Annotated in this window: 52 protein-coding genes (1 of these 52 only partly in view); 33 read left to right on the top strand and 19 right to left on the bottom strand. The window is 69.7% G+C overall.

Annotated features, from left to right (window positions below):
- The 6 genes from ACFWMR_RS17895 to ACFWMR_RS17870 all read left to right on the top strand — a co-directional run.
- Positions 1-1,338, top strand: the 3' portion of a protein-coding gene (locus ACFWMR_RS17895; RefSeq protein WP_378379129.1) for a sensor histidine kinase. The gene continues 48 nt to the left of window position 1, outside the view; only the last 1,338 of its 1,386 coding nucleotides appear in the window; the start codon falls outside the window, past its left edge; its stop codon occupies positions 1,336-1,338.
- 68 nt (positions 1,339-1,406) lie between these two features.
- Positions 1,407-1,613, top strand: a complete 207-nt coding sequence (locus ACFWMR_RS17890; RefSeq protein ID WP_093931833.1) for a heavy-metal-associated domain-containing protein — start codon at positions 1,407-1,409, stop codon at positions 1,611-1,613.
- Positions 1,614-1,658: 45 nt separating this feature from the next.
- Positions 1,659-2,570: a hypothetical protein gene (locus tag ACFWMR_RS17885; RefSeq protein WP_378379128.1), complete on the top strand. Its 912-nt coding sequence runs from the start codon at positions 1,659-1,661 to the stop codon at positions 2,568-2,570.
- Positions 2,567-4,813 carry a heavy metal translocating P-type ATPase gene (locus ACFWMR_RS17880; protein ID WP_378379127.1) on the top strand — a complete coding sequence of 749 codons (2,247 nt, stop codon included), beginning with the start codon at positions 2,567-2,569 and terminating at the stop codon, positions 4,811-4,813. Before ACFWMR_RS17885 ends, ACFWMR_RS17880 begins: the two co-directional genes overlap by 4 nt.
- Positions 4,814-4,930: 117 nt before the next feature.
- A complete protein-coding gene (locus ACFWMR_RS17875; protein ID WP_093931836.1) occupies positions 4,931-5,389 on the top strand; it encodes an ATP-binding protein in 459 nt (152 codons plus the stop codon).
- Between the two features lie 126 nt (positions 5,390-5,515).
- Positions 5,516-6,106 carry a hypothetical protein gene (locus ACFWMR_RS17870; protein ID WP_378379126.1) on the top strand — a complete coding sequence of 197 codons (591 nt, stop codon included), beginning with the start codon at positions 5,516-5,518 and terminating at the stop codon, positions 6,104-6,106.
- 7 nt (positions 6,107-6,113) lie between these two features.
- On the opposite strand, the gene ACFWMR_RS17865 is transcribed toward ACFWMR_RS17870, so the two are convergent.
- Positions 6,114-6,716 (bottom strand): TetR/AcrR family transcriptional regulator, encoded by a 603-nt coding sequence (locus ACFWMR_RS17865; protein ID WP_378379125.1) that lies wholly within the window; start codon positions 6,714-6,716, stop codon positions 6,114-6,116.
- Between the two features lie 89 nt (positions 6,717-6,805).
- On the opposite strand from ACFWMR_RS17865, the gene ACFWMR_RS17860 reads away from it, so the two are divergent.
- Entirely contained in the window at positions 6,806-7,855 is a 1,050-nt protein-coding gene (locus ACFWMR_RS17860) for an NAD(P)-dependent alcohol dehydrogenase (RefSeq protein ID WP_378379124.1), read from the top strand.
- A 118-nt stretch (positions 7,856-7,973) separates the two neighbouring features.
- Here the strand turns inward: ACFWMR_RS17860 and ACFWMR_RS17855 are convergent, their stop codons facing one another.
- Positions 7,974-8,861, bottom strand: coding sequence for a CPBP family intramembrane glutamic endopeptidase (locus ACFWMR_RS17855; protein WP_378379136.1), 888 nt, complete (start codon positions 8,859-8,861; stop codon positions 7,974-7,976).
- Between the two features lie 123 nt (positions 8,862-8,984).
- Between ACFWMR_RS17855 and ACFWMR_RS17850 the strand changes: the two genes are divergently transcribed.
- The gene (locus ACFWMR_RS17850) at positions 8,985-9,368 is read left to right on the top strand and encodes a hypothetical protein (RefSeq protein ID WP_378379123.1); all 384 of its coding nucleotides are present in this window, start codon (positions 8,985-8,987) and stop codon (positions 9,366-9,368) included.
- 1 nt (position 9,369) lies between these two features.
- Here the strand turns inward: ACFWMR_RS17850 and ACFWMR_RS17845 are convergent, their stop codons facing one another.
- From ACFWMR_RS17845 to ACFWMR_RS17815, 7 genes are all read right to left on the bottom strand, one after another.
- Positions 9,370-10,119 carry a sigma-70 family RNA polymerase sigma factor gene (locus ACFWMR_RS17845; RefSeq protein WP_093931841.1) on the bottom strand — a complete coding sequence of 250 codons (750 nt, stop codon included), beginning with the start codon at positions 10,117-10,119 and terminating at the stop codon, positions 9,370-9,372.
- Positions 10,119-11,303 carry a PP2C family protein-serine/threonine phosphatase gene (locus ACFWMR_RS17840; protein WP_378379122.1) on the bottom strand — a complete coding sequence of 395 codons (1,185 nt, stop codon included), beginning with the start codon at positions 11,301-11,303 and terminating at the stop codon, positions 10,119-10,121. Before ACFWMR_RS17840 ends, ACFWMR_RS17845 begins: the two co-directional genes overlap by 1 nt.
- On the bottom strand, positions 11,300-12,298 hold the full coding sequence (locus ACFWMR_RS17835; protein ID WP_378379121.1) for an ATP-binding protein: 999 nt from the start codon (positions 12,296-12,298) through the stop codon (positions 11,300-11,302). The genes ACFWMR_RS17840 and ACFWMR_RS17835 overlap by 4 nt, the downstream gene beginning before the upstream one ends.
- Positions 12,295-12,720, bottom strand: a complete 426-nt coding sequence (locus ACFWMR_RS17830; protein ID WP_378274562.1) for an ATP-binding protein — start codon at positions 12,718-12,720, stop codon at positions 12,295-12,297. Before ACFWMR_RS17830 ends, ACFWMR_RS17835 begins: the two co-directional genes overlap by 4 nt.
- Positions 12,710-13,108 carry an STAS domain-containing protein gene (locus ACFWMR_RS17825; protein ID WP_093931845.1) on the bottom strand — a complete coding sequence of 133 codons (399 nt, stop codon included), beginning with the start codon at positions 13,106-13,108 and terminating at the stop codon, positions 12,710-12,712. The genes ACFWMR_RS17830 and ACFWMR_RS17825 overlap by 11 nt, the downstream gene beginning before the upstream one ends.
- Positions 13,105-13,974: an STAS domain-containing protein gene (locus tag ACFWMR_RS17820; RefSeq protein WP_378274564.1), complete on the bottom strand. Its 870-nt coding sequence runs from the start codon at positions 13,972-13,974 to the stop codon at positions 13,105-13,107. Before ACFWMR_RS17820 ends, ACFWMR_RS17825 begins: the two co-directional genes overlap by 4 nt.
- Positions 13,975-14,051: 77 nt before the next feature.
- On the bottom strand, positions 14,052-14,510 hold the full coding sequence (locus ACFWMR_RS17815; protein WP_093931846.1) for a MarR family transcriptional regulator: 459 nt from the start codon (positions 14,508-14,510) through the stop codon (positions 14,052-14,054).
- A 90-nt stretch (positions 14,511-14,600) separates the two neighbouring features.
- Here ACFWMR_RS17815 and ACFWMR_RS17810 point away from each other — a divergent pair, with 90 nt between their 5' ends.
- Both ACFWMR_RS17810 and ACFWMR_RS17805 read left to right on the top strand, forming a co-directional pair.
- Entirely contained in the window at positions 14,601-15,791 is a 1,191-nt protein-coding gene (locus ACFWMR_RS17810; RefSeq protein ID WP_378379120.1) for a PP2C family protein-serine/threonine phosphatase, read from the top strand.
- Positions 15,792-15,852: 61 nt separating this feature from the next.
- The gene (locus tag ACFWMR_RS17805; RefSeq protein ID WP_378379119.1) at positions 15,853-16,590 is read left to right on the top strand and encodes a GNAT family N-acetyltransferase; all 738 of its coding nucleotides are present in this window, start codon (positions 15,853-15,855) and stop codon (positions 16,588-16,590) included.
- On the opposite strand, the gene ACFWMR_RS17800 is transcribed toward ACFWMR_RS17805, so the two are convergent.
- Both ACFWMR_RS17800 and ACFWMR_RS17795 read right to left on the bottom strand, forming a co-directional pair.
- Positions 16,535-17,311 carry an ABC transporter permease gene (locus ACFWMR_RS17800; protein ID WP_378379118.1) on the bottom strand — a complete coding sequence of 259 codons (777 nt, stop codon included), beginning with the start codon at positions 17,309-17,311 and terminating at the stop codon, positions 16,535-16,537. The genes ACFWMR_RS17805 and ACFWMR_RS17800 overlap by 56 nt on opposite strands.
- Positions 17,308-18,093, bottom strand: coding sequence for an ABC transporter ATP-binding protein (locus ACFWMR_RS17795; RefSeq protein ID WP_378379117.1), 786 nt, complete (start codon positions 18,091-18,093; stop codon positions 17,308-17,310). The genes ACFWMR_RS17800 and ACFWMR_RS17795 overlap by 4 nt, the downstream gene beginning before the upstream one ends.
- A 60-nt stretch (positions 18,094-18,153) precedes the next feature.
- On the opposite strand from ACFWMR_RS17795, the gene ACFWMR_RS17790 reads away from it, so the two are divergent.
- From ACFWMR_RS17790 to ACFWMR_RS17770, 5 genes are read left to right on the top strand one after another with little or no spacing between them, the layout of a single operon-like run.
- A complete protein-coding gene (locus tag ACFWMR_RS17790) occupies positions 18,154-18,924 on the top strand; it encodes a TetR/AcrR family transcriptional regulator (RefSeq protein ID WP_378379116.1) in 771 nt (256 codons plus the stop codon).
- A gap of 59 nt (positions 18,925-18,983) precedes the next feature.
- A complete protein-coding gene (gene tdh / locus ACFWMR_RS17785) occupies positions 18,984-20,015 on the top strand; it encodes an L-threonine 3-dehydrogenase (protein ID WP_093931852.1) in 1,032 nt (343 codons plus the stop codon).
- The gene (locus ACFWMR_RS17780) at positions 20,015-21,196 is read left to right on the top strand and encodes a glycine C-acetyltransferase (RefSeq protein WP_093931853.1); all 1,182 of its coding nucleotides are present in this window, start codon (positions 20,015-20,017) and stop codon (positions 21,194-21,196) included. Before tdh ends, ACFWMR_RS17780 begins: the two co-directional genes overlap by 1 nt.
- Entirely contained in the window at positions 21,193-22,107 is a 915-nt protein-coding gene (locus ACFWMR_RS17775; RefSeq protein WP_378379115.1) for a LysR family transcriptional regulator, read from the top strand. The genes ACFWMR_RS17780 and ACFWMR_RS17775 overlap by 4 nt, the downstream gene beginning before the upstream one ends.
- A 40-nt stretch (positions 22,108-22,147) precedes the next feature.
- Positions 22,148-23,146: a TerC/Alx family metal homeostasis membrane protein gene (locus ACFWMR_RS17770; protein WP_378274573.1), complete on the top strand. Its 999-nt coding sequence runs from the start codon at positions 22,148-22,150 to the stop codon at positions 23,144-23,146.
- Here ACFWMR_RS17770 and ACFWMR_RS17765 read toward each other — a convergent pair.
- Positions 23,143-23,706 carry a TetR/AcrR family transcriptional regulator gene (locus tag ACFWMR_RS17765; protein ID WP_378379114.1) on the bottom strand — a complete coding sequence of 188 codons (564 nt, stop codon included), beginning with the start codon at positions 23,704-23,706 and terminating at the stop codon, positions 23,143-23,145. The two genes, ACFWMR_RS17770 and ACFWMR_RS17765, sit on opposite strands and share 4 nt — an antisense overlap.
- 81 nt (positions 23,707-23,787) lie before the next feature.
- Between ACFWMR_RS17765 and ACFWMR_RS17760 the strand changes: the two genes are divergently transcribed.
- The 4 genes from ACFWMR_RS17760 (at position 23,788) to ACFWMR_RS17745 (ending at position 27,832) form a co-directional block, all read left to right on the top strand.
- On the top strand, positions 23,788-24,846 hold the full coding sequence (locus tag ACFWMR_RS17760) for an FAD-dependent oxidoreductase (RefSeq protein WP_378379113.1): 1,059 nt from the start codon (positions 23,788-23,790) through the stop codon (positions 24,844-24,846).
- Between the two features lie 87 nt (positions 24,847-24,933).
- On the top strand, positions 24,934-26,166 hold the full coding sequence (locus ACFWMR_RS17755; RefSeq protein WP_378379135.1) for an HNH endonuclease signature motif containing protein: 1,233 nt from the start codon (positions 24,934-24,936) through the stop codon (positions 26,164-26,166).
- A 1,158-nt stretch (positions 26,167-27,324) separates the two neighbouring features.
- Positions 27,325-27,453 carry a hypothetical protein gene (locus ACFWMR_RS17750; RefSeq protein WP_378379112.1) on the top strand — a complete coding sequence of 43 codons (129 nt, stop codon included), beginning with the start codon at positions 27,325-27,327 and terminating at the stop codon, positions 27,451-27,453.
- Positions 27,454-27,529: 76 nt separating this feature from the next.
- Positions 27,530-27,832 (top strand): hypothetical protein, encoded by a 303-nt coding sequence (locus ACFWMR_RS17745; RefSeq protein ID WP_378379111.1) that lies wholly within the window; start codon positions 27,530-27,532, stop codon positions 27,830-27,832.
- A 271-nt stretch (positions 27,833-28,103) separates the two neighbouring features.
- On the opposite strand, the gene ACFWMR_RS17740 is transcribed toward ACFWMR_RS17745, so the two are convergent.
- From ACFWMR_RS17740 to ACFWMR_RS17730, 3 genes are all read right to left on the bottom strand, one after another.
- Entirely contained in the window at positions 28,104-29,405 is a 1,302-nt protein-coding gene (locus tag ACFWMR_RS17740; RefSeq protein WP_378379110.1) for an MFS transporter, read from the bottom strand.
- Between the two features lie 108 nt (positions 29,406-29,513).
- Positions 29,514-30,296 (bottom strand): alpha/beta fold hydrolase, encoded by a 783-nt coding sequence (locus tag ACFWMR_RS17735; RefSeq protein WP_378379109.1) that lies wholly within the window; start codon positions 30,294-30,296, stop codon positions 29,514-29,516.
- Positions 30,293-31,240 carry a LysR family transcriptional regulator gene (locus ACFWMR_RS17730; protein WP_378379134.1) on the bottom strand — a complete coding sequence of 316 codons (948 nt, stop codon included), beginning with the start codon at positions 31,238-31,240 and terminating at the stop codon, positions 30,293-30,295. The genes ACFWMR_RS17735 and ACFWMR_RS17730 overlap by 4 nt, the downstream gene beginning before the upstream one ends.
- A gap of 87 nt (positions 31,241-31,327) precedes the next feature.
- Here ACFWMR_RS17730 and ACFWMR_RS17725 point away from each other — a divergent pair, with 87 nt between their 5' ends.
- The 5 genes from ACFWMR_RS17725 to ACFWMR_RS17705 all read left to right on the top strand — a co-directional run bounded on the left by ACFWMR_RS17725 (position 31,328) and on the right by ACFWMR_RS17705 (position 36,303).
- Entirely contained in the window at positions 31,328-32,476 is a 1,149-nt protein-coding gene (locus ACFWMR_RS17725) for an acyl-CoA dehydrogenase family protein (protein ID WP_378379108.1), read from the top strand.
- 17 nt (positions 32,477-32,493) lie between these two features.
- Positions 32,494-33,648, top strand: a complete 1,155-nt coding sequence (locus tag ACFWMR_RS17720) for a CaiB/BaiF CoA transferase family protein (RefSeq protein WP_378379107.1) — start codon at positions 32,494-32,496, stop codon at positions 33,646-33,648.
- Entirely contained in the window at positions 33,645-34,445 is an 801-nt protein-coding gene (locus ACFWMR_RS17715) for an FAS1-like dehydratase domain-containing protein (RefSeq protein ID WP_378379106.1), read from the top strand. The genes ACFWMR_RS17720 and ACFWMR_RS17715 overlap by 4 nt, the downstream gene beginning before the upstream one ends.
- Entirely contained in the window at positions 34,442-35,263 is an 822-nt protein-coding gene (locus ACFWMR_RS17710) for an HpcH/HpaI aldolase/citrate lyase family protein (RefSeq protein ID WP_378379105.1), read from the top strand. Before ACFWMR_RS17715 ends, ACFWMR_RS17710 begins: the two co-directional genes overlap by 4 nt.
- A 92-nt stretch (positions 35,264-35,355) precedes the next feature.
- Positions 35,356-36,303, top strand: a complete 948-nt coding sequence (locus tag ACFWMR_RS17705; protein ID WP_378379104.1) for a helix-turn-helix transcriptional regulator — start codon at positions 35,356-35,358, stop codon at positions 36,301-36,303.
- Positions 36,304-36,440: 137 nt separating this feature from the next.
- Here ACFWMR_RS17705 and ACFWMR_RS17700 read toward each other — a convergent pair whose 3' ends face one another.
- Complete coding sequence (locus tag ACFWMR_RS17700) at positions 36,441-37,073, bottom strand: TetR/AcrR family transcriptional regulator (RefSeq protein ID WP_093931865.1); 633 nt, start codon at positions 37,071-37,073, stop codon at positions 36,441-36,443.
- Positions 37,074-37,121: 48 nt separating this feature from the next.
- Between ACFWMR_RS17700 and ACFWMR_RS17695 the strand changes: the two genes are divergently transcribed.
- From ACFWMR_RS17695 to ACFWMR_RS17685, 3 genes are read left to right on the top strand one after another with little or no spacing between them, the layout of a single operon-like run.
- Positions 37,122-38,069, top strand: coding sequence for a patatin-like phospholipase family protein (locus ACFWMR_RS17695; protein WP_378379103.1), 948 nt, complete (start codon positions 37,122-37,124; stop codon positions 38,067-38,069).
- The gene (locus ACFWMR_RS17690) at positions 38,066-38,914 is read left to right on the top strand and encodes an SDR family oxidoreductase (protein ID WP_378379102.1); all 849 of its coding nucleotides are present in this window, start codon (positions 38,066-38,068) and stop codon (positions 38,912-38,914) included. The genes ACFWMR_RS17695 and ACFWMR_RS17690 overlap by 4 nt, the downstream gene beginning before the upstream one ends.
- Positions 38,911-40,392 (top strand): flavin-containing monooxygenase, encoded by a 1,482-nt coding sequence (locus ACFWMR_RS17685; RefSeq protein WP_378379101.1) that lies wholly within the window; start codon positions 38,911-38,913, stop codon positions 40,390-40,392. The genes ACFWMR_RS17690 and ACFWMR_RS17685 overlap by 4 nt, the downstream gene beginning before the upstream one ends.
- Positions 40,393-40,488: 96 nt before the next feature.
- On the opposite strand, the gene ACFWMR_RS17680 is transcribed toward ACFWMR_RS17685, so the two are convergent.
- Together ACFWMR_RS17680 and ACFWMR_RS17675 are read right to left on the bottom strand one after the other, a co-directional pair.
- Positions 40,489-41,241 carry a hypothetical protein gene (locus ACFWMR_RS17680; RefSeq protein WP_093939403.1) on the bottom strand — a complete coding sequence of 251 codons (753 nt, stop codon included), beginning with the start codon at positions 41,239-41,241 and terminating at the stop codon, positions 40,489-40,491.
- Positions 41,242-41,245: 4 nt separating this feature from the next.
- Positions 41,246-41,836: a papain-like cysteine protease family protein gene (locus ACFWMR_RS17675; RefSeq protein WP_378379100.1), complete on the bottom strand. Its 591-nt coding sequence runs from the start codon at positions 41,834-41,836 to the stop codon at positions 41,246-41,248.
- 374 nt (positions 41,837-42,210) lie between these two features.
- Here ACFWMR_RS17675 and ACFWMR_RS17670 point away from each other — a divergent pair, with 374 nt between their 5' ends.
- The 5 genes from ACFWMR_RS17670 to ACFWMR_RS17650 all read left to right on the top strand — a co-directional run bounded on the left by ACFWMR_RS17670 (position 42,211) and on the right by ACFWMR_RS17650 (position 50,999).
- Positions 42,211-45,051: a helix-turn-helix transcriptional regulator gene (locus ACFWMR_RS17670; protein ID WP_378379099.1), complete on the top strand. Its 2,841-nt coding sequence runs from the start codon at positions 42,211-42,213 to the stop codon at positions 45,049-45,051.
- 161 nt (positions 45,052-45,212) lie between these two features.
- Positions 45,213-45,911, top strand: coding sequence for a TetR/AcrR family transcriptional regulator (locus ACFWMR_RS17665; RefSeq protein ID WP_378379098.1), 699 nt, complete (start codon positions 45,213-45,215; stop codon positions 45,909-45,911).
- Complete coding sequence (locus tag ACFWMR_RS17660; protein WP_378379097.1) at positions 45,911-48,433, top strand: ABC transporter ATP-binding protein/permease; 2,523 nt, start codon at positions 45,911-45,913, stop codon at positions 48,431-48,433. The genes ACFWMR_RS17665 and ACFWMR_RS17660 overlap by 1 nt, the downstream gene beginning before the upstream one ends.
- Positions 48,430-50,148, top strand: a complete 1,719-nt coding sequence (locus ACFWMR_RS17655) for an ABC transporter ATP-binding protein (protein WP_378379096.1) — start codon at positions 48,430-48,432, stop codon at positions 50,146-50,148. The genes ACFWMR_RS17660 and ACFWMR_RS17655 overlap by 4 nt, the downstream gene beginning before the upstream one ends.
- Positions 50,145-50,999, top strand: coding sequence for an alpha/beta fold hydrolase (locus ACFWMR_RS17650; protein WP_378379095.1), 855 nt, complete (start codon positions 50,145-50,147; stop codon positions 50,997-50,999). Before ACFWMR_RS17655 ends, ACFWMR_RS17650 begins: the two co-directional genes overlap by 4 nt.
- Here the strand turns inward: ACFWMR_RS17650 and ACFWMR_RS17645 are convergent.
- Positions 50,986-51,912 carry a hypothetical protein gene (locus tag ACFWMR_RS17645; RefSeq protein WP_378379094.1) on the bottom strand — a complete coding sequence of 309 codons (927 nt, stop codon included), beginning with the start codon at positions 51,910-51,912 and terminating at the stop codon, positions 50,986-50,988. The two genes, ACFWMR_RS17650 and ACFWMR_RS17645, sit on opposite strands and share 14 nt — an antisense overlap.
- Before the next feature lie 237 nt (positions 51,913-52,149).
- Here ACFWMR_RS17645 and ACFWMR_RS17640 point away from each other — a divergent pair.
- The coding region (locus tag ACFWMR_RS17640) for a DUF7927 domain-containing protein (RefSeq protein WP_449224333.1) at positions 52,150-55,911 on the top strand (3,762 nt) is incomplete at its 3' end.

The raw sequence follows: 55,911 nt of genomic DNA, 5'->3' as shown, positions 1-55,911 counted from the left end.
GCGGCGCTGCTCTGCGCGATCGTGTTCACCCTCGGCTGGCTGGGTACCCGCGAGCTGTTGAGCAGGCAGCTCGCAGGCAGCGCCGTGAGCGCGACGCGAGCCCAGCTGGACAGGCTGGCCGACACCTACCGGGCCGGGCAGCCTGAGCCGCCCGACGGTGACGCCCTGTTCGAGGTGGTCGACGATTCCGGGCGGTCGTTCGCCAGCAGCGAGAACCTCCGCCGCTGGGATCCCGCGTGGACGCCGTTGCCGCCCGCGCCCGCCGGGGCGGCCGCGGACTGGACGATCACCACCAAGGCCACGCTGAAACCCGGCGACCATCCACAGTGGCGTGAGTATCGCGAATACACCGTCGTGGGAAAGGTGATCGACAGTGATGGACGGCGGCTCACCGTCTACCTGTTCGTGCTGCCGTGGGAAACGCTCCGGATGCTGGGCACCTTCGACGACACCCTGCGGTTCTTCATCCCGCTCGCGGTGCTGATCACCGCGCTGGCCGCGTGGCTCGCGGCGGGCCGGGCGCTGCGGCCGGTGGAGGCGATCCGCCGGGAACTGGCCGAGGTCAGCGGGAGCAGGCTCGACCGCCGCGTGCCGGTGCCCCCGTCCCGTGACGAGGTCGCCCGGCTGGCCACCACCACGAACGCGACCCTCGACAGGCTTCAGCGGGCCTACGACCAGCAAGAACGGTTCGTCGCCGACGCCAGTCACGAACTGCGCAGCCCGCTCGCGAACCTCCGCACCGGGCTGGAGGTGGCGCTCACCCACGCCGATCGCGCGGATTGGCCCGCCGTCGCCCGGCGGTCGCTGCTCGACATCCAGCGGCTGCAACGCATCACCGCGGATCTGCTCCAGCTGGCCGTCGACCCGGCCGAAGTCCCGGCTCCGGAAGGCGTCGTCGACCTCGCCGACGTGGTGGGGGAGCAGGTCGCCGAACGCGCGCTCGAACCCGGGCCCGCCATAGTGTCCGATGTGGACGGTCCAGCGCCGGTGCCCGGCGAACCCGTCCAGCTGGAACGCCTGCTGCGGAACCTGCTCGACAACGCGGTGCGGCACGCGCGTTCGTCGGTCACCGTGCGGCTGCGGCGGGAGGCGGGGGAGGCGGGGGAGGCGGTCCTCGAAGTGATCGACGACGGCCCCGGCATCCCCGCCGCCGATCGTGAGCGCGTCTTCGACCGTTTCGCCCGGCTCGACGACGCCCGCGCACGGGACGCGGGAGGTACCGGACTCGGTCTCACGCTCGCGCGGGACATCGCCGTCCGGCACGGCGGATCGCTGCGGGCGGCTGATGGCGACCCGGGCGCACGGCTGATCGCAAGGCTACCCCTCAGGGGTATGTGACCCACGATACCCTACGGGGGTAACCGCATGCCCTTGCGATACCCCCCTGGGGTATGTACGTTGAGGTCATGAGCGAAACGACTTACACCGTCACCGGCATGACCTGCGGCCACTGCGCGACTTCGGTCACCGAAGAGGTCGCCAAGATCGACGGCGTCACCGACGTCCGGGTCGATCTGCCCACCGGCGCGGTGACCGTCACCGGTTCCCGTGAACCCGCGGCCGCCGAAGTGCGCGCCGCCGTCGAAGAAGCCGGATACCAGCTGACCGCTTGAGCGGCTCCACGATCGCGGGTGGCACCCGCACTAAGGACTTGCACGATGAACACAGCAGCGAAGCTCTCCGCCTACGGTGTGGTTCTCGCCCTGGTCGCCGGTGGCGGCTGGGCGACCGGCACCGCTGTCGGTCCGCATGCCGGCGCCGCCGGCGTGCCCGGTGGTGAGGACACCGGACACTCGGACACCCACGGCGGCACCGTCGCGGAAGCGGCGCACGGCAAACAGGACCACGAACCCGCCGGGCTCGCGTCGACCAAGGGCGGCTACACCCTCACGCCCACCACCACGACGCTCACCCCCGGGAAGACGGCTCCCTTCACCTTCCGGATCCTCGGCGCCGACGGCGCGCCGGTGACCGCCTACGACGTCGAACACGAAAAGCGGATGCACCTCATCGTCGTCCGCCGCGACACCGCCGGTTTCCAGCACATCCACCCCGAACTCGGCGACGACGGCACCTGGACCGTTCCGCTGGCCGTCGGCGACGCCGGGGTATACCGCGTCTTCGCCGACTTCAAGCCCAGCGGCGGCGAGGCGACGACCTTGAGTGCGGACCTCTTCGCCGGCGGTGACTTCCGGCCCGCCGAGTACCGTCCCTCGCACGTCGCGGAGGTGGACGGCTACCAGGTCCACCTCGACGGGGACCTCAAGCCGGGCGCGTCGTCGAAAGTGACGCTCACCGTCACCAAGAACGGTCGTGCGGTCACCGATCTCCAGCCGTACCTGGGTGCTTACGGGCACTTGGTCGCGCTGCGCGGCGGCGACCTCGCGTACCTGCACGTCCATCCGGACGGTGAACCCGGTGACGGCCGGACCGCGGCCGGTCCCGCGGTCACCTTCTTCGCCGAGGTCCCGACGGACGGCACCTACCGGCTGTTCCTGGACTTCCAGCACGAAGGCAAGGTCCGCACCGCCGAATTCACCGTCGCGACCGGGGAAGGGAGCCACCGATGAGCACCGAAACCGCGCGGGTGGCCGACGCCGAAGTCGAACTCGCGATCACCGGGATGACCTGTGCCTCGTGCGCCATGCGCATCGAGCGGAAGCTGAACAAACTCGACGGGGTCACCGCGACGGTCAACTACGCCACGGAGAAGGCGAAGATCAGCTACCCGGCCGAAATCGAGCCGCGGCTGCTGATCGAACAGGTCGAGGCGGCCGGGTACTCGGCCGCCTTGCCCGCGGTGCAAAAGGAAGAAGCCGTCGCGGAAGAGATCGACCCGATCGCTCCGTTGCGGCAGCGGCTGATCGGTTCCGCGATGCTGTCCGTGCCGGTGATCCTGCTCGCGATGGTGCCCGCGCTCCAGTTCACCTACTGGCAGTGGATCTCGCTGACGCTGGCCGCGCCGGTGCTGGTGTGGGCGGCGTGGCCGTTCCACAAGGCGGCGTGGACGAATCTGCGCCACGGCGCGGCCACGATGGACACGCTGATCTCGATGGGCACGCTCGCCGCGTTCCTGTGGTCGTTGTACGCCTTGCTGTTCGGCACCGCCGGGACGCCGGGGATGACGCACCCCTTCGAACTCACCGTCCAGCGGATGGCGGGTGACGGCAACATCTACCTCGAAGTCGCCGCCGGGGTCACGACGTTCATCCTCGCCGGACGCTACTTCGAAGCCCGGTCCAAGCGGCGGGCGGGCGCGGCGCTGCGTGCTCTGCTCGAACTCGGCGCGAAAGACGTCGCGGTTCTTCGTGACGGCAAGGAAGTGCGCGTCCCGATCGGCGAACTCGCGGTGGGCGAGGAATTCGTGGTGCGGCCGGGAGAGAAGATCGCGACCGACGGCGTGATCACCGAAGGCGCTTCGGCGGTCGACGCGAGCATGCTCACCGGTGAGAGCGTCCCGGTCGAGGTCGTGCCCGGTGACACGGTGGCGGGCGCGACGGTCAACGCGGGCGGCAGGCTCGTCGTCCGCGCGACCCGGGTCGGCGCCGACACACAGCTGGCGCAGATGGCGAAACTCGTCGAGGCGGCCCAGACCGGAAAAGCCCAGGTGCAACGACTCGCGGACCGGGTGTCGGCGGTCTTCGTGCCGATCGTGATCGCACTCGCCGTCGGCACGCTGATGTTCTGGCTCGGCACCGGCGGTTCGGTCGCGGCCGCGTTCACCGCGGCGGTGGCCGTGCTGATCATCGCCTGCCCGTGCGCCCTTGGCCTGGCGACCCCGACCGCGCTGCTCGTGGGCACCGGCCGGGGCGCGCAGCTCGGGATCCTGATCAAGGGCCCGGAAGTGCTGGAATCGACCCGCGCCGTCGACACGGTCGTCCTGGACAAGACCGGCACCGTGACCACGGGCCAGATGTCGCTGGTGGCGGTCCACGTCGCCGTCGGTGTCGACGAGGAGACGACGTTGCGGCTGGCGGGCGCGCTCGAGAACGCGTCGGAGCACCCGATCGCGCAGGCCATCGCCCGCGCGGCCCGGGAACGCACCGGGGAACTACCGGCGGTCGAGGAGTTCACCAGTCTCGAAGGCCTTGGTGTGCAAGGGATCGTCGACGGCTCGGCGGTTCTGGTCGGCCGGAGCGCGTTGCTGGAGCAGTGGAGTCACCATCTGACGGCCGAACTGACGGAAGCCAAGGCGGCGGAAGAGGAACTCGGCCGCACGGCGGTCGTGGTCGGCTGGGACGGCGAGGCGAGAGCGGTCCTGGTGGTCGCGGACACCGTCAAGCCGTCGTCCGCCGAGGCGATCTCCCGGTTGCGTGAACTGGGGCTGACCCCGGTGCTGCTGACCGGCGACAACGAGGCCGTCGCCCGCGCGGTGGCCGCCGAGGTCGGGATCGACACCGTGATCGCCGAGGTGCTGCCGAAGGACAAGGTCGACGTCGTCAAACGGCTCCAGGACGAGGGCAAGGTCGTCGCGATGGTCGGGGACGGCGTCAACGACGCGGCCGCGCTGGCCCAGGCCGACCTCGGCCTGGCGATGGGCACCGGCACCGACGTCGCCATCGAGGCCGGGGACCTGACCCTGGTCCGCGGTGACCTGCGGGCGGCGGTGGACGCGATCCGGCTTTCGCGGCGGACCCTGCGTACCATCAAGGGCAACCTGTTCTGGGCCTTCGCCTACAACGTGGGCGCGCTTCCGCTCGCGGCGGCGGGCCTGCTCAACCCGATGATCGCCGGTGCCGCGATGGCCTTCAGTTCGGTGTTCGTGGTGTTCAACAGCCTGCGCCTGCGCGGGTTCCGGAGTATCACCGCTTGACGAGGGACGCCCGCTGGTCGCCGTGTCGGATTCGACACCGGTTGATCAGCGGGCGTTCTGGGTAACCCGATTGTGCGACTTCAGCAGGGAGGTCGTGCAACGGGGAAGGGTGGCTCCATGATCAGTATCGCGGAGCATCCGGTGCCGGGGACCTGGGTGCTTGACCTGCGAGCCACGACGCCACGGGCGTTGCCGGACATGCGCGCCTGGGTGGTCAGATGCCTGCCGGATCTCGGCGAGGGCCATCGTGACGACGTCCTGCTGGCGGCCACCGAACTGGTCGCCAACGCCTACGTGCACGGGGGTGGCGCACGCCACATTCAGCTGTGGCGAGGTGTGTCACCCTGCGCGATCCGCATCGAAGTCGCGGACGTCAGCGTCGAGCAGCCCCGGGCGCGCTGCTCCCAGATCGAGGACCCGCGCGGACGCGGGTTGCTCGTCGTCGACGGGGTGGCGGTGCAGTGGGGCGTCCGGCGCGAGCGGGTGCGCGGCGGGAAGATCGTCTGGGCGCACATCCGCTGCGACGGCCATTGCCCGGTTGCGGCGCGCGCCCCGAACGACCGCCGAAGGAACTGAACCCTGTCTGAGGACCTCTGTGTCAGATGACGCAGACGGTCCTCCCTTCGTGCTGCCAAAGTGGTCCCCGACCAAGCTTGTGAAGCGAACGGGGAGGGGCCCGAAATGTGGGGGAAGAAGAGCACGATGGTGTTGGCGGTGGCGGCGCTGGGGCTGGCCGTCGCACCGGCGGCTTCGGCGGAGACCGAGCCGTCGCTGAGTGTCTATCCGACCGAGGTGCGGCCCAACGAGATCTTCGGTACGGGTATCGGCGGAGGCTGTGACAACTACTCCGCGGTGACCTCGCCCGGGTTCGCCGGCCCCGTCGAGCTGGTCGCGGTCGGCGGCGACCGGGAAAACCTGTGGGGCAACGGACCTGCCTCCGGAGTACCGGGCACCTACACCGCGACGGCCACGTGTGACGGCAAGACCTTGACCACGCAGTTCACCGTGCTGGATTACGCGCCGCCGTCCTGGGGGCTCGGCCCGCGTGAAGTGGCGCCCGGCGGGGTGATCTCCGGCGGCTCGGACATCATCCGCGGCTGCCCGGGCGGTCCCGAGGGACCGGCGACCTCGCCGGGGTTCGCCGCGCCTCTGCAGTGGACCCGGGGCGGCAACTTCGGCCGGTTCAGCGGTGATACCACTGTCGTCACCACGCCCGGAACCTATACGGCCACCTTGAAGTGCAAGGGGACGCCGATTCCCGGCGAGATCGAGTTCACCGTGGTCGCGCCGTAAGGACGCGTCATCTCTTCGTGCGGCCCTCGATGGCGGCGCGGGCGGCCTCGACCGACTTCCGGACGACCACTTCGGTGGAATAGCCCTGTTTCTTGAAGACCCCGTCGAGGTAGAACGTGCCGTAGCCGTGGGCCTGCGTGAACAGCTGCTCCATCAGTTCGAGCCCGTCCTGCGGCCGGTCGGCGACGGTGAGGCAGAGCATGACGAACTGGTCGGTCAGCCGACGGGTCTGTTCGTGCAGCGCCGCGTGTTCCGGTCCCTGTAGGCCGTCCGAGTAGATGATGTTCATCCCCGCCCGGCGCTCGATCAGGTACTCCGTATAGGCGCCGGCGGCCGCGGCGAGGGCGGCGACGGGCTCGCTCTCGGCCTCGATCGCGTCGTGCACTTTGTCGGCCAGCTGACACGCGACGGCGGCCGCGATCGCGGCCAGCAGGCTCTCCTTGCCCGGGAAGTGCCGGTACGGCGCGCCGGGGCTGACCTTGGCGCGCCTGGCGACCTCGGCGACGGAGAACGCGCCCAACCCCTGCTCGGCGATCAGGTCGAGCGACACCCGCACTAGTTCGGCGCGGAGGTCGCCGTGGTGGTACTTGCCGCCCATGTCGTGGATCACACCGTTCCGGTCGCGGAATATGTAAGAGCCCTCTTACACTAGGTGTAAGTGACCTCTTACATGGTCTCACTGTTTTCACGGAGGGTTTCATGACGACGACCACGCACGCCATCGCCGCGCCGTCCCCGGGCGCCGCACTGTCGCCGACGACCATCGAGCGTCGCGACCTGCGTCCGGACGACGTGCTGATCGACATCGCGTACGCGGGGATCTGCCACAGCGACATCCACCAGGTGAAGGAGGACTGGGGCAGCGCGATCTTCCCGATGGTGCCCGGTCACGAGATCGCCGGCGTCGTCGCCGCGGTCGGCTCCGAGGTGACGAAGTACCAGGTCGGGGACCGGGTCGGGGTGGGCTGCATGGTCGACTCCTGTGGCGAGTGCGAGTACTGCCTCGCGGGCACCGAGCAGTTCTGCCTCAAGGGCAACATCCAGACCTACAACGGCGTCGGCTTCGACGGCGAGAACACCTACGGCGGCTACAGCCGTCAGATCGTCGTGAAGGACGGTTTCGTCTGCCGGATCCCGGAGGGGATCGGCCTCGACATCGCCGCGCCGCTGTTGTGCGCGGGCATCACCACCTACTCCCCGCTGAACCGCTGGGGTGCCGGACCAGGCAAGAAGGTCGCCGTTGTCGGCCTCGGCGGACTCGGTCACATGGCGGTCAAGATCGCGGTCGCCATGGGCGCCGAGGTCACCGTGCTCAGCCAGAGCCTGAAGAAGCAGGAAGACGGCTTGAAACTGGGCGCGAAGGACTACTTCGCGACCGGTGACGCCTCGACGTTCCAGACGTTGCGCGGCCGCTTCGACCTGATCCTCAACACCGTTTCGGCGACGCTGCCGATCGACTCCTACCTCGGCATGCTGCGGGTCGGCGGCGCGATGGTGAACGTCGGCGCGCCCGGCGAACCGCTGTCCTACAACGCCTTCTCGCTGCTCGGCGGGAACAAGGTGCTCGCCGGTTCGATGATCGGCGGTATCGCCGAGACCCAGGAGATGCTCGACTTCTGCGCCGAGCACGGGATCGGCGCGGAGATCGAGACGATCTCGGCCGACCAGGTGAACGTGGCCTACGACCGGGTCGAGAACAGCGACGTGCGCTACCGGTTCGTCATCGACGCGGCGACCATCGGCGCCTGATCTGTCTGTCCCGAGCGCCACGCTTGAGCGCTGAGCGTCGTGAAAGCCGCTTTCGCAACCTTCAACGTTGCGAAAGCGGCTTTCGCACCGCGTTCCCGCGGGAGCCCGACCCCCAGCCTCACATCAGCAGCAGCGGCAGGGTGTTCATCGCGGTGTGCGCGGCGATCGGTGCCCACAGGTTGCGGTAGCGCGACCACAGGTAGCCGGTGAACAGGCCGAAGAACCCTTGGAAGGCAACGATCGCGCCCAGGGTGAGCGGAAGCGACCCCTGGCCGTGCGTCGGCAGGTGCAGCCACGCGAACAGCGCGGCCGACAGCAGGATTCCGGGCCACCGCCCGAAAAGTGCCTCCAGCCGGGTTTGCAGCATGCCGCGGAAGAACACCTCTTCGAGGACGTTCGCGGTGAAGAAGGTCAGAGTCGCGCCCACCGCCAGATACACCGGGTCGGGATAATCCTCCGCGCTGGGGAGCGGCGGCGCGAGCGGCCCCAGGACGGAGAGCCAGCCGAACAGGAGCACCGCCGGGATCGGCGCGAGCCACTGCCAGGCGCGCCGGGGCAGCCAACTGAGCCGGAACGGATCCGGTTCCCCCTGTGGGCGAAGGGTTCGCAGGAGAACCAGCGGCAGCGCCAGGAACACGAGCGGCTTCGCGAGCGCCCAGATGTCGCGGACCAGAGCGTGCTGTCCCGCCTGGGAAACCAGGAACAACGCCAGAGGCCACAGGAAGGCGATCAGTGCCAAGGCCGTCGCCTGCCTGCCCAGCGCGCGCCGGTCGGGCACCTGGGGGAGAAGTCTCGGCGCGTGGAGCGGGATCCCGTGGATCAGCAGGAGCCCGGCCAGCGCGGGAATCAGCGCGCCCGCCAGGGAAAGCTCCTTGGCCGAATCCGCGGACGGCTTGATCGTTTCGTGCCCGGTCGCCAGCAGCAGCGCGGGGGCGGCCACGAAGACCGCGAGCCCGCCGAAGAGGATTCCCCAGGCGGCACCCGTGCGGGTGCCGGTTTTTTCCATCACCGGGAAAGGATCATCGATGCGGCGCGCGTCCGCGTCATCCCTTCGGAGGACCCAGGTCTTCCCTTCTGTACAGCCCTTCCGGCTCTTGTCCTGATTTCCCGGTCTCGCCAGGCTGCTGGTATGAAGCTCCGGAACTCACTGGGCATGAGCGTGTTGTGCGCTGCCGCGATCGCGCTGGGGTCGGCTCCGGCGGCCACTGCCGCGGCCGAGGCGGGTTACACGTGGCTGGACCTGATCACCGGACGGGGTTACAGCGGTACCACCGCCCGCTCGTCCGGGATCGAAGCCGAAGTCCCTCCGCGAGGCCCGTCGCTGGATTGCCGGGATCCGCGGCTCTCCGGATCGGGCTACGCGCTTTCCTGCTCGGGAACGGACTTCCACGTCTTCGTCGACTGTTCGAACGGTGACCGGTACGCCTACGGCCGGGGCGCGGGGGAGTACCGGATCATCTTCACCTGTCCCGGTGGTGCCACGGCGCTGCGTGGCGGCGCCTACGGCGACTGAATCAGGCTGAGACGGAGCGGGGCATCTCGCGGTTGATCTCGCCGAGCCGGGTGGCGACGGTCCGGCAGGGTTCGCAGCCCGTGAGGTGCTCGGCGATCAGATCCGCCCGGCGGCCCGGCACCCCGCCGCGCAGCCACGCGCCCATCCGGCGTCGCGCTTCCTGACAGCACGGCGTGCCCGTCTCGGGGACCTGTGCCTGCAGGAAGGCCTGGCGTAGTCCTTCACGGGCACGCAGCGCCAGGACGGAGGCGCCATTGGGGGACACCCCCAGCAGGGGTGCCACCACCTTCGGCGAGTCGCCTTCGGCCTCGGTCCGCCACAGCACGGTCCGCCAGCGGCCGGGGAGCGCGCAGTAAGCGGTCCACGCCAGCCGGGCGTTCGCGCGGAGGATGAGGAGGTCTTCCGCGTTCACGGCCCCGGTGGCCTCTTCGGTCGCCGGGGTCGTGCCGTACAGCTCGACCCGTTTGTTGTGGTGGCTCCACTTCACCACCAGATTCCGCATGGTGACCGTGAGATAGGGGCGGAGGTTCTCCCGGGGGCCGCCGCCGTCACGGATGACGGTCAGGACACGCACGAAGGCTTCGGCCACGAGGTCATCCCGCTCGGCGGGCTCGGCGACCCAGCCCGCCGCGATCCGGCGGAGCGGTTCGGCGTGCCGCCGGAAGAGCGCTTCGCCGGCGGCGATGTCACCGGCACGGAAGGCGTCGAGCAGCGTGGCGTCCGCTGTGTCCTGCTCGGCGTCTTCCCACATCAACCGCCACCGTAATACGGACGGTGGCGGATCGCGATGACCACGGTGTCATCGGCGTGCAGCACGACGTCGAGCATCTCGGTGGCCAGGACGTCCGGGATCTGGCCGGTGGGCCGTCCGGCGTTGCGCCGGGCGGCCGCGAGCAGTCGTTCTTCTCCTTCCTGGAAGTCTTTGCGGCTCTCGACGAGACCATCGGTGTAGATGACGAGCAGGTCGCCGTCGGCGAGGGTGCGGTGGACGAGGCTTTTGCTGCCGGGGTCGGGGAAACCGACACCCCGCCCCGACGTCGAGGCGGCGAGCAATTCCGTGTCACCGGCGGCGGTGACCAGGACCGGACGGGGATGACTGCCGTTGGCGAAGGTCACATCGCCGGTGGCCGGGTCCAGCCGGGCCAGCAGCACCGTCGCCATCAGTTCGGGTTCGATCGTCGCCAGCGTGCGGGCGGTCCGGCCGATCAGATCGCGGAACGGATGGCCCTCCAGGGCCAGGGTGCGGATCGCGTGGGTGACGGTCAGCGCGTGCCGGGTCGAGGTGACGCCGTGCCCGACCGCGTCGACGAGGGTGATGTGGACGCAGCCGTCGGGCAGCACGAACCAGTCGTAGAGATCCCCGCCTGTCGGCGAATCCTGCTGGCTCGGCGCGTAGTGCACGGCCAGCTCGAAGGGGCCGGCGGGCGGTGGCGGCGGGCGCAGCGCGTCCTCCAGTTCGCGGAAGATCACCGCGTGCGCCTTCCGGAGCTGCTCGTCCCGTTCCTCCAGTTCGACGTACATCGCGAGCACGCCGCTGTTCGTCTCGGCCAGTTCGTGTTTGAGCTCGCGCTGCTCCTTGGCGACCGCGTCGGCGCGGGCGACCAGCGCCAGCATCTCGTCCCTGGTAGCCACCTCGTCGTCGGCCGCGACCGGCACCGGTCGCCCGCCCGCGTCGAGATGCCAGGTCAGGCTCGTGCCGCCGCCCGCCGCGGGAAGCAACGGGAGGGTGTTGCGCCGCTCCTGTCCGACGGGACTGGACGAGTCCAGCGTGACGGACAGCTTGCCGTCGGCCGTGACGGTCGAAAGTTCCGGCGTCGGGTCGTTTTCGGCGAGCAGGGTCACCGCGAGCACGAGCCGCGCTCGTTGGTCGGCCGGGACCCCGGCGGCCGCGCACGCCTCCCGCACGCGGCGGCGTAGCCGGACGGCGTCGGTCACGAAAGTCCCTCTCCCGGTCCGAAGGCGATCAACGCGGCGTCGTCGCGAAGATCGCGGTGACGGTGGGCGAGATCCGCGGCGAAGAGGGCCGTGGCCGGAAGTGGTCCGAGCGCGGCCGAGCCACGCCAGGCGGTGCCGATCCCGTCGGTGTGCAGGACGAGGAGTTCGTGGCCGGTCAAGGGAAGCGTCCGTGCCCGGACGGGCGGCAGGGTGAGGCCGACGACGCCGGGCACGCTCAGCAGCGGCCTGGTCTGCCCCGGCGTCAGCACGAGACCGCTGACGTTGCCGACACCGCAGAATTCGAGCCCGCGTTCGGAAAGCCGGGCGAGCGCGATCGCGGCGCCGCGGGTCTGCCGCAAGGCCCGGTGCATGGCGTTGAGGTGCTCGGGCAGCGCCCGGTCCGGATCGCCGCGGAACACCGCGATCGCGGCTTCCGCGGCGTCGCTCGCTTCGGGACCGTGGCCGAGCCCGTCGACGACGACGGCCGTGCGGACGCCGGGCATCGCCGAGACGGCCACCGCGTCGCCGCACCGCTCTTCGCCCTCGCGGGGGAGCCGGACGTGCGCGAGATCGGCGCCGTGGTGCCCGGGCGCGAGCACTCTGGCGGCCGCGACGGTGCCGACGCCCGGCGCGGACCGGATGCGGAAGTCGGTCGCGAGCCTGCCGACGGCGCCGAGGCCGGTGCCGAGCGTCTCGGTGGTCGTGTGGCCGTCGACGCGCCAATGGGCGAGGTCGTCCATCCCCGGGCCGGTGTCCACGGCGTGGACCTCCACTCCCGGTCCGGCCAGCGAGCGCTGGACGAAGACGGCGCCGCCACCGGCGTGCTTGTCGAGATTGGTCGCCAGTTCCGAGGCGATGACGGCGGTGCGCTCGGCCAAGACTTCGGGAAGACCCGCTTCGGCCGCGACCTCGCGCGCGGCCCGTGTCGCGGCGTAGACCGCGCTGATGTGGTCGATGTGTATCAACCGGGTGAGTGCCGCGTCGACGACGGTCATGGCTTCCAGCGGACGACGGTGACCGTGGTGCCCTCGCCGGGCGTGGTGTCGATGGTGAACTCGTCGACCAGCCGCCGGGTGCCGCCGAGGCCGTGCCCGAGTCCGGCGCCGGTGCTGAACCCGTCGGTCATGGCCAGTTCGACGTCTTCGATGCCGGGGCCTTCGTCGCGGACGGACAGGGCGATCCCCGTCCGTCCCCGGAGATCCCGCACGGTGGCGATGGTCATCGTGCCGCCACCGCCGTGGATGTAGGCGTTGCGCACGAGTTCGCTGGCGGCGGTCACGATCTTCGTCTGGTCGACGATCGAGAAACCGGCCGCGACCGCGTCGGCCCGGACGGCGTGCCGGGCGGTGAGCAGATCCTCTTCGGCGCGCACGGCGTGGGTGCGCGCTTCGGGGGCGGTGAGCTCGTCAGGAAGCACGAGGCGCCTCTTCGGCGGCCTTGGCGGGACGTCTCCATCCCAGGAGTTCCATGGCCTGTTCGGCGTTGAGCGCGGTCTGGACGCCGGTGAGCCCCAGCCCCAGTTCGGACAGCGTGATCGCGACGGCCGGGCGCATCCCGGCGACGATCATCCTGGCGCCGAGAAGCCGTCCGGTGGCGGCCAGTTCCATCAGCACCCGCGCGACGAACGAGTCGACGATCTCCAGCCGCGAGATGTCGAGGATGACGCCGCGGATCCCCTCGTCGGAGATCCGGGCGGTGAGCTCGCCGGTGAACTGGAGCGCGGTGGCGTCGTCGAGATCGCTGAGCAGCCCGCCGATCAGGATGTCCCCGAGCCGCAGGATCGGCAGTCCCGCGCGCGGGTTCACCCGGTCACCGCGCCGCGCCGGGTGTGGTCGTCGATCAGCCGCATCGCCGTGGCCAGCGCGTCGGCGAGCGAACCGCGGGTCTCGATGTGCGACAGGTCGATGCCGAGCTGGGTGACGGTCTGCGCGATCGACGGCCGGATACCGCTGATCAGGCATTCCGCGCCCATGAGCCGGACCGCGCTGACCGTCTGCAGGAGATGCTGCGCCACCGCGGTGTCCACTGTGGACACGCCGGTGATGTCGATGATCGCCACCCTGGCCTCGTGGGCCTGGATCGCCTCCAGGAGGCTGTTCATCACCACCTGCGTGCGGGCGCTGTCGAGAGTGCCGATCAGGGGAACGGCCAGCACCTGCCGCCACAGCCGCACCACCGGCGTGGACAGCTCCAGCATCTGCTGGTGCTGCCGCCGGATGATCTCTTCCCTGCCTTCGACGTACACCGAGAACGTCAGCAGGCTCGCGGCGTCGAGGAACCCGTTGACCTGCAAGGAAGCCTGGTAGCGGATCTCGGGGTCTTCGGTCAGCTCTTCGAGGGCGGCGAGAGTGGTCCGCTTGAGGCCGAGGATCGCCATCGCGGTGGAGGTCGGCGCCGCGCCGGCGCGGGCCCGCCGCTCGGACAGCCCCCGCAACGCGGCACGGACGGCCTCGTCGCGGTCGACGATCCGTTCCAGGCGAAGCTCGGTACCGAGGGCCCCGCGGAGCGCGCCGAGCAGTTCCTTGGCCTCGCGCCGCAGCTCCTGCTCGCCGGTCCAGGCGGGCGAGTCGGTCAGCTGCCGGCGGACCCAGTCGTCGACCAGGTCGTCCTGACCGGCGTCGAAGATCCGCGAAAGCAGGTCCCGGACGGCGGAGTCGTCGGTCGCCTGCACCCACACCTCCAGAGATCACTGTTGTCATATGACAACAGTGACCCTACTCCAGTGGTGACGCGGACACCGTGCGGGCGTCAGAACTCCGCGGCGGCCTCGCGGAACTCGCGGAGTCCGGCGGCGAGCGCGGCCTTGGCCTCGGGGCTGAGCTTCTCGAGCACCGACTCCAGGCTTTCGCGGCGGCGTGCCCGCAGGTCACGCAGGTAGGCGCGGCCCCGGTCGCTGAGCCGCAGGGTGAGTTCGCGGCGGCTGTGCGTGCCGGGCAGCCTGTCGACGAAGCCGACGGCCTCCAGCCGATCGCACAGGCGGCTGACCAGCGGTGGGGTCGAACCCAGCAGCTCGGCGAGCGCGCGCAGGTTCAGGCCGTCGTGGTGGTCGAGCGCCACGACGGCGCGTACTTGGGACGTCGACAGCGGACGCGGTGACGCCTCACGGGCGCGTTCGAACATGATCTCGAGCAGCTCGGCCGTCTCGGTCACCACCGCCGCCACGGTTTCGGCGCCGGGGGGCTCAGCGGACCGATTCACGACACCCACTCTCGCATCCTTATGCTGAACTGTCAGCTCAGCTGGTCGCGGTACGCCCATCGGCCGGCCCGCGCGGCCCGGTGCGGGAGGCGAAAAAAGGTGGACAGATCCTTGGCTGTCGAGCGGATCCTGAGAGGCGTCCAGCCGCACGATCTGCTCGACGGGTTGCGTTCGGCGTTGCGGGAGCACTTCGACGCCGTGGCCGTCGAACTGCTGATGGCCGACTACAGCCTCGCCGAACTGCGCCGGGTGACCGTGCTGCCCTACACCACCGACCCGTTGCCGGTGGCGGACACGACGGCGGGCGAAGCCTTCACCACGCAGTGCGCGATGTTCGAGACCGTCGAGGACGGCGTCCGCGCCCACCTTCCGGTCTCCGTGCGCGGAGACCGGCTCGGCGTCCTCGTCGTCACGCTCCCCGAAGACCAGGAACCGCCCGTGTGGGCGGAACTCGGCCGGTTCGCCGAGGCGCTCGCGCACGAGGTCTTCGTCGCCGACCGCGACACCGACCTCTACGTGCAGGCGCGCCGGTCGTCCCGGCTCACCCTCGCGGCCGAGATGCAGTGGCAGCTGCTCCCCGGCCGCGCGTGCGCGCGCCCCGAATTCGCCCTCGGCGGGCAGCTCGAACCCGCGTACGCCATCTACGGCGACTGCTTCGACTGGTCGGCCTCGGCGCGAAAGCTGTCGGTCACGCTGGTCAACGGCATGGGGGACGGGACGAGCGCGGCGCTGCTGACCAACCTCGCCGTCAACGCGCTCCGCAACGCGCGGCGGGCCGGGATCCCGCTCGACGCCCAGGCCGAACTCGCCGACCAGGCCCTTTACGCCCAGTACCGGGGCCAAGAGCACGTCGCGACCCTGCTGCTGGAGTTCGACCTCGCGACCGGCGCGATCGACGCCGTCGACGCCGGATCACCCCGGCTGTGGCGATTCCGCGACGGCAAGGCCGAACGGGTCGCCTTCGACGAGCAACTGCCACTCGGCACCTTCGAAGACACCTCGTACACCATCGAACGCCTGCAAGCGGTGCCCGGCGACCGCTACGTGTTCGTGAGCGACGGCGTCTACGACGTGGCGGGCCCGCACGGCGAGCTCTACGGCGACCGCGAACTCACCGAGGCCATCGTCGCGACCGCGGACCTGCCCGCCGCCCACGTGCCGAGGGCGGTCCTCGCCGAACTGGGCGAGCACCGCGGCGGCGGGCCGGCCGCGGACGACGCCATGGTCGTCTGCCTCGACTGGTTCGGCCCGAATCCCGGCGCGGACCTCGCGGTGACCGCCGGATCCTGACCGGCCGCGTTCAGGATGTGGGAGCGGGAATGAAAGCCCGCCCGCCGATGTCGCAGCCGTCATGGTCACCCCTCCCGACGATCCGGTCTGGTCATCTCTGACCGGGCCGCACGCCCGCTTCGCCGAACGTTTCGGCCAGGTCCTGCGCTACCAGGTCGACGTCGCCCCCTTCTTCGCGCTTCCACCCGAACCGGACGACGGCGTCTGGGCCGACGTCGCCGCGCTGGCCGGTCCGGGCGCGACGGTCACCATCCACAACTCGCTGCCCCTCCCGGAGGGGTGGGAGGTCCTCGGCAGGATCGCCGGGGTCCGGCTGGTCGACGTCGCGCTCGAAGCCGCCGAAGATCCCGAGGCCGTCCTTCTGGGCCCGGACGACGTCCCGGAGATGCTGGACCTCGTCGAGCGGACCAAACCCGGCCCGTTCCGGAAGCGGACCGTCGAACTGGGGACGTACCTGGGGATCCGGCGCGGCGGCGCGCTGATCGCGATGGCGGGCGAGCGGATGCACCCACCGGGCTGGACCGAGATCAGCGCCGTCTGCACCGACCCGGCGTATCGCGGCCAGGGCCTGGCGACCCGGCTCATCCGCGCGGTGGCGGCGGGAATCCGGGCCCGCGGCGAGCGGCCGATGATGCACGCGGCGGCCACGAACACCTCGGCCATCCGCCTGTACCAGTCGATCGGGTTCGAACTGGTGCCGCGGCCGGACTTCGTCTCGGTCCGTGTCCCCGAGACTTCCGCTGTCACCGGCCCAGTGCGCGATACCGGTTCGCTGCCAGCGGGAGAAAGAGTGCCGTGAGCACGGCCGGCCAAAGCAGGGCGAGCGCGACGGAATGCGTGCTCGCCCAGTCGGCCGCGCCCCAGGTCGGGTTGCCGAACAGGTCCCGGATCGCGGTCGCGGTGGCGGACAAGGGATTCCAGGCGCCGATCGCGCCGAGCCAGCCCGGCATGGTCGACGGCGAAACGAACGCGCTCGAAAGGAACCCGACGGGCCAGACCAGGATCTGCACGGCGACGGCCGACTCCGGCGTCTTGAGCAGCAAGCCGAGGTAGATCCCCACCCAGGTGAAGGCGAACCGCAGCCACAGCAGCAAGCCGAACGCGGCCAGCGACGGCAGAAGACCGCGTTCCGGTGTCCAGCCCACCAGCAGCCCGGTCGCCACCATGACCGCGAGACCGACGACGGCGTTGAGCAGATCGGCCACGCCGCGCCCGGCGAGGATCGCCGTCGTGGAGACCGGCATCGCGCGGATCCGCTCGGTGACGCCCTTCGCGGTGTCCGTGGTGACGGCCACGACCATCGCCTCCAGGCCGAACAGCATCGTCATCGCGAGCATGCCGGGGATCAGGAAGTCCAGGTAGTCCCCGTCGGGAACGGCCATCGCGCCGCCGAAGAGGTAGCCGAACATCAGCACCATCAGGACGGGGAAGAGGAAGCCGACCAGGATCGAGCCGGGCCGTTGCCGCCAGTGCAGCAGGATGCGGCCGGCGAGGGCGGTGGTGTCCGTGATCGCGGTCATACGGGCTCTCCTGTGGTCGCGGTGTGTCCGGTGAGGTGCAGGAACACCTCGTCGAGGGTGGGTTTGCGGGTGATGGTCTCGACGCGGTCCGGTCCGACCTTCGCCTTGAGCTCGTCCGGCGTGCCCGCCGCGACGACGCGGCCGGCGTCGATGACGGCGATCCGATCGGCCAGCTGGTCCGCCTCCTCCAGGTACTGCGTGGTCAGCAGCACCGTGGTGCCCGAGCCGACCAGGTCCCTGATCGACGACCAGACCTCGATGCGGGCCCGGGGGTCGAGTCCGGTGGTCGGTTCGTCGAGGAACAGCACGGGTGGCGAGAGGATCAGGCTGGTCGCCAGGTCCAGCCGTCGTCGCATCCCGCCGGAGTACGCCGCGACGGGTTTCCCGGCCGCCTCGGTGAGATCGAACTGTTCGAGGAGTTCGTCCGCCCGGCGTTTCGCCGCCGCGCTCTTCAGGTGGTAGAGCCTGGCGAACAGCACGAGGTTCTGGCGGCCGGTGAGGATCTCGTCCACCGACGCGTTCTGCCCGACCAGGCCGATCCGGTAGCGCACCGATCGGGGGTCGGCGACCACGTCGTGCCCCGCGACGCGGGCCGTTCCGCTGTCCGGGCGCAGCAGGGTGCTCAGGATCCGTACCGCCGTGGTCTTCCCCGCGCCGTTCGGGCCGAGCAGGCCGCAGACCGTGCCCGCCGGGACGGTGAGCTCGAACCCGTCCAACGCCACCTTGTCCCGGTACCGCTTGCGCAGGTCGACGGCTTCCAGCGCCGCTTCTTCGTATGGCATACGAAGTAAGGTAGCACAGACTTCGTACGGGGTACGGAGTAAGTCGCCTATGATGGCGCCATGACCCGGACCGAGAACAACGGCGGCGGCGATCCCGCGCGGACGATCGCCACCCTGTGGGGCACCCGGCAATTGCCGCGCCGCGGGCCGAAACACACGCTGACCAGCGAACAGGTGATCGCCGCCGCCGTCGAACTCGCCGACGGCGACCAAGATCTCGCCACCCTGTCCATGCGCCGGGTCGCCGAGTCGCTGGGTGTCGGCACGATGTCGCTGTACACCTACGTCGCGTCCCGCGAGGAGCTCCTCGAAGCGATGCTCGACCGGGTCTACGGCGAGGCGGTCCGGGAACTGGGCGAACCCGGCGATCGCGACTGGGTGGAGGGGCTGCGCGAGGTCGCGCGGGCGAACTGGGACCTCTGCCTGCGGCATCCGTGGGTGCTGCAGGTGTTCACCGGCCGTCCGCCGCTCGGGCCCCGGTCGATCGCGAAGTACGAACGCGAACTCGCCGTCGTCGAGGGCCTCGGCCTCACCGACGTCGAGATGGATTCGGTGATCACGCTGGTGCGCGACCACGTCCAGGGGACCGCGCGCCGCCGGATCGAGGCCGACCGCGCGGTCCGCCGCACCGGGATGGACGACGCGCAGTGGTGGGCGAAGGCGGGTCCGGCGCTCGCGGAGGTCTTCGAGCCCGAAAGTTTCCCGCTCGCCGCGCGCGTCGGACAGTCGGCCGGGGAGGCGCACAACGGCGCGCACGATCCCGAGCACGCCTATGCGTTCGGGCTCGCCCGGCTGCTCGACGGCGTGATCACTCTTGTGAAGACACGCTAACGAGGGATTTCAGAAACTCGCGATGGACTGAACAGCGTGGCCGGGCCAGACTTCGCGCCATGAAGGCATTGGTCAAAGCCGACCGAGCACCCGGGCTGGAACTCACCGACGTTCCGGACCCCGCGGTCGGCCCCGGCGACGTCGCCGTCCGCGTGCTGCGCGCCGGGATCTGCGGCACGGATCTGCACATCGACTCCTGGGACGACTGGGCGGCGCGCACCATCGCCGCGCCGCTGGTCGTCGGGCACGAGTTCGTCGGCGAGGTGGTCGAGATCGGCCGGTCGGTGACGACGGTCAAGGTGGGCGACCTGGTCAGCGGCGAGGGGCATCTGGTCTGCGGGAGCTGCCGCAACTGCAAGGCCGGGCGGCGTCACCTGTGCGCCCGGACCAAGGGCCTCGGCGTGCACACCGACGGCGCGTTCGCGCAGTACGCCGTCCTGCCCGAGCAGAACGCCTGGGTGCACCGCACCAAGGTCGACCTCGACATCGCCGCGATCTTCGACCCGCTGGGCAACGCCGTGCACACCGCGCTGTCGTTCCCCGTCATCGGGGAGGACGTGCTGGTCACCGGCGCCGGCCCGATCGGCATCATGGCCGCCGCGATCGCCCGCCACGCCGGCGCGCGCAACGTCGTCGTCACCGACGTCAGCGAGCACCGCCTGGAACTGGCCCGCAAGGTCGGCGTCGACCTCGCGCTCGACGTCTCTTCCTCGACCATCGCCGACGCGCAGGAACGGCTCGGCATGGCCGAGGGCTTCGACGTCGGCATGGAGATGAGCGGACGGCCCGAGGCGCTGCGCGACATGATCTCGAACATGTCGCACGGCGGCCGGATCGCGCTGCTCGGCCTGCCCGCGTCCGACGTGTCGGTCGACATCGCGTCCGTGGTCCTGAAGATGATCCAGCTCAAGGGCATCTACGGGCGTGAGATGTTCGAGACGTGGTACTCGATGTCCGTGCTGTTGCAGGCCGGGCTGGACATCTCGCCGGTGATCACCCACCGGTTCGGCTACACCGAGTACGAGAAGGCGTTCGCGACGGCCAGGGAAGGTCGTTGCGGCAAGGTCATCCTGGATTGGACGGAGAACTGATGTACGGCGCGATGCGCGACGACCTCAAGGCCGGGCTCGCCGAGATCCGGGAAGCCGGGCTGTACAAGGGCGAGCGGGTGATCCAGGGGCCGCAGCGGGCTTCGGTCAGTGTCGCCGGCGGCGACGTCCTCAACTTCTGTGCCAACAACTACCTCGGCCTCGCCGACCATCCCGAGCTGATCAAGGCCGCGCAAGAGGCGCTGGACCGCTGGGGCTTCGGGATGGCGTCGGTGCGGTTCATCTGCGGGACCCAGCAGCCGCACAAGGAACTCGAGGCGAAGCTCTCGGAGTTCCTCGGCACCGAGGACACGATCCTCTACAGCTCGTGCTTCGACGCCAACGCCGGGCTCTTCGAGACGCTGCTGACCGACCAGGACGTCATCATCTCCGACGAGCTCAACCACGCTTCGATCATCGACGGCGTCCGGCTGTGCAAGGCGAAGCGGATGCGCTACCGCAACCGCGACGTCGCGGACCTGGAGGCCCGGCTGAAGGAGGCGTCCGGCGCGCGTTACCGGATGATCGCCACCGACGGCGTGTTCTCGATGGACGGCTACCTCGCGCCGCTCGACGAGATCTGCGAGCTGGCCGAGCGGTACGACGCGCTGGTGATGGTGGACGACTCGCACGCCGTCGGCTTCACCGGTCCGACCGGTCGCGGCACGCCGGAGCTGTTCGGCGTGCAGGACAAGGTCGACGTCCTCACCGGCACCCTCGGCAAGGCCCTCGGCGGGGCGAGCGGCGGGTACACCTCGGGCCGCGCGGAGATCGTCGAGATGCTGCGGCAGCGTTCGCGGCCGTACCTGTTCTCGAACTCGCTCGCGCCGTCGATCACCGCGGCCGCGCTCGCCACGCTGGAACTGCTGGGCTCTTCGAGCGAGCTGTTGACCAAGCTGCGCGCCAACACCGAGCTCTTCCGCCGTCGGATGACCGAAGCGGGCTTCGACCTGCTGCCCGGCGAGCACCCGATCATCCCGGTGATGATCGGCGACGCCGCCAAGGCGGGCAAGATGGCGGATCTGCTGCTCGACCAGGGCATCTACGTGGTCGGGTTCTCGTATCCGGTGGTGCCGCACGGCAAGGCCCGGATCCGGACCCAGATGTCGGCCGCGCATTCCGCCGACGACGTCAACCGGGCCGTCGACGCGTTCGTGACAGCAAGGTCCATGATGGACGAATGATCGATCCGCGACGGCTGCGCGTGCTGCGCGCCCTCGCCGACCACGGCACCGTGACGGCGGCGGGACAGGCGCTGCACCTGACGCCGTCCGCGGTGTCCCAGCAGCTGGCCGCGCTCGAAGCCGAGTGCGGCCAGCAGCTGCTTCGCCGGTGGGGACGCCGGGTCTCCCTGACCGCCGCCGGTGAGCTGATGGTGGTGCACGCCAACGCCGTCGCCGCGGAACTCGAACGGGCGCACGCCACCTTGGCCGCGCTCGATTCGGGGGTGCGGGGCATGGTGCGGCTGGCGAGTTTCGCCTCCGCGATCACCCTGGTCGTCGCGCCCGCGATCGCCTCGCTGCGGTCCGGTTCGCCCGGGGTCACCATGCAGGTACAGGACGTCGAGGGGCACGCGAGCATCCCGCTGTTGCTCGACGGCGAGGTCGATCTGGCGATCACCGAGGAGTACCGGCTCTCGCCACGGACGGATGAAAGCAGGCTCACCCGGTTCCCGCTGTACGTGGAGCCGTTCGACGTCGTGCTGCCCACCGCGCACCGGCTCGCGGAAGCGTCCGAAGTGGACATCGACGAACTCGCGGACGACGACTGGATCGCCCCGAAACCCGGGAATCCCTGCCGTGACGTGTTGATGATCGTCTGCGCCAATCCGGGGATCCGGCACGTCTCCGACGATTTCCACGCGATCACCACCCTGGTCGCGGCGGGAGAGGGCGTGGCCTTGGTGCCGCGCAACGCTTTCACCGCTGTTCCCGGCTCGGTCGCCATCCCCTTGCGCGGTGAGCCGCCGCTGCGCCGCGTGTTCGCCGCCGTCCGGCGGGGGAGCGCGGATCACCCGCTGCTCAAGACCGTCCTCGCCGCGCTGCTGGACGCGGCGCCGGGTCATGCGAATGCGGAGCGGGGGAGTCCCACTTAAGATCTTCCTCACCTGCCGCCGAACGAAAGACAGGGTCCGGATGCTCCAGATCGATGGCCTCACCTGGACCCTGACGATCGGGCTGGTGCTCGGGCTCCTGGCCCTCGACCTCATCCTCGCGGCGGTGCGGCCGCACAAGGTCGGTTTCGGCGAAGCGGTCGCCTGGTCGATCGGCTACATCCTGGTCGCGGTGGCGTTCGGCGTCTGGCTGACCCTGGCGCACGGCGGCGACTTCGGGCAGCAGTACTTCGCGGGATACATCGTCGAGAAGAGCCTGTCGGTCGACAACCTCTTCGTCTTCGTGATCATCATGAGCACCTTCGCGGTGCCAGAGGAACATCAGCACAAGGTGCTCACGTTCGGCATCGTGGTCGCGCTGATCATGCGTGCGATCTTCATCGCGCTCGGCGCCACGCTGCTTTCGTTGTTCTCCTTCATGTTCCTGTTGTTCGGATTGCTGCTGATCTACACCGGCATCCAGTTGTTCCGGCACCGGGACGAGGATCCGGACGTCGAGAACAACGTCGTGGTGCGGACCGCTCGCCGTCTCCTGCCGCTTTCGCAGGATTACGACGGCGGGAAGCTGTTCACCCGGCTCGACGGCAAGCGGGTGGGCACGCCGCTGGTGGTGGTGCTGCTCGCGATCGGCGGGATCGACCTGCTGTTCGCGCTGGACTCGATCCCCGCCGTCTTCGGTGTCACCGACGAGCCGTACATCGTCTTCGCCGCCAACGCCTTCGCCCTGCTGGGCCTGCGCGCGCTGTACTTCCTCGTGAAGGGCCTGCTCGACCGGCTGGTGTACCTGTCGGCCGGGCTCGCGGTGATCCTCGGGTTCATCGGGATCAAGCTGATCCTGCACTGGGCCCACGTGGACATCGACGAGAGCGTTCCGGAGATCTCGACGCCGGTCAGCCTCGCGGTGATCATCGGCATCCTCGTCGTGGTGACCGTGGCCAGCCTGCTCAAGACCCGGAACGACCCCTCCGCCAAGGCGCATCCGGGCTCGCTGCGCGGCTCTCGTCCGTCCGAAGAGGACTAGCGCCAGCCGTGGGTGAGGAGGTCGAAGATCTCCTCGACGGCCTTCTCGGGGTCTTCCCGGCCGCGAGTGAGCGCCGGGATGTCCAGGACGAATCGCGCCAGCGCCCGGGACGCCGTGTCTTCGGGGGCCTTGCCCGCGTCTTCGGCGATGGCCTCGCCGAGAGCCGCGGCGTGCCGGGTCCACATGCGTTCGCCGTACTCCTGGAGCGCGGGGGTGCCACTCACCAGCGCGGTGAACTCGGGGTACTGGGGGTGGGCCGTGAGCGGGAGCCACGTCGCGAGCACGTACTCGCGTAGGGCCTCGACGACGGACTGGCCTGCTTCCCGCTCTCGTACGGCGGCGATCAGGTTCGCTTCACGGTCTTCGGACTCGTCGAAGACCAGGGCTTCCTTGCCGGGGAAGTGCTTGAACAGCGTCGTGGTCGACACGTCCGCCGCCTCGGCGATGTCGCGGATGCTCACCTGGTCGTAGCCCCGCTCCAGGAACAGTTCCAGGGCGGCGTCCGCCAGTGCCTGGCGAGTGGCCGCCTTCTTGCGCTCACGCCGTCCCGGTGTCTCCATGAGCGCAGTCTACCTCATGGGTTGTCACGCTCACTAAGTTGACTCATTGCACTTTTTAACTCGTTCTGCTTTTCTGGTCGCATGACGATCAGCATCATCGGAGCGGGCCCCGGCGGCCTGACCTGCGCCCGCATCCTGCAAAAGCACGGCATCCCCGTGACGGTCTACGACCGCGACCCGCACCCTCGGGCCCGGAACCAGGGCGGCACGCTCGACCTGCACGCGGACGACGGGCAGGTGGCCCTGCGCGAAGCGGGCCTGCTCGACGAGTTCTTCGCGCTCGCCCGCCCGGAGGGGCAGGAGATGCGCAAGCTGGATCCCGCCGGCGTGCTTTTGGAGCACCATGTCCCGGCCGAAGGGGAGCTGTTCAAACCGGAGATCGACCGAGGCCAGCTGCGGGGTCTGCTGCTGGACTCGCTGGAGCCGGGCACCGTGCGATGGGGTTCTGTTCTGGAGAAGGTCGAGCTTCCGGGGCGCTTGCGGTTCGCCGACGGGACGACCGTCGAGACGGATCTGGCCATCGGTGCCGACGGCGCGTGGTCGCGGGTCCGGCCGGCGGTGTCGGCGGCGGTGCCCGAGTACTCCGGGATCACCTTCCTGGAGGCCTGGTTCGACGACGTCGAGAACGCGCATCCCGAACTCGCCGCGCTCGTCGGTCATGGCAGTGCGATGGCGGCCGACGGTGAGCGTTGCCTTTTCGCCCAGCGCAACAGTGGCGACCACATCAGGGTCTATGTGATTCAGAGTCTGCCCGCGGACTGGGCCGATTCCCTTGGTGCTGCGGAGATTCGCGCCCGGCTGCTCGACTCGTTCTCCGAGTGGTCGCCTTCGATGACGCGGATGATCACCGACAACGACGGGCCCTATGTGGACCGTCCACTGTACGTGCTTCCGGTTCCGCATACGTGGGCGCACACGCCGTCGGTGACCCTGCTGGGCGACGCCGCCCATCTGATGCCGCCACTCGGGGTCGGTGTCAATCTGGCCATGGTCGACGCTTGCGAGCTCGCTCTCGCGCTGGCCGGTTCCGGGAGTATCGGTGAAGCTGTCGAGGTTTATGAGAAAACCATGCTCCCCCGGTCGGAGAAATACGCGCGGCGGCTAGAGAACGGTGCTCAGGGGTTGCTTGAGATCGATTAGTCATGCTGTACAAGGGAAACACTGTCGGCTTCGAAAACTGTCGGTGGTCGGTTGTACGTTCTGAGTGTGGACACACTCAACGCCACTGTGGCGCTACTCAAGGAAATCGCCGATCCGGAAGTCTTGAAGGAGGTCAATGCTTCGCTGGATACGTTGGGGGACGAGGATGCCGTGGCCGCCGCGGTGGCGGCGTCGGAGGGGATCGCACGGTTGGAGGCCGTTCGGTTCCGCGCTTTGGGGCAGTTGAGCCGTCATCGTGGTGGAGCGTCGAGCGTGGCGCAGGAGGTCGCTCTCGCGTTGTACATTGTGGACGGACACGCTGCCGGCCTGGTCTCCACCGCCCAAGCGCTGACCACTCGCCTGCCTCGCACGCTGGGGTTGCTGGACCAGGGGAAGGTAGGCGGTTACGGGGCGATGAAAGTCGCGACAGCCACCGCCTGGCTGTCGGACGAGGACGCCCGCGCGGTGGACGCGGTGCTGGAGGACAGGTTACCGGACCGGAACTCCGACCAGATCCGGAAAGCGGCGAACCATGCGGCGATGATGGCCGACCGCGACGGCGCCTCTCGTCGTGTCGAGCGGCACCGTGCCGGGCGTCGTCTGATGGTGCGGCAGGGTGAGAGCGGGGTGGCGTCGATCGAGGTCGAGGATGGGCCGGTGGAGAAGGTGGCTGCCGCGTATACGCGGATCGATCGGGAGGCCCGGGCGTTACGGGCCGGTGGTGAGACGCGCACTCTGGATCAGTTGCGTGCCGATGTGGCGTTGGATCTGTTGCTGGGCGGGCAGGGCGGTCGGGGTGAGCGGGCGGAGGTGTTTCTCTATCTGGATTTGGCAACGTATCTCGGTCTGAATGAGGATCCGGCGGAGTTGGCGGGGCATGGTGATATTCCGGCGTCGCTGGCGCGGGAGATCGCTTCCGGGGCGGATACGGTGTTGCGGCGGATCATCACCGATCCGTTGTCTGGGCAGGTGCTGGATCTGGGCCGGGAGCGGTACCGGCCCACCGCCGGGCTCGGCGAGTTCGTGCGGGTGCGGGACCGGGAATGCCGAAGACCCGGTTGCCACCGTGTCGCGCAGGCCTGCGATCTCGACCATTCCGTGCCCTGGCAGTTCGGTGGTCACACCAGTGCCGCCGACCTCGCCGCGCTGTGCCGCCGTGATCACCGGCTGAAGGACGAACCCGGCTGGATCTATCACCTCGCACCCGACGGCACGTTGACCGTCACCACCCCGACCGGGCAGCGCCACACCAGCGAACCACCACCCCTGCACGAACCCCGCCCGACAGTGTCCCCGGACGACGAACCACCACCGTTCTGAGCCCGTCGCCGAAAAACGACCACGGAGACGCGGCTTCGCCCACGCCTCACGCCTACCAAGCCACAGGGGCCCACCCGCCTCCGTCGCCGAAAAACGGCCACGCCGCCTCCAGCGGAGCGGGCCTCCACCGGAAAACCCTAGCCGGGCAAAGAGACTTCTGCCTGCGTCCCTCGCTGTGCCGTCGCGGTCATCGGCTCAAGGACGAACCTGGCTGGGTCGGCCGCCTCGCAGCCGGTGGCACGTTGACCGTCACCACCCCTGTACGCACACCGCCCGACAGTGTCCCCGGACGACGAACCGTCACCGTCCTGAGCTCGTTGCCGAAAATCGGCCGCGGAGACGCGGCTTCGTCTACGCCTTACGAGCACCAAGCCACGGCGGCCCACCCGCCTTCGTCGCCGAAAGTTGACCACGCCGCCTTCATTCGAGCTGGCCTCCACAGGAAACCTTCGCCGGGCAAGATGACTCCTGCCTGCGTCCCTCGTCGTGCCGTCGCGGTCATCGGCTCAAGGACGAACCTGGCTGGATCTACCACCTCGCACCCGGTGGCACGTTGACCGTCACCAGACCCTGCACGAACGCCGCCCGACAACGCCCCCGGACGACGAACCACCACCGTTCTGAGCCCGTCGCCGAAAATCGGCTACGCCGCCTCCAGCGGAGGAGGCCTCCACCGGAAAACCCTAGCCGGGCAAAGAGACTTCTGCCTGCGTCCCTCGCTGTGCCGTCGTGGTCGTCGGCTCAAGGATGAACCTGGCTGGGTCGGCCGCCTCGCACCCGGTGGCACGTTGACGGTCACCACCCCTGCACGAACCCAGCCCGACAACGTCCCCGGACGACGAACCGCCGCCGTTCTGACCCTGTTGCCGAGAAACGGCCGCGGAGGCGCGGCTTCGTCTATGCCTCACGTGCATCAAGACGCAGCGACCCACCCGCCTCCGTCGCCGAAAAACGGCCACACCGCCTCCAACGGAGCAGGCCTCCACAGGAGAACCCCTCCACAGGAGAACCCCTCCACAGGAGAACCCCTCCACAGGAGAACCCCTCCACAGGAGAACCCCTCCACAGGAGAACCTCTCCGGGCGAGCCCCCACCTGCCGTGACCATCGGCTCAAGGCCGGACCTGGCTGGATCGGCCACCTCGCAGCCGGTGGCACGTTGACCATCACCATCCCGCACACGCCCACGGTGCAGCACCTCGTCGCCGTGAAGCCGTTGCCGAAGAACGGCCACGCCATCTCTCTCCATACGCGACGCCGCGCCGATCCGCTTGGCTCGCCCCCGTGACGTCCTGCCGCCATACTCCGTAACAAGACATACAATCGCGCGCCCAATCACGGCCGCGGCGGCATAGCATCGGCAAGTGATCAAGCTCGACCTCGCCCAGTTCGTCGCGGCCGTCCATACCTACGCGCCGAAGTGGGAAGCCACCTCGATTCGATGGCAACTCACTCTCGGCTCTGAATACGAGAAGAGAGCGGCCTGGGTTGTTTGCGAGACCGGCGACATGGTGGGCTGGTTCGTCATCTGGACCAGCGGCGAAGCCGAACTCGAGATCGGAAACTTGCGTTCATTACGACCTTGCCGGCCCCGAAGAACTCACCGTCCGCCTGGACGATCTCACCCGCAAGCTGACCGAGCAGACCTGACCACTCTCGCCGTTTGACAGCAACCGCATGGACACCTTCCGCGCAACGGCCCAGCCGTGAACCTGTCGCCGAAAATCGACCACGGCTTCGTAGGCGCAGGTTTCGCAAGGAGATCCTGGCTCGGCCATGAGGCGGCCCCGGCCGTCGAACCGCCTCCGTTCAGGGCCGTTGTCGAAAATCGGCCACGTGAGCACAAATCCGCTCGCCTCTCCAACGGGACCCCGCCCCGCACCGACCCAAACGCGAACTTGTCGCCGAAAATCGACCACGGCCCAACCCCGAAGAGCCTCACCCCGCAACAGAATCACGAGCAGGTGAAGCGGAAACCTCCAGGGAGGAGTCCCGCGAAGGTTCCCGCACCACCAAAGTCGCCACGAAGGTCAGCGCGATACACCCGGTGACCCACCAGAAGAACACGCTCTCGTGCCCAGCCTGCTTGAGCGCCAAAGCGATCGGCTCCGAGAGCCCGCCGAAGACAGCGGTCGCCAGGGCGTGTGGAAGGCCGACGCCCAGGGCGCGGACGTTGGTGGGGAACATTTCCGCCTTGATGATCGCCGAAAGAGCCGTGTAGCCGCTGAGGAACACCAGCGCCGTGATCATGAGCAGGAAGGCGATCCACGGGTTCCCGGTCCTGCCCACGAGCGTCATGATCGGCACGGTCAGGAGCATGCCGCCGACGGAGAAGCCGAACATGACCGGGCGGCGGCCGAAGCGGTCGGAAAGGGCGCCGGCGACGGGTTGCATGAAGATGAACAGGAACAGGGCGGCGAAACCGATGAGCGAGGCGGTCGGCTTGGGGATTCCCGCCGTGTTCACCATGTACTTCTGGAGATAACTGGTGAAGGTGTAGAACGCGACCGTCCCGCCGATGGCGAGACCGAGGACGGCGAGGACCTGGCGGCGATGCGAACGCAGCAGGACCCGAAGCCCGCCGCGGGAAGGCGAGGAGCGCTGGAAGTGTTCCGACTCCATCATGCTTCGGCGGAGATACCTGACCACGAGTCCGGCGATCGCGCCGAGCACGAACGGGATCCGCCAGCCCCACGCGTACATCTGCGCGTCGGTCAGCAGCGACTGCAACACGATCATCACCAGCAGGGCCGCGAGCTGGCCGACGGTGATCGAGACGTACTGGAAGCTCGAGTAGAACCCGCGTCGTCCCGGAGTGGCGATCTCGGAGAGGTACGTCGCGCTCGAACCGAACTCGCCGCCGACAGAGAGGCCTTGCGCGAGCCTGGCGACCACGAGGATCACGGGCGCGAGAAAGCCGATCGACGAATAGCCGGGCGTGATGGCGATGGCCAGCGAACCGAAGCTCATCAGCGTCACGGACAGCGTCAGCGCGGCCCGCCTGCCGAACTTGTCCGCGTAGAGGCCCAGGAGCCAGCCGCCGAGCGGCCGCATCAGGAAGCCGACCGCGAATACGACGGCCGTGGACAGCAGTTGCGCCGTCTGGTTTCCCTCGGGGAAGAAACTCGCCGCGAAGTAGATGCTGAACGAGGCGTAGACGAACCAGTCGTACCACTCGACCAGGTTGCCGAGACAGCCGCGGACCACGTTCGCCACGACGCCGGATTTCTTGTGCGGCAAGGGAAGCTCCTTCGCTCCGGGATGCCGACCATCATGAGCTGTGATCCCTGCGGTTGAGAAATAGAAATCCGCGATGGACACATACCCGGTCGGCATGGAGCTCGGGACCTACCCCAGGAAGTCGCTCACCAGGTCGCTCGCCTCGGGACGGCACTCGTCGAAGTAGGCGTGCCGCGCCCCGGCGAAGAGATGCATGCGCGCGTCCGGAATCCGCTCCGTCAGCAGGGGCGCGTTCGACGGCGGCGCCAGCAGATCGTCGTCGCCGTGGAGAACCAGGGTGGGGGCGGAGATCTCCGGAAGCACGTCCCAGGCGTCATGGTTATTGCTCGCGACGAGATGCCCGCGCACCGCGTGCGGCGGCATCCCGCGCGCTCCCAGCACTCGATACGGCCCTGGATTCCCCGCTCGCCAGGCAGGGGTGTACATCAGGTCTTCCAAGGTTTCCCGTGCCTCCACAGAGGACCGCCGGGCCAGCGCCAGCCGCACGTCGTTCGACCGCTCGACACCGTGTTCGCCGCCCGGCGAGGTGCAGCCGAGGACGAGCCGTCGCACCCGGCCGGGATGCCTCACGGCGACCCACTGCGCGACCCGGCCGCCCATCGAGGTTCCGTAGACGTCGGCTTCGGCGACGTCGAGCTCGTCGAGGACAGCGATCACGTCCTCAGCGAAACCCGTTGTGGAATAAGGAGAATCCGGCGCGTCACTGGCTCCGGTGCCGCGATAGTCCATGGTGATCGTGCTCGGGAAATCCCCGCGCGTGCGGTCCCACCAGGTGTGGTCGTTCGCCTGCCCGGCCAGCAGTACGAGCGGCCTGCCAGTGCCCTGCCACTGGTAGGCCAGCCGGGTGCCGTCGGTGGCGACGGCGTGGCCGGTGCGGGGGAGCGTGGTCATTCTTCTCCTGTCCGGTCGTCCCAGAGCCGGGCCGAGGGCCATTCGCCCTCGCGCACGGTCCGGTGGATCTGCTGGACCAACGCCCGTGCGACGGCGTCGACGGCGGGCGTGACCCGCGCGGTCCGGGGCATGCCGAGGACGACGGTGCGCCAGACCTCCGGTTCGCACACCGGAGCCGCGCTCAGGGTGCCGTGGGCGACGTCCGCCGCGATGCCGATGCCGGGCAGGATCGTCCAGCCGTGTCCGCCGAGCACCAGGCGTTTCTGCAACGTCATCGAGTTGGTCTGCACGGTGACCTCGGCCCCGGCGCCCGCCTCGCGGGCCGCGCCGTCGATGAGAGTGCGCAGCGCGTGCCCCTCGGACGGCATGACCAGCGGATGTGCCGCCACCTCCGCGAACGGGACCGGCCGGGTGGGATCCAACCCGGCCGAAGGCGGAGCGACAGCCCACAGTCGTTCGCGGACCAGCGGGCGGACGTTGAGCGACGGCGTACTGGTCAGGTTGTAGAGCAGGCTCAGATCGACGTCGCCGTCGTCGATCCACCGCTGAAGATGCCCCGAGTACGCGGTGAGCAGCCGCAGTTCGATCCCCGGATGGTCGCGCAGCACGGCCGTCGTGAGCGGCGCGGCGAGCCGCTCGGCGGCGCTTTCCAGCAGCCCGACCGTGACGATCCCGGTGACCACCCCGGGTTCCGGGGCCAGCTCGGCCCGGGCCCTGTCGAGTTCGGTGAGGGCCCGGCGGGCGCGTTCGACCAGCGTCGCGCCGGCCTCGGTCGGGCGCATGCCGTGACGGGTCCGCTCGAACAGCGGCACCCCGAGTTCCTGTTCCAGGGTGCGGATCTGCCGGGTGACCGCGGGCTGGACCAGGTGCAGCAGCTCGGCCGCGCGGGTCACGCTGCCGACTTCGGCGACCGTCACCAACGCTTTGAGCTGCTTGAAGTCCACTGTCATCCCCTGCTCATCGCGGTCCGGTATGCAGCTATCACCATTAGGTATTTCACTTACCTGGGCATCATCACTCATGATAATCGCATGACCGAGGAAGAGACCGCCATCGTCGCGCTCGTGGCCGAATTCGTGGATCGCGAGGTCCGGCCCGTCGCCCGGGAGCTCGACCACGCGAACACCTACCCGGAGAACCTCATCGACCAGATGAAGGCGATGGGCGTCTTCGGGCTGGCCGTGCCCGAGCCCTGGGGCGAGACCCAGGTCTCCGCCCAGTGCTACGCGTTGGTCACCGAGGAGCTCGCACGCGGCTGGATGAGTCTCGCCGGCGCGATGGGCGGGCACACCGTCGTCGCGAAGCTCCTGGCCACGTATGGCACTCGGGAACAGAAGGACGCCTACCTGCCGAAGATGGCGACGGGCGAGATCCGCGCGACGATGGCGCTCACCGAACCCGGCGGCGGCTCGGACCTGCAAGCCCTCCGCACCACGGCGCGGCGAGAAGGCGACGAGTACGTCGTCAACGGCGGCAAGACGTGGATCACCAACGCGCGCCGGTCCCAGCTGGTCGCGTTGCTCTGCAAGACCGACCCCGCCGCCGAACCGGCGCACAAGGGGATCTCCGTCCTGCTGGTGGAGAAGGGACCCGGTTTCGAGGTCTCGCGGGATCTGCCCAAACTCGGCTACAAGGGTGTCGAGAGCTGTGAGCTGTCCTTCGACGGCTTCCGCGCCCCGGCCACGGCTCTCCTCGGCGGCGAGGAGGGACGCGGCTTCGCCCAGATGATGCGGGGACTGGAGATCGGCCGGATCCAGGTCGCCTGCCGGGCACTCGGCGTCGGCCGCGCCGCACTGGAGGATTCCCTGCGCTACGCCCAGGAACGGGAGAGTTTCGGCAAGCCGATCTGGCAGCATCAGTCGATCGGCAACTATCTTGCGGACATGGCGACCAAGCTCGAGGCCGCGCGGCAGCTGACGCATCACGCGGCGCGGCGCTACGACTCGGGCGAGCGCGCGGACCTGGAGGCGGGGATGGCGAAACTGTTCGCCTCCGAGACCGCGATGGAGATCGCGCTCGACGCCGTCCGGATCCACGGCGGCTACGGCTACTCGACCGAGTTCGACGTCGAGCGGTACTTCCGTGACGCGCCCTTGATGATCGTCGGTGAGGGCACCAACGAGATCCAGCGCGGCGTGATCGCGCGCCAGCTGGTCGAACGGCACCGCATCCCGTCCTGAACAGCGAGGAAGGCAGTATGCGCCAACCACTCGAGGGAATCACCGTCGTCGCGCTGGAGCAGGCCGTCGCCGCGCCGTTCGCGTCACGCCAGCTCGCGGACCTCGGCGCGCGGGTCATCAAGATCGAACGTCGCGGCGCCGGCGACTTCGCCCGTGACTACGACCGGACCGTCCACGGGCAATCGAGTTACTTCGTCTGGCTCAACCGGGGCAAGGAAAGCGTCGAACTCGACATCAAGGATCCGGCCGACCGGGAACTGCTCGGCGCGATGATCGGCCGGGCCGACGTCTTCGTGCAGAACCTCGTGCCCGGGGCAGTGGAACGGCTCGGGCTGGACGCTGGGACATTGCGCGCGGAACATCCGGAACTGATCCACTGCTCGATCTCGGGCTACGGCCCCGAAGGTCCATATCGGACGAAGAAAGCCTACGACCTGCTGGTTCAGTGCGAAACCGGGCTCGTCATGTCCACCGGAACCCCCGAGGCCCCGGCCAAGGCGGGGATCTCGATCGCCGACATCGCCACCGGGATGTACGCCTACACCGGCATCCTCACCGCGCTGTACGACCGCGAGCGCACGGGCGAGGGCGCGAGCCTGCACGTCGCGATGATCGATTCGCTCGGCGAATGGATGAGCCAGCCCGCCTATTTCTCCCGCTACGGCCAGGAACCGCCGCGGCGTACGGCCGCGGCGCATCCGTCGATCTCCCCGTACGGTCCGTACCGCACCGGCGACGACAAGATCTTCCTGAGTGTCCAAAGCGAACGGGAATGGGTCGTGCTCTGCCGGGACGTTCTGGCACGTCCCGAACTCGTCGAAGATCCACGCTTCCGGACCAACGACGACCGCGTCGCCAACGACGACGAGCTGACCGCGATCCTGGAGACGACCTTCACCGGCCTGACCGCCGACGAGGTCGGAGACCTGCTGGAGCGCGCCGGGATCGCCAACGCCCGGCTGCGGACACCCGAACAGTTCACCCGGCATCCGCAGCTGGCCGCGCGAAACCGGTGGCGCGCGGTGGAAACCCCGGCAGGGCCGCTGGAGGCGCTGCTCCCGCCGGTCGAGGTGGCCGGCCGCGAGCCGGTCATGGGGCCGGTGCCCGCGCTGGGCGTGCACAACGAGGCGATCCGGGCCGAATTCGGTCCCGGCGAGGAGGTCCGGCCGTGAAGGAAGTCACCGAGGTCCCGCAACCCGGCCCGGCGGAAGCGCTGAGCTCGCTGCTCGACGTCGAGATGCCGGATCTGGACCGCGACGGCCTGCCCCTGCTGTGGCACTGGTTCTACCTGCTGGACCGGCCCGCGCAGGCGGATCTGGGGCCGGACGGGCATCCGCTGCGCGCCACGATCCCCGCGCCACCGGAGCCGGGACGCCGCCGGATGTGGGCGGGCGGCCGAGTGCGGACGTGCGGACCGCTGCGGTGCGGCCTGCCCGCCACCCGTCGCACGGAAGTGCTTTCCGTGCAAGAGAAACAGGGACGCACCGGGCGGCTGACCTTCGTCGTCACCGGGCACGAGGTCATCCAGGACGGCCGGGTCGTGGTCGACGAGGAACAGGACCTGGTCTACCGCGACGCGGCTTCCGGACGGGCCGAGGTGGCCGCCGAGGAGCCGGAGGTGCCGGTGGCCGACGGAGAGTGGGCGATCGACGTCTCGCCGACGCTGCTGTTCCGCTTCTCGGCGCTGACCTACAACGCGCATCGCATCCACTACGACCGCGACTACGCGCGAGACGTCGAGGGCTATCCGGGGTTGCTCACCCACGGGCCGTTGCAGGCGCTCGCCATGGCCGAAGCCGCGCGGCGGCAGGGGATCGGCGGGGAGCTGGCCTTCGACTACCGCCTCGTCTCACCGCTGTTCGACCATCAGGGCCTGGTGGTCCGTGCCGAAGCGGCAGAGGGCGAGACCGTCACCACGGTCCGGGACCGCCACGGACGTCGGACCGCGACCGGAACGGTGCGCCGATGAGTGAGCTCCTCGTCAGTGCGAAGACGTTCCTGTTCGTCCCCGGGCACCGGCCGGACCGGTTCGCCAAGGCCGAGGCCAGTGGCGCCGACGTCGTGATCCTCGACCTGGAAGACGCCGTCGCTCCCGACCTGAAGGAGGCCGCGCGCGAGCACGTCCGGGCGTGGCTGGCGGAAGGGCATCAGGCGGTCGTCCGTATCAACGCCGCCGGAACCCCTTGGTACCACGAGGATGTCGCGAGTGTCGGCTGCGCGCTCGCGGTGATGCCGCCCAAGGCCGAAGACCGGGCCGAGATCGACGCCCTCGCCGGGCGGCTGCCCGGCGTGGGAATCCTTCCGCTGGTCGAAACTGCGGCCGGGATCGCCGAAGCGGTGGCGGTCTGCAGTGCGGACGCGGTGGTACGGCCGGCTTTCGGCAGCGTCGACCTCGCCGCGCAGCTCGGCGTCGACCATCGGTCGCACGAGGCGTTGCGGTACGCGCGATCCGCGCTCGTCGTCGCCGCGGCGGCCGCGGGCCGGGCGGCGCCGATCGACGGCGTCACCACGGCGCTCGACGACGAGGCCGCGCTCACCGCGGACCTCGGCCACGCCAAGATCTTGGGCTTCACCGGAAAACTCTGCGTGCACCCGCGCCAGGTGCCTGTCGCCGCTCGGGAACTGGCGCCGTCGGCGAGCGAAATCGAGTGGGCGAGGGGAGTGGCCGCGCTCGTGGGTGACGGTTCGGTGGCCGTGATGGACGGTCAGCTGGTGGACAGGCCGGTCGAGCTGCGCGCCAGGACCATCCTGGACCGGGCGGGTCAGCCATTCCGACCAGCCGGATGACGCCGATGCGGTCTGGTAGTGCCCGCCGAGTGGCGGTAGCGTTCCGGCGGGTGAACTTTTCGTTACGGTGAACGGAAAGGAGGCGTGGCCCGATGCACGAACCCTTGGTGACGCAGTTCAAGACCACCGATCCGGAGCAGGCACGGGCGCTGATCGCCGTGGCCTATCGCGACAACCGGCTGCTAGTACGGGGAACCGTCGAAAACTATCGTTTCGAGCACAACCGCTGTGACCTCGGGGACGTGCATTTCGACTTCCTGCACAACACTCTCACCACGGAGGTCGCGGTCCAGCCGCTGGGCAGGATGGTGCTGCTGCGGGTGCTGGACGGGGTGCTGGAGATCGACGACGGTCTCAGCGACCGCAGGTTCGGCCCCGGCGACGTGTTCGTCGGCCCGCACCCCGGTCAGGACTACCGGACGCGGCTGCACGGCGCGCGGCTGCAGATCACCGGTCTCGATCTGTCGCTGATCACGGGGGCCGACCCGGCGCAGGACGGCGGGGCGATCGAGCGGTTGAGCTATGAGCCGGTGAGCCAGGAGAAGGCGCGGCGATGGCACAGGACGGTCGAATACGTCACCGGGTTGTTCGCCGGACCGGAGCAGGAGAACGGTCCGCTGGTGCTCGGCGCGGCGGGACGGCTGGTGGCGGCCATGGCCCTGGACACCTTCACCGCGGGCACCGGCGAGGAGTACCCGTGCGACCGCCGGGACGCCGTCCCGGACACCGTGCGCCGCGGGATCGCTTTCCTGGAGGCGAATCCGGATCTGGACCTCGGCGTCGCCGACATCGCCCGTGCCTGCCGGGTCTCGGTGCGCGCCCTGCAACTGGCGTTCCGGCGGCATCTGGACACCACCCCGATGGCGTATCTGCGTCAGGTCCGGCTGGACCGGGCCCGGGCGGAACTCGGAAATGCCGTCGAAGGCACGACGGTCACCAGTGTCGCGGCGAAATGGGGCTTCCTGGACGGCAGCCGGTTCAGTGCGCAGTATCGAGCGGCCTTCGGCGAATCGCCCAGTCAGACCCTGCGCAGACCTTGAGGTTCGTTTTCGTCGGTGCGGTTGTGCGTTTCCGCCCCTAGCCCCGCGCTCCCGGAAGCGGTTCCATGGTCCTTGTCCACCAGCACGGCCCGGACCCCGTCGGCTGGTGTGCGTACACCGGACCGGCCGGCCGGTCTTCAGCTGGGCGCCGCGATACCGTCGTACATGACGCGGCGGACCGCTCGACTCATCGCAGCCTGCCGTTCCGGTGACGGATCGCGCAGTTCCGAAAGTATCGACGCGAGGATCATGCCGTTGATCGCGCGGGCGGTGGAGTCCACGTCCAGGTCCTCGTGCAGATACCCGAGCCGGACGCCGTGGTGGAGATAGCCCGCGGTCAGTTCGGCGGCGGTCTCGTAGAAGTCCAGCACCCGTTCCCGCATCTCGGCGTCGATGCCCGCCGCTTCGAGCAGGAGGAACCGGGCCATCCGCGGGTCGCCGCCGAAGATCCGGGCGAGCGCGTCGCCGATCCGGGCGCTCTGCCTGCGGTATTCGGCCAGGCTGTTGACCGCATCCGGAGCGTTGTCCGCGGCCAGCGCGGCGACCACCTTCTCGACCAGGTCCGTGATCACGTGGTCGACGATGTCCCGCTTGTTCTGGAAGTACCGGTAGAAGGTGCCGTGCCCGATGCCCAGCCGGGCGGCGATGTCGGCGATACCGGTCGCGTGGTAGCCGCGTTCGGCGAAGCAGTCGAACGCGGTCTCCACGATCTCGCGCCGTAGTTCCTGCTTCTTCCGTGCGGCCCTGCTGACCGGGGTCTCCGTCGTCATTCCGCCAGCTTATTGCCCCGGGCGTTCAAATGACATAGCGTTCCGGAAATGACACGTCATTCCGCGAGAGCGCTGGTGCTCGGCTGCGGCGGGACCCTGGGGTTCGCCTGGACAGCCGCGGTCCTCGACGCGCTGCACACCCGGGCGGGCTGGGACCCACGCGAGGCGGAGGTCCTGATCGGGACTTCGGCGGGGGCCGAAGCGGTGGCCATGCTCGGAGCGGGGATCCCGGCGAAGGCGATCCTCGACGCGGTGGCCGGCGCGCCCGGCGGTGACGCCGTCGTCGCCGCGCACGTCCGCCGGACGCCGGACCGGTTCCCGCCGGTGCCGTCCCCGCGGTGGCCCGCGACCGGGCTGGTCCGCGCCGCGCTGCGCCGGGACGTCGACACGCTCGCCGGCCTCGCGGGACTGCTGCCCCGTGGCAGGGGAGACGCGGGCCGGCTTCGCGACCTCGGCGACGCGCTGGCGCCAGGCGGCTGGGTTCCGCATCCCGCGACCTGGCTGATGGCCGCGGACCTGACCGGGAAGCGGATCGCGCTCGGCTCCCCGGACGCGCCGCCCGCTCGCCTCGGCGAGGCGATCGCCGCGTCCTGGGCGATCCCCGGCTGGTTCCCTCCGTCCGTCGTGGACGGACGTCCGCTGCTCGACGGCGGGACGGTCTCCCCGACCTCGGCCGATCTCCTCCTCGCCCGCGACGTCGGCGAGGTGGTGCTGATCGCGCCGATGAGCAGCGAGGGCGGGGCCCCGGCCCGCGGCGCCGCCCGGCTGGAACGCCTGCTGCGGACGGCGATGACCAGGCGGGTGGACGACGAGGCGCGGCGGCTGCGCGCGGCGGGCGTCCGGGTGGTCCGGATCGAACCGGGACCGGCCGATCTGGCCGCCATGGGCGCCAACTTCATGGACGGACGGCGTCGGGAGCACGTGCTCGCCACGGCGTTGAGGACGGCGCCCGGCCTGGTCGCCGACGCCTTCGAACGAGAGGGAGTGCGCGCATGACCAAGTACCCGGACCTCGACCTCGACGGCGCGCATGTGGCGATCACCGGCGGGGGACAGGGCATCGGCCGCGCGACGGCCGAACGCATGGCCGCCCGTGGCGCGCGTGTGTCGATCGGCGATCTCGACCTCGAAGCCGCGAAGCGCACCGCGGCCGACGTCGGCGGGACAGCGCACCACCTCGACGTCGCCGACCAGACCTCGTTCGCCGCCTTCCTCGCCGAGGCCGGAGAAGCGAACGGACCGCTCGCGGTCCTCGTCAACAACGCCGGGATCATGCCCAACGGCGGTTTCCTCGACCTTCCCGACGCGCTCAACCGGGCGACCATGGAGGTCAACGTCTTCGGCGTCGTCCACGGCATGCGGCTGGCCCTGCCCGGCATGCTGGAGCGCGGGCGCGGTCACATCGTCAACGTCGCGTCGCTGGCCGGGAAGTTCCCCGTCCAGGGGCTGGCGATCTACAACGCCAGCAAGTTCGCCGTCGTCGGGCTCACCGCGGCGACCCGGCTGGAATACGCGCGACACGGCGTCAGCGTCTCCGCCGTGCTGCCCTCGGCCGTCGACACCGCGCTCGCCTCGGGGCTCGACATGCGGCCGATCCCGAAGGTGAAACCGGGCCGGATCGCCGACGCCGTCGTGGATTCCGTCCGCACCCGTGCCGCGGAGACCGCCGTGCCCGGTTATGTCGGCGTGCTGGCCTCCCTCGCGGCCGTGACCCCCGAACCCGCGCTCAACGCCTTCCGGCGGCTGGTGCGGGACGACCGGGCCCTGCGCCCCGACTCACCCGAGCGGGACGGTTACCGCGCCCGCCTCCACCAGGACACCCAGCGGGAGGAAAACGCATGACCACGCAGTACGACGCCGTCGTCGTCGGGGCCGGTTTCGGCGGGATGGGCGCGGCGATCCAGCTCAACCGGCTCGGCTACGACAACCTGCTCATCCTGGAGCGCGAGTCCGATCTCGGCGGCACCTGGCATGTGAACCGCTATCCCGGACTGGCCGTCGACATCCCGTCGGCCACCTACTCGTACTCCTTCGAGCCGAACCCGCACTGGTCGCGTCTCTTCGCACCAGGCGCGGAACTCAAGCGGTACGCCGAGCACGTCGCGGACAAGTACCGCTTGCGGCGCTACATGCGTTTCGGCTCGGTGGTCACCGGCGCCGTCTGGGACGAGACGAACGCGCACTGGACGGTCTCGCTCGCCGAAGGGGAACCGGTCACCGCGAAGTACCTCCTCACCGCGACCGGATTCCTTTCCCAGCCCAAGAAACCCGACATCGCCGGGATCGACACCTTCGGCGGCAAGGTCATCCACACCACCGCCTGGGACGACGGCTACGACCTCGCGGGCAAGCGCGTGGCGGTGATCGGCACCGGCGCGACCGCGGTCCAGCTGATCCCCGAGATCACGAAGGTCGCGCGGGAACTCACCGTGTATCAGCGGACCCCGATCTGGGTGAGCCCCAAGCTCGATTTCCCGGTGCCCAAGGCCCTCCGGCGCGCATTCGCCGCGCTCCCGTTCACCCAGCGGGTCGCCCGGCTGACCGGGACCGCGCTGCTGGAGCTGATGATGGTCTCCGGTGTCCTGCACTACAAGCAGCTGCCGGCGGCCAACCGGCTCGGCAAACTGTGGTGCCAGGCGCATCTGCGCCGCCAGGTGCGGGATCCGGGCCTGCGCGCGGACCTGACGCCGCGCTATTCGTTCGGCTGCAAGCGCCCGACGTTCTCCAACGAGTACTACCCGGCCTTCACCAAGGACCACGTGCACCTGGAGACGACGTCCATCGCGAAGATCGACGAAACCGGGATCGAGACCGCCGACGGGCGGCGGCGGGACATCGACGTCCTGGTGCTGGCGACCGGGTTCGATCTGTGGGAGGCGAACTTCCCGGCGGTCGAGATCATCGGACGCGGCGGCAGGGATCTCGGGAAATGGTGGCGGGAGAACCGGTTCCAGGCCTACGAGGGCGTCGCGATCCCCAAGTTCCCCAACTTCATTTCGCTCAACAGCCCGTACTCGTACTCGGGACTGTCCTATTTCACCACCATCGAGACGCAGATGCGCCATATGGACCGGCTTTTCGGCGCGATGCGGCGGCGGGGCGCGACCGAGTTCGAAGTCACGCAGGAAGCCAACGACGCGTTCCTCGACCGGATGACCGAACGCCTCGGCGACTCGATCTTCACCCTCGGGAACTGCGCCCCGGCGAACAGCTACTACTTCAACCCGCACGGGGAGGCGACCCTGCTGCGGCCGTCGTCCACGCTGAACGCGATCAAGGAGGCACAGAGCTTCCCGGTCGAGGACTACACGTTCGCTTAGGCCGAGGGCTGAAAGCGTCCTTCACCGCATGCCACGCGGTGAAGGACGCTTTCCCCACATGTCACGCGGGGAAAGCGTCCTTCGGCCCCGAAGGGCTTACTGCCGCCGAAGCCGCAGGGTGACTGCCGCGCCTGCCGCGGCGAGGAAGACCGCGCCGAGCGCGTACGGCCACCACGGCACCTCGGTGTCGCCCACCGGGGCGGCACCGTAACCACCGGCGGCACCGGTGCGGTCGTAGGTCGAGCCGGGCAGCTTGTCGCCGTAGCGGCTCTGCAGAGCCTCGCGGTAGGCGGCGAGCGTCATCTTCTCGCCGGTCTTCGCCACCGACGAGCCGTCGAGGACGGTCACGGTGTCCCCGTCGACGGCGTACCAGGCGCCCGCCTGAGGTTCGCTCAGGAGGTAGCCCTTGCCGACCTGCGCCGCGAGGCGCTTTTCGACGTCACCCGAGGCGACGTTGTAGACCGACCAGCCCGAGCCCTCGCGCTGGGACCACACGGTCGCCGCGTCGCCGTTGCCCAGGGTGGCGGGAGTGGCGACATAGGCGAGCTGTGCGGGGACGGCCGACGTTCCGGCGATGAAGCCCGCGGTCGGCTGGTAGACCGCCACCGGGGTCCGGGGATCGGCTTTGGCCGTTCTGGCCGCGATGGCCGTGTCCGCTTTGGCCGCGCCGGGGAACACCGCTTTGGCGAGCCGCTGGGTGGTCGCGTCACTGGTGACCACTGTGGACACCGCGGCGAGGTCGGCGGCGGTGGGCGCGCCGCTGGGGGCGTCGGCGGCGGAGGCCTGGCCACCGAGTGCCAGTGACAGTCCGAGGGCGAGGATCGTGGCGCCGAGGAAGGTTCGCTTCATGGTTTCAGTCCTTGATCCCGTAGACGGTGTGGGTCCAGGTGAACGAGTTGTTGGACCGGTAGGCGTTGTAGCTCATCTGGTTGTAGCGGGGGCTCGATCCCCACGGGTCGCCGTAGTACACCGTCGTGGCGCCGTTCGTGTTGTCGTAGCCGTAGAGCACGTGCATGTGCCCGCCGCCGTTGCGCCAGCCGATCCGGGTGCCGATCGGCTGCCGCGCGTCGACCTGGGCCTTGATGGTCGCGAAGCTCAGCGTCTGGCCCGAGGAGTTGTAGCTGCCGACGTTGCTGAACCCGAGCCACCGGAACACGCGCTGCTGATCGCTCAGGTAGCCCTGGTTGTTCGCACAGTCCGAACCGGACTCGTTGTGCGCGACCTGGCAGAACTTCGTCTGGGAGATACTGTGCCCCCACCAGGCGGCGATGGTGTTGCCGCTGGCGTCCCAGCACCAGTTGCTCTTCTCCTGCGCCTGCATCTTGATCGGGATCGTGGTGGCGGCCGTGATCGCGGGCGCCGCCGAGGCGGGCGCCTGCAAGGCGACCAACGCGGCGACACCGGCGCAGGCCGTGGCCAGCCCGCGCCTGAATGAGGTCTTCACCGTCGGAACACTCCTAACTGGATGGTCGAACGCGAAGCACGCGCGGGCGGCTACCCAAACGGGACGGGGTGGGGACTTCGGCTACCCGAATGGGCGGCCGACCGGCGCGAGCAGGGGACTTGCGCTGTGACGAGGTGACATAGGGGCACCGCGAACAGTCTGAGATTCACCCTCCGGTGGCCTCGTGGCAAGGTTCGCGCCAATACCTAAGGGTCCGTATTGCCGATGCGGGGATTCGCGTAGCGCAGGTCGGCGTCGGCCGATCGAGTTAACGTCGTGACTCAGGTGGTGTGGACCAGCGGAAAGCGCGTGGCCCGTGGTCACTGTTCGTGTTCCCGCCTTTCGGCGGGTGTCCTATCGGTATGGTCCCGGGCATGCCGACGATCGGTGCGGCACCGGTGTTCGTGGCCCGCGACACCGCATTGGCCGAACTGGTGCGCGTCGCCTGCCGCCCGCCGTCGGTCGCCGTCGTCGAGGGCGAACCGGGTGTGGGCCGGAGCCGTCTGCTCGAAGAACTGGCCGTCCATCCCGGGATCGCGTCGCGCGTGGTCTGGTCCGCCCGCTGCGGTTCCTTCGCGCGGCCGTGCCGCCTCGCGCCGTTGGTCGACGCGCTGCTCGGGAAGAGCGACGTGGCCGCCGCCCACGCGGGCGGCTTTTCCCCGGTGACCGGCGTCCTGCGGCGGCTGATCCCCGAATGGTCGGGGTGGCTGCCGCCGTTCCCGGAGAACGCGGACGCCGACACCGTTCGGCAGCAGGAGTTCCGTGCCGTGCGCGAAGTCCTGACCGGCTGCGGTCCCGCGGTGCTGATACTCGACGACGCCCACTCCGCCGACGACGACACGTGGGAGTTCCTGCGCGGGCTCGCGGCGTCCCCGGCGGCCGCGCTGAGTGTGGTGGTCAGCGCGGTGGCGTGCGGGTCCCGTCGGTTCCCGCCGCTGCGCGAAACCGCCGCCCAGCTCTCGCTTCCGGCGTTCACCGCCGACCAGGTGCGGACACTGCTCGACGCGTCCTTCGGCCGGTGCGCCCCGGATTTCGCCGAAGCGGCGCACCGGCGGACGTCCGGGATCGCCGCCGACCTGACCGCATTGGTCCAGAGCGTCGGCGACACGGCGGAAGCGCTTTCGGCGGACAGGCTGGCGTCGGCGACCGTGCCGCTGATCGTGCGGGGCCGGGTCGCCGGACTCATGGACGCGATCGGCCCGGCCTCACGGGACGTCGTCCGCGCGGCCGCGGTGCTGGGTTCGCCCGCCGGGGAACCGGATCTGGGCGCGGTCGCGGCGTCGTCGTCCGGCGAGATCTCCGGCGCGGTCACCGAAGCCGTCGAAGCGGGATTGCTGCGAGATCTCGGCCGTGGCCGGTACGTCTCGGGAAGCCCGCTGATCGCCGAAGCGGTCTACGCGTTGCTTCCCGGGCCTCAACGATGCTCGATGCACGGCCGTGCGGCTGCTCGGCTCGCCACCGGCGCCGAGCCCTTCGCCTCGCTGATCGCCCGCCACGCGCGGCTCGCGGGAGACATCGCCGCGTGGACCCAGTGGACCGGCGTCGCCGTCGACAACGCCATCGAAGACGGCCGGACCGAGGAAGCGAGCCGCCTGCTCGAAGCGGCTTTGCGGGACGCGGATCTGCCGCGGACCGCGCGGGAGTCGTTCGCCGTCCGGCTCGGCCGGGAACTGCCGCGCAGCATCGCCCACGCGGGCACGGTCCGGCTGCTGCGGGAGATCCTGCGCGAATGGCCGCTGAGCAAGGCCGCGCGGGGCGAGATCCGGGTCCATCTCGGCCAGGTGCTGATCAACCAGGTGGGCAAGGTCGAAGCGGGCAGGCTCGAGATCGAACTGGGCGCGGCCGACCTCGGCAGGCGGCAGGCCCTGCTCGCCAGGGGCCTGGTCACCTTGGCGCTGCCCCATATCGGGACGGTCCCTGTCGAGGAGAACCTGCGCTGGCTCGACGAGGCGGAACAGGTGAGCAAGGGGGAGCACGACGCCGGGCTGCTCGCCGCGATCGCCGCCAACCGGCTCTCGGCGCGGATGCAGATCGCCGATCCGGAAGCCTGGCAAGGGATCGCGGACCTCCCGAGGGCGCCGGAATCGGCCGAGGTCTGCCGTCAGGTGGCCCGCACCTACATCAACCTGGCCGACGCGGTGGCGTGGAACGGGCACTACCCGGTCGCTCGGGCCTACCTCGCGACCGCGCGGAGGCTGATCCGGGACGACCACCAGCCCTATCTCGACGCGCTGGCCGACGGGACGGAACTGCGCCTGGACCTCGCGATGGGGGAGTGGGCGAGCGTCGCCGAGAAGGCGCGGGCGATGCTGACTCGGGTCGACAAGGACAGTTCGCTCGCCGCCGAGCCACTGCTCGTGCTCGGCTGGTACGAGTACGGCCAGCACCGGCCGACGGCGGCGCTGCGCAGTTTCGACGCGGCGTTCGCGCTTTCCGCGGGCAGCGTCCCGGTGCAGGCTTCGGCGTACGCGGGCCGCGTCGCGGTCCATCAGGCGGGCAAGGACCTGCAAGCCGCCCGGCGCCTGGCCGAGTACGGCCTGGAAACCGTGCGCCGCAAGAACAACTGGGTCTGGGCGGCCGAACTGATGCCGTTCGCCGTGCGCACCATGCTCGGCTTGGGGCAGCACGTCGAGGCGCGAGAGCTGCTCGCGGAGTACCGGCAGGGCATCGACGGCAAGGACGCGCCGGTCGCCAACGCGTCGGCGCTGCTGTGCCGAGGGTTGCTCACCCAAGCGCGCGGCGAGACCCTCCCCGCCGGCGACCTGCTGCTCGGTGCCGCCCAGGCCTACAGCGCGCTGCCCTTCCCGTATTTCGCCGCCTACGCCGACGAACTCGCGGCCGGCTGCTTCTCCGAAGCCGGAGAACAGGCACGCGCCGTCGCCTCCTTCACCACCGCGGAGACGGTGTACGCGAGCCTCGGCGCCGCCGTCGACGCGCTCCGCTGTCGCCGGTCACTGCGACGGTGCGATCCGGAAATGCCCCGGCGCGGCCGCAAGGGTTACGGCGAGGCATTGTCGCCGAGGGAGCTCGAGGTCGCCAGGCTCGCCGCTCAGAACCTCACCAACCGGGAGATCGGCGAGCGGCTGTTCCTCTCGCCGCGGACGGTCGAGATCCATATCGGACGGGCGCTGCGCAAATTGGGGCTGCCTTCGCGCACCGTCCTCACCGAAGATCTGCTCCGCGACGCGAGTGGTGAAGGTTCCAAAACCGCCTGACCCCATTCCATAGGGTCCGTATTCGGTGAATCGCTGGGTACTTCACGGACCAAGGCTTCGCGCCCAGGCAGCTTCCGGCCACCGTCCGGAGTACCGCTTGACACCAAGGTTAGCCCACCCTTAGTTTCCCCCTGTAACTTTCCACGGGGTGAAGGGGCGAGATGCCGAACATCGGGGGCCGTCCGGCCATGATCGCGAGGGACGACATCGTCCGCGCCGGTCGTGAGCTCGGGATGCGCCGGCTCAGCGTGAAGGCGGTCGCGGTCCGGCTGGGGGTGACCGCGACCGCCCTGTACCGGCACGTCGAGTCCCGCTGGGGACTGGAGCGGCTGGTCGGCGAGAGCATCCTGGCCGAGCTCCGGCTCCGTGACGATCCCGGACACGACCTCGAACAGCACCTGCTGTCCTTCGCCCTGCAGATGCGGGCCTTCGTGCTGGAGCACCCCGGCCTGGTCACCTACCTGCAACTGCTGTTCCCGCGCGGTGACGGTGGTCAGCGCCTGCTGACCACCGAGGTCGACGCGCTCGTCCGCCGGGGTTACGAGCCCGGCGCGGCGATCGTGCTCAGCGGCGCCGTCGCCTCGCTGACCATCGCGATGACCGCGTCGGAGGAGAACAGCGTGGCGGCCGAGGAGGCCGACGGCGCCGGGCTGGATCGGGAGCGGCAGGCGGTCCGCGACCGGCTGGCCGGTGACGATCGGCTCGCCGGGCCGTCCGCCGCTTTGCCGCAGGTGCCGCGGCCCGAGTACGTGCGGCTGCTGCTGACCGCGTCGATCCGCGGGTTGATCGAGTCCTGCCCGCCGGGCAGGCCGGTCGCCGAGATGGTGGCCGATCTGGCGGCCACCGGGGAGGGGCTGTGATGGCGCGTGGATTCCAAGGCGCGGTGATGCGGGGTTTCGGGGCCCGGGACCACGAAGCGACCGTCGTCGAAACTCGAGAGATAACACCGAAGTTCGTGCGCGTCCGGTTCGTCTCGCCGACGTTGTTCGAGGACGTCGTCGTGGAGCCGACGGTCTGGCTCCGATTCTGGTTCCCGGACCCGGAAGGCGGCCCGACGGAGTTCCAGCGCGCGTACACGCTCACCGAAGCCGATCCGGAGACCGGCGCGTTCGCGATCGACGTCGTCCTGCACGAGCCCGCCGGTCCCGCGTCGCGGTGGCTGCGTGAAGCGCGGCCCGGAGCGACGGTTCCGGTGATGTCGCTGGGTTCCTCGTCCTTCTCGGTCCCCGCCGAACCACCCGCCGGCTACCTGCTGATCGGCGACTCCGCGTCGATCCCCGCGATCAACGCGATCCTCGAAGTGATCCCGGCCGATCTCCCGGTCGAGCTCTACCTCGAAGAACACGACGAGACCGACCGGCTGATCCCGCTGGGGGAGCACGCGCGGCTGACTGTGCACTGGGTGCCGCGCCTCGACGCGACGTCGCTGGCCGCGGCGATCGAGACGCGCGATTGGTCGGACTGGCAGGCCTGGCTCGCGACGGAGGCCGGTTCGTTCAAGCAGCTGAAAACGCGTCTGCGTGACACGTTCGGCTTCCCCAAATCCGAGGTGCACGGCCGGGCGTATTGGTACTACGGCCGGGCCATGGGTGCTTTCCGTGGGGAGAAGGAAGAACCTGCCGCCGAAGCACCGAAGCCGGTCAAGGAAGCGCCCAAGGGGGCATGGCGGGCACAGGCCGCCGGACGGCTGCTCGCGCCGGTGCGGCGGACGCTGATCCTCGCCGGGATCCTGCAAGCCGTCGTGACGCTGCTCGGCCTCGCGCCGTTCGTGCTGCTGGTGGAGTTGATCCGGCGGCTGATCGAGGGTGGCGGGTCCCTGTGGGCGATCGGCGTCTCGGCGCTGGTGCTGCTCGGCGTGGGAACGCTGCTCGAATCCGCGCTCGTGCTCTGGGTGCACGCCGCCGACGCGCGGTTCGCCCGCGACCTGCGGCACCGGCTGCTGGGCAAACTCGCGAGGCTCCCGCTGGGCTGGTTCACCGCTCGCGGTTCGGGCGCGATCGCGAAACTCGTGCAGGGAGACACGCTTTCGCTCCACTATCTGGTCACGCACGCCGTTCCCGACGCGGTGGCTGCCGTCGTCGCGCCGGTCGCGGTGCTGGCCTACCTGTTCGCGGTGGACTGGCGGCTCGCCCTCGTCCTGCTCGTCCCGATCCTCGTCTACCTCGTCACCACGTCGATCATGCTCGTCCAATCGGGACCCAAGACCGGCCAGGCGATGCGCTGGGCGGAGCGGATGGCCGGGGAGGCGGGCGCGTACCTGGAGGGCCAGCCGGTGATCCGGGTGTTCGGCGGGGCGGCGGCGTCGTCGTTCCGGCGGCGGCTCGATGAGTACATCGGCTTCCTCGGCGACTGGCAGCGCCCGTTCACCGGCAAGAAGACCATGCTCGACTTCGCCACCCGGCCCGCCACTTTCCTGCTCCTGATCACCGGCGTGGGCACGCCGATGGTGGTCAGCGGCGGTACGGAGCCGGTGACGCTGATCCCGTTCCTCCTGCTGGGCACCACGTTCGGCGCCCGGCTGCTGGGTATCGGGTACGGCCTCGGCGGCGTCCGCGAGGGGATGCTCGCCGCCCGCCGGATCCAGGTCGTCCTCGACGAACCGGAACTGTCCACAGTGGAGCTCGACGGCAGAGGCGGTGTCGAGCCGGGCACCGTGGAACTGGACCGGGTCGGTTTCGCCTACCGCAGCGGGGTTCCCGTGCTGGAGAATGTCTCCCTGACCTTGCGGCCCGGCACGGTGACCGCGCTGGTCGGCCCTTCGGGAGCGGGGAAGTCGACCCTCGCCGCCTTGGTCGCCCGGTTCCACGACGTGACCGAGGGAGCGATCCGGGTCGGCGGGAAGGACATCCGTTCTTTCGCGGCCGACGAACTCTACGGCCGGGTGGGATTCGTGTTGCAGGATCCGCAACTCGTCCAGGGCACCGTGCGGGAGAACATCGCCCTCGCGGTCCCCGGCGCCGGCGAAGACCAGGTCTTCGCCGCGGCCCGCGACGCGCAGATCCACGAGCGGATCCTGCGGCTGCCGCAGGGATACGACACCGTCCTCGGTGCCGGTTCCCAGTTGTCCGGCGGGGAACGTCAGCGGGTGGCCATCGCCCGCGCGATCCTCGCCGACGCCCCTGTCCTCGTCCTCGACGAGGCGACGGCCTTCGCCGATCCCGAGTCGGAGTACCTCGTGCAGCAAGCACTCGACCGGCTCACCGCGGGCCGGACCGTCCTGGTCATCGCCCATCGCCTGCACACCGTCACCGGCGCCGACCGGATCGTGGTCCTCGACCGCGGGAAGATCGCCGAAAGCGGGACCCACGAAGAATTGCTGGCCTCGGACGGCCGCTACACCCGCCTGTGGCAGGCCGGAGCCGGTGCGGAGGTGACCGCGTGATCCGCACACTGCTGAGCCTGATCCCCGGGACGAAACACCGGGCGTTCCGGCGTTACGTCGTCCTCGCCGTGGTTTCGGTGCTGCTGCGCGCCACCGGCGTCGTGCTGCTCGTGCCGCTGGTGGGTGCCCTGTTCGGCGCCGAACCCGCGGAAGCGTTGCCTTGGCTGGGGGCGCTCGCCGCCGTCACCGCGGCAGGCTGGGCCATCGACGCGGTCGTGGGAAGACTCGGATTCGATCTCGGTTTCGGGGTGCTGGATCACGCCCAGCACGACGTCGCCGATCATCTGACGAACGTCCGTCTGTCCTGGTTGGACAGTGAGCACACCCAGACCGCCCGCCAGGCCATCGCCGCGACCGGTCCCGACCTCGTCGGCCTGGTCGGCTATCTGCTCACCCCGCTGATCGGCGCGGTCCTGCTGCCGGTCGCGATCGCGCTGGCCCTCCTGCCGATCGCCTGGCCGCTCGGGCTCGCCGCGCTGGCCGGGGTCCCGGTCCTGCTGGGCGCCCTGTGGGCGAGCGGGCGCATCACCCGGCGCGCCGACCACGCGGCGGCCGAAGCGAACACCACGCTGACCGAGCGGATCGTCGAGTTCGCCCGCACCCAGCAGACGCTGCGCGCTTCCCGCCGCGTGGAACCCGCGCGCAGTCACGCCGGCGCCGCGCTCGCCGCGCACCACGGCGCGACCGTCCGGTTGCTGCGCCTGCAGATCCCGGGTCAGGTGCTGTTCGGCATCGCCGGTCAGCTCGCGCTGGTCCTGCTCGCCGGGACGGCTGTTCTCCTCGCCACGCGAGGAAGCCTGAACGTCCCCGAGGCGATCGCCCTGATCGTCGTGATCGCCCGGTACCTGGAACCGTTCGGCGCGCTCGGCGATCTCGCGCCCGGTATCGAGACCGCCACCACCACCCTCGGCCGCATCCGGACCGTGCTCACCGCGCCTGTGGCCCCGGCGGGTGAGGCGGGCCCACCGGGCGAGCAGGCGCCGCGGATCCGGTTCGAGGACGTCGGTTTCCGGTACGCGCCCGGCACCGAAACCGTGCTGGAGAACTTCTCCCTCACCCTGGAACCGGGGACGACGACCGCGATCGTCGGGCCGTCCGGCTCCGGCAAGAGCACCGTCCTCGCCTTGCTCGCCGGTCTGCACCAGCCCACGAGCGGGCGCGTGCTGGCCGACGGGACGGATCTCGCGGAACTGTCCGCGGCCGCCCGGCGGGAGCTCGTCACGGTCGTTTTCCAGCAGCCGTACCTGTTCGAAGGTTCGGTGCGGGACAACGTCCTCGCCGGGGATCCCTCGGCGAGTGAGGAAAGGATCGCCGAGGTCGTCAAGCTCGCCAGGGTCGGCGAGCTGCTGGAGCACACGGCCGTCGGAGAGGCGGGCGGCGCGCTGTCCGGCGGCGAGCGCCAGCGCGTGTCGATCGCCCGCGCGCTGCTCAAACCGGCGCCGGTGCTGCTGGTCGACGAGGCCACCAGCGCGCTGGACACCGAGAACGAGGACGCCGTCGTCCGGTCCCTCAGCGCCGATTCCCCGTCGCGGACGCGGGTGATCGTCACCCATCGGATCGCCGGCATCCGGCACGCGGACCGGGTTCTCTTCCTGGAGGACGGGCGGATCACCGAGGACGGCACCGTCGAAGAACTTCTCGCGCGGCAAGGACGTTTCGCCGAGTTCTGGCGTCGGCAGATCGACGCCACCGGCTGGAGGATCGGCGCACGATGACCCATACACAGGGGGAGCGGGAGTGGGTCGTCACCCGCGACGGCAGACGGCTTCACGCGATGGTGCTCCCCGGACCCGAAGGTTTCACCGGGCCGACGGTCGTGTTCGAAGCGGGGGCCGCCGCCACCCGGTCGTCCTGGGCGGCGGTCCAGCCGGAGGTCGGCAGGCACGTCCGCGCGATCGCCTACGACCGGTCCGGGCTCGGCCGCAGCGCCCCGGACCCCGATGGCCGGACACTGCGCCGGATGGCCGACGACCTCAACGACGTCCTCGACCACTTCGGCCCGGGGCCCTACATCCTCGTCGCGCACAGCGCGGGCGGGCCGATCGCGCGCCAGGCCGCCGCCCGCCGCCCCGAGCGGATCGCCGGACTGGTCCTGGTCGACCCGACCGACGAGGCGGCGGACGTCCTCTTCGGCCGCGCCTTCCGCACCGGTGAACGCGTCATGCTCAAGGCCGGGGCCGTGCTCGCGCGGCTCGGCCTGCTCAAGGTCGTCTTCCGCGGCCTGCTGAGAGGCATCCCGGATGACGTCCGCCGCGACCTCGAACGCGAAGCGTTCACCGTCGGCACGATGCGGACCCACCGGGAGCAAGCCCGCACCTTCCTCGACGAACTGGCCGTCTGGCGGAACGATCCGCCGGTGCTCGGGGACATTCCGGTCACGGTGGTGTCCGGCGGGCTCGGCGGGGGCGGGCTGTCCGGCGGGATGCGGGCGCGGGCGAACGCGTCGCACGCGCACCGGGTGGCACTCTCGCCCGGCGGCAGGCACGTGATCGCGGAGCGGTCCGGCCACTACGTCCCGAAGACCGAGCCCGAGGTGATCGCGCGCGAGATCGTCAGGATGACGTGAGCGCCCGCCGGAGTTCTTCGTAGGTCGGGGCCAGTGTCCGGAGCGTCTCCGCGGCACGCGCGTCGTCCTCGACGACGAGGTCGTACTGCAGCGAACCGACCAGCCGGGCCTGTCCGGTGGCGATTTCCGCCGCCGCCTCGTGGCCGACCCGGCGCAGGCACACCGCCGCGTCGGACAGCCGGCGGGCGCCGACGCGGATCGCGAAGTGGATGAGCATGCCGCGCAGGTCCGGGTCACAGCCTGCCTCGATCCGGGTGGCCAGCGCGAGCGCCGCGGCACCGTTGCCGAGGCTGCCGGGCGGGAGTCCCGCGCCGGTCTCACCGCTCAGCCGCCTGATCGCGCGGGGGAGCGACGCGCTGATGGCGGCTTCGTCGGTGACGACGGTGTGCCGGACGAAATTCGTGCGCAGCGTGTGCGGCTTTCCGTAGGCGACGGTTTCGGCACGCCAGGCGGCGGCGAAATCCGCCCGCGGGATCCGCGCGTACGGGTAGCCCTGCGGGTCGTGGGCCAGGACGGACTCGGCGTCCGCCGCGAGCGCGACCAGGAAATGGTCGGCCCCGATCGGCCCGGTCATTCCCGGTTGGTGCCGCAGATGCCCCATTTCGACCGGGCCGATCAGGACCGGGCCGTCGGCCAGGCATTCGGCGAGCCGGGCGAACGCGGCGTCCGGATCCGGTTCGCTCACGGTTTCCGCGGTCCAGCCGAGGACGTCGAGCGCCTCCTCGACGCCGAGATCGGGATCCCAGCCGAAGGCGTCGAAAAACGGCAGCGACCCGCCGACCAGCTGCATGCCGAAAGGGCTGCCGGTCACGGTTTCGAGTACACCGATCCCCGGTGCTCCGGAGCCCAGCATCATCGCGAGTGAATGGGCATAACAATAAGGACCGGAGCCGTGGTAAGGAATTTCGATCACGCGTTCGACGATGGCAGTTTTCGCGCTCAAACGCCACCCACTTTCTTTCCGTCCGTTGTGGACGGTTCATCACCCGTCCGGGGGTTTCGGGGCCACTCAACGGGTTCTATCCAGGGGACACCGCCGGTACCGGTTGCCGTCGGCGATCTCGCCGACACAGGATGACCGTCTATCGGACTCGCTGTCCCCGCCGTCCCGACCTCGGCCGACGGGAGCGAGGGGTGAGGCGGAGGCGGCATGGCGGAACGTCGTGGGCGGAATCGGTGGCGCCGGGGCCTGGCGCTGCTCACGGTGATCGTCGTGGCGCTGCTGATGGGTGCCCCGCTGCCCGCGAGTGCCCAGACGCAGCCGCGCGGAGCAGGCACCGAGCGGCCGATCGGGCCTGAGCCGGTGTACTCCGGGCTGGCGCACGGCGGCATCACGATGGCCGCGAACTCCGTCGTGCAGTGCGGCATCGGCGTGGTCTGCAACGAGTCCGCGAGCAACGCGAGCCCGGTGTCGTGGATCAAGACCGACCCGGCCGCGCCCGGGAACACCGCCTCCGCGGCGAACCTGACCGTCCCGGCCGGTGCGAAGGTGCTCAACGCCCGGTTGTACTGGCAGTTCAACCCGGTCGCTTCCGCCGGGACCTCCGGCGACGGGAGCAGGGGCAACCAGGTCTCCATGAAGACCCCGGGCTCAGGTGCTTACCAGCGGATCACCGCCGACACCTACGACTGGTTCCCCGCGCTGGCGACCTCCGGCTTCCCGGTCCCGTACACCTACGGCGGCGCGGCCGACGTCACGAACCTCGTCACGAACGCCGGGACCGGGCAGTACACGGTCGCCGACATCCAGGCCTGCCAGGGCCAGTCGATCAGCGGGACGAACCTCGGCTGCTGGGGTGGCTGGTCGCTGGTCGTGGCCTACGAGCTGCCCAGCGAACCGCTGCGTTACCTCCAGGTGTGGGACGGTCTGCAACGGGTCGCGGGCGGCGGCGCGCCGACCTCGTCGACCATCGCGCTGAGCGGCATCAAGGCTCCGACGTCACGCCAGCCGAACGTCGAACTGGGCATCGTCGCGGGTGACGGCGACGCGCCCATCAGCGGTGACTACCTCCAGGTGGGGCCGAACGCGAGCAGCCTCCAGGACATCTCCCTGCCGGGACCCGCGGGCACGGTGACGAACAACGCGTTCAGCAGCCGGATCGACAAGGTCGCGGCCAACGGGTCGGGCTCGAACGTCACCACGCGAAACCCCAATCCGGTGAACAACGTCGGGTACGACGCCCGAAGCATCGACATCACCGGCAAGGTCCCCGCGGGCACCAGCGCGCTCCAGGTGAAGATCGGCACCACCGGCGACGCGCTGTACCCGCAGGTCGTCTGGCTGGTCACCGACGCGCTCGAGCCGGACTTGCAGATCACCAAGGCCAACGATCCGGTCGGCAACACGAACGACAGCCCACCGGGTTACGTGACCAAGGGCGGCGACGTCACCTACACCTTCGACGTCACCAACAAGCACGCCGACGGCAGCACCACCGACCTCGACACCGCGACGAACGTGGTGCTCACCGACACGCTGCCGGATGGCGTCACCTTCGTGGCCGGGTCCAATCCGGACTGTTCGGCCGCCGGGCAGGTGGTCACGTGCAGACTGCGGAACCTGGCGCCGGGCCAGTCGCAGAAGGTCGCCTTCAAAGTCAAAGTGGGCGCCTCGGTGCCGGACGGCACCAAACTCGACAACACCGGCAAGCTGGCCTTCCGCGGCGAGGACACCGGCCGTCCGCAGGAACGCACCTCGAACACGGTGCGGAACACCGTCGCCTCGCCCGGGTACCAGCTGACGAAGTCGGTCGACCTCGCCGAGGCGATCCCGGGGGACACCCTGACCTACCAGGTGACCCTGCGGAACACCGGCGTGATCCCGGTGCCCGCGCTCACGGTGCGCGACACCTTGCCGCCGGGCACGACCCACGTGTCGTCCACGCCTTCGAAGGGCACGGCGTCCGGTACCGGGCCGATCGACTGGGCTGTCAACGGTCTCGCCGTCGGAGAGACGGCCACGCTGACCGTGCGCGTGAAGGTCGGCGAAGCCGCCATCGGCAAGGAGCTGGTGAACCGAGCGAACGTGCCGACCGGGCCGCCGCCGGTCGTCCCGCCCGACAACCGCTGCCCGGACGATCCCGCCGCGGCGTGCGCGAAGACCAAGGTGCCCCCACCGTCGTACACGGTGACGAAGACCGCGGACAAGCAATCCGCGAACCCGGGCGACACCGTGCGGTACACGGTCAAGGTCGCCAACACCGGGAAGGTGACCGCGGCGGATCTCAAGGTGGTCGACGATCTGACCGGGGTGCTCGACGACGCGGTCTACCAGAACGACGCCACCGCGTCGCCCGGTTCGGTGTCCTACGCGGCGCCGAAACTGACCTGGACCGGCACGCTCGCGGCGGGGAAGAGCGCGGAGTTCACCTACACCGTCAAGGTGAAGAACCCCAACAGCGGTGACAACCGGCTGAAGAACGTCGTGACGTCGGAAACTCCTGGCGGTAACTGTCCGCCGGGCTCGACGGATCCGAAGTGCGGTACCACGACACCGGTTTCCGGCCTGCTGATCGAAAAGACCGCCGACCGGCAGTCGGCGAATCCGGGCGACGTCGTGAAGTACACGGTGACCGTGCGGAACACCGGTCAGACCAAGGTTTCCGGTGCGACGTTCACCGACGACCTGACGCAGGTGCTCGACGACGCCGACTACCAGAACGACGGCGCGGCGACGATCGGTGCGGTGTCGTTCGCGTCGCCGAAGCTGACGTGGACCGGTGACCTCGACGTCGGTGCGACGTCCACCGTGACGTACACGGTCAAGGTCAAGAAGCCGAACACGGGCGACAACCGGCTGAAGAACACGGTGTCTTCGGAGACTCCGGGTGGGAACTGCCCGCCGGGTTCGACGGATCCGAAGTGCGGTACCACGACGCCGGTTTCCGGCTTGGTTATCGAGAAGGCTGTCGACAAGCAGTCGGCGAACCCCGGTGACGTCGTGAAGTACACGGTGACCGTGCGGAACACCGGGCAGACCAAGATCTCCGGTGCGACCTTCACGGACGATCTGACGCAGGTCCTGGATGACGCGGACTATCAGAACGATGGCGCGGCAACGATCGGCGCGGTGTCGTTCGCTTCACCGAAATTGACCTGGACCGGCGATCTGGAAATCGGTGCGACCTCCACGGTGACCTACACGGTGAAGGTGAAGAACCCCGACCCCGGCGACAAGAAGTTGTCCAATGTGGTCACGTCGGATACTCCGGGTGGGAACTGTCCGCCGGGTTCGACGGATCCGAAGTGCGGAACCACCACACCGGTTTCGGGCCTGACGTTCGAGAAAACTGTCGACAAGCAGTCGGCGAATCCCGGCGACGTCGTCAAGTACACGGTCACGGTCACCAACTCCGGCCAGACCAAGTTGGCGGGTGCGACGTTCACCGATGACCTGACGCAGGTTCTCGATGACGCCGACTATCAGAACGATGGCGCGGCGACGATCGGTTCGGTGTCGTTCGCGTCGCCGAAGCTGACGTGGACCGGCGACCTGGAGATCGGCGCCACCTCCACGGTGACCTATTCGGTCAAGGTGAAGAACCCGAACGCCGGTGACAACAAGCTGATCAACGTGGTCACGTCGGAGACTCCGGGTGGGAACTGTCCGCCGGGTTCGATGGATCCGAAGTGCGGCACGACCACGCCGGTCTCGGGCTTCAAGATCGAGAAGTCGGTCGACAAATCCTCGGCGAATCCCGGTGACGTCGTCAAGTACACGGTGACCGTCGCCAACACCGGCCAGACGAAGTTGACCGGAGCGACCTTTACCGATGACCTGGCCCAGGTCCTCGACGACGCGGACTATCAGAACGACGGCGCGGCGACGATCGGTTCGGTGTCGTTCGCGTCGCCGAAGCTGACGTGGACCGGCGACCTGGAGATCGGCGCCACCTCCACGGTGACCTACACG

Source organism: Amycolatopsis thailandensis (genome assembly GCF_042723255.1).
Taxonomy (GTDB): Bacteria; Actinomycetota; Actinomycetes; order Mycobacteriales; family Pseudonocardiaceae; genus Amycolatopsis; species Amycolatopsis thailandensis.
The sequence above is the reverse complement of the archived record's forward strand: the minus strand, read 5'-3'. Positions and strand labels throughout refer to the sequence as shown.

Excerpts from the sequence above, each read along its gene's own strand:
- ACFWMR_RS17890 (WP_093931833.1), top strand. The coding sequence starts at position 1,407 with ATGAGCGAAACGACTTACACCGTCACCGGCATGACCTGCGGCCACTGC.
- ACFWMR_RS17885 (WP_378379128.1), top strand. The coding sequence starts at position 1,659 with ATGAACACAGCAGCGAAGCTCTCCGCCTACGGTGTGGTTCTCGCCCTG.
- ACFWMR_RS17880 (WP_378379127.1), top strand. The coding sequence starts at position 2,567 with ATGAGCACCGAAACCGCGCGGGTGGCCGACGCCGAAGTCGAACTCGCG.
- ACFWMR_RS17875 (WP_093931836.1), top strand. The coding sequence starts at position 4,931 with ATGATCAGTATCGCGGAGCATCCGGTGCCGGGGACCTGGGTGCTTGAC.
- ACFWMR_RS17870 (WP_378379126.1), top strand. The coding sequence starts at position 5,516 with ATGGTGTTGGCGGTGGCGGCGCTGGGGCTGGCCGTCGCACCGGCGGCT.
- ACFWMR_RS17860 (WP_378379124.1), top strand. The coding sequence starts at position 6,806 with ATGACGACGACCACGCACGCCATCGCCGCGCCGTCCCCGGGCGCCGCA.
- ACFWMR_RS17855 (WP_378379136.1), bottom strand. The coding sequence starts at position 8,861 with ATGGAAAAAACCGGCACCCGCACGGGTGCCGCCTGGGGAATCCTCTTC.
- ACFWMR_RS17850 (WP_378379123.1), top strand. The coding sequence starts at position 8,985 with ATGAAGCTCCGGAACTCACTGGGCATGAGCGTGTTGTGCGCTGCCGCG.
- ACFWMR_RS17845 (WP_093931841.1), bottom strand. The coding sequence starts at position 10,119 with ATGTGGGAAGACGCCGAGCAGGACACAGCGGACGCCACGCTGCTCGAC.
- ACFWMR_RS17835 (WP_378379121.1), bottom strand. The coding sequence starts at position 12,298 with ATGACCGTCGTCGACGCGGCACTCACCCGGTTGATACACATCGACCAC.
- ACFWMR_RS17805 (WP_378379119.1), top strand. The coding sequence starts at position 15,853 with ATGGTCACCCCTCCCGACGATCCGGTCTGGTCATCTCTGACCGGGCCG.
- ACFWMR_RS17800 (WP_378379118.1), bottom strand. The coding sequence starts at position 17,311 with ATGACCGCGATCACGGACACCACCGCCCTCGCCGGCCGCATCCTGCTG.
- ACFWMR_RS17795 (WP_378379117.1), bottom strand. The coding sequence starts at position 18,093 with ATGCCATACGAAGAAGCGGCGCTGGAAGCCGTCGACCTGCGCAAGCGG.
- ACFWMR_RS17790 (WP_378379116.1), top strand. The coding sequence starts at position 18,154 with ATGACCCGGACCGAGAACAACGGCGGCGGCGATCCCGCGCGGACGATC.
- tdh (WP_093931852.1), top strand. The coding sequence starts at position 18,984 with ATGAAGGCATTGGTCAAAGCCGACCGAGCACCCGGGCTGGAACTCACC.
- ACFWMR_RS17780 (WP_093931853.1), top strand. The coding sequence starts at position 20,015 with ATGTACGGCGCGATGCGCGACGACCTCAAGGCCGGGCTCGCCGAGATC.
- ACFWMR_RS17775 (WP_378379115.1), top strand. The coding sequence starts at position 21,193 with ATGATCGATCCGCGACGGCTGCGCGTGCTGCGCGCCCTCGCCGACCAC.
- ACFWMR_RS17770 (WP_378274573.1), top strand. The coding sequence starts at position 22,148 with ATGCTCCAGATCGATGGCCTCACCTGGACCCTGACGATCGGGCTGGTG.
- ACFWMR_RS17765 (WP_378379114.1), bottom strand. The coding sequence starts at position 23,706 with ATGGAGACACCGGGACGGCGTGAGCGCAAGAAGGCGGCCACTCGCCAG.
- ACFWMR_RS17760 (WP_378379113.1), top strand. The coding sequence starts at position 23,788 with ATGACGATCAGCATCATCGGAGCGGGCCCCGGCGGCCTGACCTGCGCC.
- ACFWMR_RS17735 (WP_378379109.1), bottom strand. The coding sequence starts at position 30,296 with ATGACCACGCTCCCCCGCACCGGCCACGCCGTCGCCACCGACGGCACC.
- ACFWMR_RS17725 (WP_378379108.1), top strand. The coding sequence starts at position 31,328 with ATGACCGAGGAAGAGACCGCCATCGTCGCGCTCGTGGCCGAATTCGTG.
- ACFWMR_RS17720 (WP_378379107.1), top strand. The coding sequence starts at position 32,494 with ATGCGCCAACCACTCGAGGGAATCACCGTCGTCGCGCTGGAGCAGGCC.
- ACFWMR_RS17710 (WP_378379105.1), top strand. The coding sequence starts at position 34,442 with ATGAGTGAGCTCCTCGTCAGTGCGAAGACGTTCCTGTTCGTCCCCGGG.
- ACFWMR_RS17705 (WP_378379104.1), top strand. The coding sequence starts at position 35,356 with ATGCACGAACCCTTGGTGACGCAGTTCAAGACCACCGATCCGGAGCAG.
- ACFWMR_RS17700 (WP_093931865.1), bottom strand. The coding sequence starts at position 37,073 with ATGACGACGGAGACCCCGGTCAGCAGGGCCGCACGGAAGAAGCAGGAA.
- ACFWMR_RS17695 (WP_378379103.1), top strand. The coding sequence starts at position 37,122 with ATGACACGTCATTCCGCGAGAGCGCTGGTGCTCGGCTGCGGCGGGACC.
- ACFWMR_RS17690 (WP_378379102.1), top strand. The coding sequence starts at position 38,066 with ATGACCAAGTACCCGGACCTCGACCTCGACGGCGCGCATGTGGCGATC.
- ACFWMR_RS17685 (WP_378379101.1), top strand. The coding sequence starts at position 38,911 with ATGACCACGCAGTACGACGCCGTCGTCGTCGGGGCCGGTTTCGGCGGG.
- ACFWMR_RS17680 (WP_093939403.1), bottom strand. The coding sequence starts at position 41,241 with ATGAAGCGAACCTTCCTCGGCGCCACGATCCTCGCCCTCGGACTGTCA.
- ACFWMR_RS17670 (WP_378379099.1), top strand. The coding sequence starts at position 42,211 with ATGCCGACGATCGGTGCGGCACCGGTGTTCGTGGCCCGCGACACCGCA.
- ACFWMR_RS17665 (WP_378379098.1), top strand. The coding sequence starts at position 45,213 with ATGCCGAACATCGGGGGCCGTCCGGCCATGATCGCGAGGGACGACATC.
- ACFWMR_RS17660 (WP_378379097.1), top strand. The coding sequence starts at position 45,911 with ATGGCGCGTGGATTCCAAGGCGCGGTGATGCGGGGTTTCGGGGCCCGG.
- ACFWMR_RS17650 (WP_378379095.1), top strand. The coding sequence starts at position 50,145 with ATGACCCATACACAGGGGGAGCGGGAGTGGGTCGTCACCCGCGACGGC.